At 58.4% G+C, this 57671-nt stretch carries 50 protein-coding genes and 1 riboswitch (2 of these 51 running past the window's edge); of the genes, 24 read left to right on the top strand and 26 right to left on the bottom strand.

Annotation, left to right across the window (positions count from 1 at the left end):
- Nucleotides 1-32, bottom strand: the beginning of a protein-coding gene (locus ACUZ9Q_RS13940; RefSeq protein WP_449248061.1) for an AsmA family protein. 2011 nt of this gene lie to the left of the window's left edge; only the first 32 of its 2043 coding nucleotides appear in the window; the start codon lies at nt 30-32; its stop codon lies off the left edge, out of view.
- Nucleotides 33-307: 275 nt separating this feature from the next.
- On the opposite strand from ACUZ9Q_RS13940, the gene ACUZ9Q_RS13935 reads away from it, so the two are divergent.
- Nucleotides 308-1942, top strand: coding sequence for a cobyric acid synthase (locus tag ACUZ9Q_RS13935; protein ID WP_449248060.1), 1635 nt, complete (start codon nt 308-310; stop codon nt 1940-1942).
- A gap of 9 nt (nt 1943-1951) precedes the next feature.
- Here the strand turns inward: ACUZ9Q_RS13935 and ACUZ9Q_RS13930 are convergent, their stop codons facing one another.
- Nucleotides 1952-2887 carry a DMT family transporter gene (locus ACUZ9Q_RS13930; protein ID WP_233483444.1) on the bottom strand — a complete coding sequence of 312 codons (936 nt, stop codon included), beginning with the start codon at nt 2885-2887 and terminating at the stop codon, nt 1952-1954.
- A 170-nt stretch (nt 2888-3057) separates the two neighbouring features.
- On the opposite strand from ACUZ9Q_RS13930, the gene ACUZ9Q_RS13925 reads away from it, so the two are divergent.
- The 9 genes from ACUZ9Q_RS13925 to ACUZ9Q_RS13885 all read left to right on the top strand — a co-directional run bounded on the left by ACUZ9Q_RS13925 (nt 3058) and on the right by ACUZ9Q_RS13885 (nt 14374).
- Nucleotides 3058-5889 (top strand): response regulator, encoded by a 2832-nt coding sequence (locus ACUZ9Q_RS13925; RefSeq protein WP_308585685.1) that lies wholly within the window; start codon nt 3058-3060, stop codon nt 5887-5889.
- On the top strand, nt 5886-6710 hold the full coding sequence (locus ACUZ9Q_RS13920; protein WP_449248059.1) for a glycosyltransferase family 8 protein: 825 nt from the start codon (nt 5886-5888) through the stop codon (nt 6708-6710). Before ACUZ9Q_RS13925 ends, ACUZ9Q_RS13920 begins: the two co-directional genes overlap by 4 nt.
- A 244-nt stretch (nt 6711-6954) precedes the next feature.
- Nucleotides 6955-7422, top strand: coding sequence for a chemotaxis protein CheW (locus tag ACUZ9Q_RS13915; protein ID WP_027180850.1), 468 nt, complete (start codon nt 6955-6957; stop codon nt 7420-7422).
- A 157-nt stretch (nt 7423-7579) separates the two neighbouring features.
- Nucleotides 7580-8719 carry a DegT/DnrJ/EryC1/StrS family aminotransferase gene (locus ACUZ9Q_RS13910; protein WP_215647475.1) on the top strand — a complete coding sequence of 380 codons (1140 nt, stop codon included), beginning with the start codon at nt 7580-7582 and terminating at the stop codon, nt 8717-8719.
- Nucleotides 8720-8746: 27 nt separating this feature from the next.
- Nucleotides 8747-9283, top strand: a complete 537-nt coding sequence (locus tag ACUZ9Q_RS13905) for a GtrA family protein (protein WP_233483442.1) — start codon at nt 8747-8749, stop codon at nt 9281-9283.
- Entirely contained in the window at nt 9280-10254 is a 975-nt protein-coding gene (locus ACUZ9Q_RS13900; protein WP_449248058.1) for a glycosyltransferase family 2 protein, read from the top strand. Before ACUZ9Q_RS13905 ends, ACUZ9Q_RS13900 begins: the two co-directional genes overlap by 4 nt.
- Before the next feature lie 173 nt (nt 10255-10427).
- Nucleotides 10428-12068, top strand: coding sequence for an L-lactate permease (locus tag ACUZ9Q_RS13895; RefSeq protein WP_192113078.1), 1641 nt, complete (start codon nt 10428-10430; stop codon nt 12066-12068).
- 198 nt (nt 12069-12266) lie between these two features.
- A complete protein-coding gene (locus tag ACUZ9Q_RS13890; RefSeq protein ID WP_192113077.1) occupies nt 12267-14081 on the top strand; it encodes a KUP/HAK/KT family potassium transporter in 1815 nt (604 codons plus the stop codon).
- 17 nt (nt 14082-14098) lie between these two features.
- A complete protein-coding gene (locus ACUZ9Q_RS13885) occupies nt 14099-14374 on the top strand; it encodes a hypothetical protein (protein WP_215647474.1) in 276 nt (91 codons plus the stop codon).
- A 264-nt stretch (nt 14375-14638) separates the two neighbouring features.
- Here ACUZ9Q_RS13885 and lepA read toward each other — a convergent pair whose 3' ends face one another.
- The 11 genes from lepA to ACUZ9Q_RS13830 form a co-directional block, all read right to left on the bottom strand.
- The gene (gene lepA / locus ACUZ9Q_RS13880) at nt 14639-16444 is read right to left on the bottom strand and encodes a translation elongation factor 4 (protein WP_215647473.1); all 1806 of its coding nucleotides are present in this window, start codon (nt 16442-16444) and stop codon (nt 14639-14641) included.
- A 293-nt stretch (nt 16445-16737) separates the two neighbouring features.
- Nucleotides 16738-17139 carry a F0F1 ATP synthase subunit epsilon gene (locus ACUZ9Q_RS13875; RefSeq protein ID WP_192113074.1) on the bottom strand — a complete coding sequence of 134 codons (402 nt, stop codon included), beginning with the start codon at nt 17137-17139 and terminating at the stop codon, nt 16738-16740.
- A gap of 97 nt (nt 17140-17236) precedes the next feature.
- A complete protein-coding gene (gene atpD, locus ACUZ9Q_RS13870; RefSeq protein ID WP_298997594.1) occupies nt 17237-18658 on the bottom strand; it encodes a F0F1 ATP synthase subunit beta in 1422 nt (473 codons plus the stop codon).
- 10 nt (nt 18659-18668) lie between these two features.
- Nucleotides 18669-19553 carry a F0F1 ATP synthase subunit gamma gene (locus ACUZ9Q_RS13865; RefSeq protein WP_192113072.1) on the bottom strand — a complete coding sequence of 295 codons (885 nt, stop codon included), beginning with the start codon at nt 19551-19553 and terminating at the stop codon, nt 18669-18671.
- A 26-nt stretch (nt 19554-19579) separates the two neighbouring features.
- Nucleotides 19580-21088: a F0F1 ATP synthase subunit alpha gene (gene atpA / locus ACUZ9Q_RS13860; RefSeq protein WP_227118772.1), complete on the bottom strand. Its 1509-nt coding sequence runs from the start codon at nt 21086-21088 to the stop codon at nt 19580-19582.
- Nucleotides 21089-21091: 3 nt separating this feature from the next.
- Nucleotides 21092-21643 carry an ATP synthase F1 subunit delta gene (gene atpH / locus ACUZ9Q_RS13855; RefSeq protein WP_192113070.1) on the bottom strand — a complete coding sequence of 184 codons (552 nt, stop codon included), beginning with the start codon at nt 21641-21643 and terminating at the stop codon, nt 21092-21094.
- Nucleotides 21640-22221, bottom strand: a complete 582-nt coding sequence (locus tag ACUZ9Q_RS13850; protein WP_192113069.1) for an ATP synthase F0 subunit B — start codon at nt 22219-22221, stop codon at nt 21640-21642. The genes atpH and ACUZ9Q_RS13850 overlap by 4 nt, the downstream gene beginning before the upstream one ends.
- 106 nt (nt 22222-22327) lie before the next feature.
- Nucleotides 22328-22747, bottom strand: coding sequence for an ATP synthase F0 subunit B (locus ACUZ9Q_RS13845; protein ID WP_192113068.1), 420 nt, complete (start codon nt 22745-22747; stop codon nt 22328-22330).
- A 426-nt stretch (nt 22748-23173) separates the two neighbouring features.
- Nucleotides 23174-24244 (bottom strand): glycosyltransferase, encoded by a 1071-nt coding sequence (locus ACUZ9Q_RS13840; RefSeq protein ID WP_449248057.1) that lies wholly within the window; start codon nt 24242-24244, stop codon nt 23174-23176.
- A gap of 36 nt (nt 24245-24280) precedes the next feature.
- Nucleotides 24281-24826, bottom strand: a complete 546-nt coding sequence (gene aroL, locus ACUZ9Q_RS13835) for a shikimate kinase AroL (RefSeq protein ID WP_192113066.1) — start codon at nt 24824-24826, stop codon at nt 24281-24283.
- A gap of 9 nt (nt 24827-24835) precedes the next feature.
- Nucleotides 24836-25909, bottom strand: coding sequence for a M24 family metallopeptidase (locus tag ACUZ9Q_RS13830; protein WP_192113065.1), 1074 nt, complete (start codon nt 25907-25909; stop codon nt 24836-24838).
- A gap of 200 nt (nt 25910-26109) precedes the next feature.
- Here ACUZ9Q_RS13830 and ACUZ9Q_RS13825 point away from each other — a divergent pair, with 200 nt between their 5' ends.
- The 7 genes from ACUZ9Q_RS13825 to ACUZ9Q_RS13795 all read left to right on the top strand — a co-directional run bounded on the left by ACUZ9Q_RS13825 (nt 26110) and on the right by ACUZ9Q_RS13795 (nt 36166).
- The gene (locus tag ACUZ9Q_RS13825; protein ID WP_449248056.1) at nt 26110-26919 is read left to right on the top strand and encodes an iron-sulfur cluster-binding protein; all 810 of its coding nucleotides are present in this window, start codon (nt 26110-26112) and stop codon (nt 26917-26919) included.
- Nucleotides 26920-27096: 177 nt separating this feature from the next.
- Entirely contained in the window at nt 27097-28023 is a 927-nt protein-coding gene (locus ACUZ9Q_RS13820) for a dihydroorotate dehydrogenase (RefSeq protein ID WP_227118770.1), read from the top strand.
- 2 nt (nt 28024-28025) lie between these two features.
- Nucleotides 28026-29156, top strand: a complete 1131-nt coding sequence (locus ACUZ9Q_RS13815; protein WP_192113062.1) for a hypothetical protein — start codon at nt 28026-28028, stop codon at nt 29154-29156.
- A gap of 2 nt (nt 29157-29158) precedes the next feature.
- Nucleotides 29159-30244 carry an NAD-dependent epimerase/dehydratase family protein gene (locus ACUZ9Q_RS13810; RefSeq protein WP_449248148.1) on the top strand — a complete coding sequence of 362 codons (1086 nt, stop codon included), beginning with the start codon at nt 29159-29161 and terminating at the stop codon, nt 30242-30244.
- The gene (locus ACUZ9Q_RS13805) at nt 30241-32241 is read left to right on the top strand and encodes an ATP-binding cassette domain-containing protein (RefSeq protein ID WP_449248055.1); all 2001 of its coding nucleotides are present in this window, start codon (nt 30241-30243) and stop codon (nt 32239-32241) included. The genes ACUZ9Q_RS13810 and ACUZ9Q_RS13805 overlap by 4 nt, the downstream gene beginning before the upstream one ends.
- Before the next feature lie 121 nt (nt 32242-32362).
- The gene (locus ACUZ9Q_RS13800; RefSeq protein WP_192113060.1) at nt 32363-32770 is read left to right on the top strand and encodes a (deoxy)nucleoside triphosphate pyrophosphohydrolase; all 408 of its coding nucleotides are present in this window, start codon (nt 32363-32365) and stop codon (nt 32768-32770) included.
- 339 nt (nt 32771-33109) lie between these two features.
- Nucleotides 33110-36166 carry an EAL domain-containing protein gene (locus ACUZ9Q_RS13795; protein ID WP_449248054.1) on the top strand — a complete coding sequence of 1019 codons (3057 nt, stop codon included), beginning with the start codon at nt 33110-33112 and terminating at the stop codon, nt 36164-36166.
- A gap of 89 nt (nt 36167-36255) precedes the next feature.
- On the opposite strand, the gene ACUZ9Q_RS13790 is transcribed toward ACUZ9Q_RS13795, so the two are convergent.
- Nucleotides 36256-37605, bottom strand: a complete 1350-nt coding sequence (locus ACUZ9Q_RS13790; RefSeq protein ID WP_192113058.1) for a sugar transferase — start codon at nt 37603-37605, stop codon at nt 36256-36258.
- Complete coding sequence (locus tag ACUZ9Q_RS13785) at nt 37602-38756, bottom strand: glycosyltransferase family 4 protein (RefSeq protein WP_449248053.1); 1155 nt, start codon at nt 38754-38756, stop codon at nt 37602-37604. The genes ACUZ9Q_RS13790 and ACUZ9Q_RS13785 overlap by 4 nt, the downstream gene beginning before the upstream one ends.
- A 226-nt stretch (nt 38757-38982) precedes the next feature.
- On the opposite strand from ACUZ9Q_RS13785, the gene ACUZ9Q_RS13780 reads away from it, so the two are divergent.
- Nucleotides 38983-40005, top strand: a complete 1023-nt coding sequence (locus tag ACUZ9Q_RS13780; protein ID WP_022658939.1) for an NAD-dependent epimerase/dehydratase family protein — start codon at nt 38983-38985, stop codon at nt 40003-40005.
- A gap of 133 nt (nt 40006-40138) precedes the next feature.
- Here the strand turns inward: ACUZ9Q_RS13780 and ACUZ9Q_RS13775 are convergent, their stop codons facing one another.
- Genes ACUZ9Q_RS13775 through ACUZ9Q_RS13765 form a run of 3 tightly spaced genes read right to left on the bottom strand, consistent with a single transcriptional unit; the run spans nt 40139 to nt 42104 of the window.
- The gene (locus tag ACUZ9Q_RS13775) at nt 40139-40849 is read right to left on the bottom strand and encodes a septal ring lytic transglycosylase RlpA family protein (RefSeq protein ID WP_027180843.1); all 711 of its coding nucleotides are present in this window, start codon (nt 40847-40849) and stop codon (nt 40139-40141) included.
- Nucleotides 40840-41838 carry a hypothetical protein gene (locus tag ACUZ9Q_RS13770; RefSeq protein WP_215647464.1) on the bottom strand — a complete coding sequence of 333 codons (999 nt, stop codon included), beginning with the start codon at nt 41836-41838 and terminating at the stop codon, nt 40840-40842. The genes ACUZ9Q_RS13775 and ACUZ9Q_RS13770 overlap by 10 nt, the downstream gene beginning before the upstream one ends.
- Nucleotides 41835-42104 (bottom strand): hypothetical protein, encoded by a 270-nt coding sequence (locus ACUZ9Q_RS13765; RefSeq protein ID WP_022658936.1) that lies wholly within the window; start codon nt 42102-42104, stop codon nt 41835-41837. Before ACUZ9Q_RS13765 ends, ACUZ9Q_RS13770 begins: the two co-directional genes overlap by 4 nt.
- A 572-nt stretch (nt 42105-42676) precedes the next feature.
- Between ACUZ9Q_RS13765 and dsrA the strand changes: the two genes are divergently transcribed.
- From dsrA to ribB, 5 genes are all read left to right on the top strand, one after another.
- Nucleotides 42677-43990, top strand: a complete 1314-nt coding sequence (gene dsrA / locus ACUZ9Q_RS13760; RefSeq protein WP_233483432.1) for a dissimilatory-type sulfite reductase subunit alpha — start codon at nt 42677-42679, stop codon at nt 43988-43990.
- An 18-nt stretch (nt 43991-44008) separates the two neighbouring features.
- Nucleotides 44009-45154, top strand: coding sequence for a dissimilatory-type sulfite reductase subunit beta (dsrB, locus tag ACUZ9Q_RS13755; protein ID WP_192112559.1), 1146 nt, complete (start codon nt 44009-44011; stop codon nt 45152-45154).
- Between the two features lie 60 nt (nt 45155-45214).
- Nucleotides 45215-45451, top strand: a complete 237-nt coding sequence (locus ACUZ9Q_RS13750; protein ID WP_192112560.1) for a dissimilatory sulfite reductase D family protein — start codon at nt 45215-45217, stop codon at nt 45449-45451.
- A gap of 538 nt (nt 45452-45989) precedes the next feature.
- Nucleotides 45990-46565 (top strand): AmmeMemoRadiSam system protein A, encoded by a 576-nt coding sequence (gene amrA, locus ACUZ9Q_RS13745; protein WP_300553624.1) that lies wholly within the window; start codon nt 45990-45992, stop codon nt 46563-46565.
- A 92-nt stretch (nt 46566-46657) separates the two neighbouring features.
- Nucleotides 46658-46808, top strand: a riboswitch (FMN riboswitch).
- Between the two features lie 116 nt (nt 46809-46924).
- Nucleotides 46925-47596 (top strand): 3,4-dihydroxy-2-butanone-4-phosphate synthase, encoded by a 672-nt coding sequence (ribB, locus tag ACUZ9Q_RS13740; RefSeq protein ID WP_297893280.1) that lies wholly within the window; start codon nt 46925-46927, stop codon nt 47594-47596.
- 322 nt (nt 47597-47918) lie between these two features.
- On the opposite strand, the gene ACUZ9Q_RS13735 is transcribed toward ribB, so the two are convergent.
- The 7 genes from ACUZ9Q_RS13735 to ACUZ9Q_RS13705 all read right to left on the bottom strand — a co-directional run bounded on the left by ACUZ9Q_RS13735 (nt 47919) and on the right by ACUZ9Q_RS13705 (nt 54844).
- Nucleotides 47919-48551, bottom strand: a complete 633-nt coding sequence (locus tag ACUZ9Q_RS13735) for a CatA-like O-acetyltransferase (protein WP_449248052.1) — start codon at nt 48549-48551, stop codon at nt 47919-47921.
- A gap of 86 nt (nt 48552-48637) precedes the next feature.
- Nucleotides 48638-50878: an SF1B family DNA helicase RecD2 gene (gene recD2 / locus ACUZ9Q_RS13730; RefSeq protein WP_192112563.1), complete on the bottom strand. Its 2241-nt coding sequence runs from the start codon at nt 50876-50878 to the stop codon at nt 48638-48640.
- On the bottom strand, nt 50875-51186 hold the full coding sequence (locus ACUZ9Q_RS13725; protein ID WP_449248051.1) for a helix-hairpin-helix domain-containing protein: 312 nt from the start codon (nt 51184-51186) through the stop codon (nt 50875-50877). The genes recD2 and ACUZ9Q_RS13725 overlap by 4 nt, the downstream gene beginning before the upstream one ends.
- Entirely contained in the window at nt 51183-52280 is a 1098-nt protein-coding gene (gene aroC, locus ACUZ9Q_RS13720) for a chorismate synthase (protein WP_215648170.1), read from the bottom strand. Before aroC ends, ACUZ9Q_RS13725 begins: the two co-directional genes overlap by 4 nt.
- Before the next feature lie 348 nt (nt 52281-52628).
- Entirely contained in the window at nt 52629-53801 is a 1173-nt protein-coding gene (gene metK, locus ACUZ9Q_RS13715) for a methionine adenosyltransferase (protein ID WP_192112566.1), read from the bottom strand.
- 40 nt (nt 53802-53841) lie between these two features.
- On the bottom strand, nt 53842-54690 hold the full coding sequence (panC, locus tag ACUZ9Q_RS13710; protein ID WP_215648171.1) for a pantoate--beta-alanine ligase: 849 nt from the start codon (nt 54688-54690) through the stop codon (nt 53842-53844).
- A 31-nt stretch (nt 54691-54721) separates the two neighbouring features.
- Nucleotides 54722-54844, bottom strand: coding sequence for a hypothetical protein (locus ACUZ9Q_RS13705; RefSeq protein ID WP_263863996.1), 123 nt, complete (start codon nt 54842-54844; stop codon nt 54722-54724).
- Between ACUZ9Q_RS13705 and ACUZ9Q_RS13700 the strand changes: the two genes are divergently transcribed.
- Nucleotides 54843-55412: a hypothetical protein gene (locus ACUZ9Q_RS13700; RefSeq protein ID WP_022658923.1), complete on the top strand. Its 570-nt coding sequence runs from the start codon at nt 54843-54845 to the stop codon at nt 55410-55412. The genes ACUZ9Q_RS13705 and ACUZ9Q_RS13700 overlap by 2 nt on opposite strands.
- Before the next feature lie 126 nt (nt 55413-55538).
- Here the strand turns inward: ACUZ9Q_RS13700 and ACUZ9Q_RS13695 are convergent, their stop codons facing one another.
- A protein-coding gene (locus ACUZ9Q_RS13695; protein WP_449248050.1) for a putative bifunctional diguanylate cyclase/phosphodiesterase crosses the window boundary here: on the bottom strand, nt 55539-57671 show its 3' portion. The gene runs 111 nt beyond the window's last position; the window shows 2133 of its 2244 coding nt (coding positions 112-2244); its start codon lies beyond the right edge, outside the window — the gene reads right to left on this strand; the stop codon is at nt 55539-55541.

The following is a 57671-nucleotide window of genomic DNA, read 5'->3' as shown; positions in this document are numbered from 1 at the left end:
CCACCCAGAATCCATAAAAATACACGCTTCATTGAAACTCCGCAGGTATTTGCGGCCCTGGCGGCCGCGTAAACCGCCGTGCCCTTCAGGGCCGCGGCGGGTATTTGTATGACCACCATTTCTTTTATACGAAAAGCTGGCAAGCAGTGCAAGACGAAGAACGCGCAGTGCAGGCAGGCGGACTCTGTACCTTGCGGCCGGGCGCATTGGTTGCGGTAGCTTCCCGCAATCCATATATTGCCGAAAAGATATCATAAAAGGCACAGCACTGAACGGACATGCCGCAAGTGCAGGGAGGATACCACGCATGGCGGTCAGATCGGTTCATACGGCACAATCGGGGCAGGGGCGTTCTTTGCCTCCGGCTCTCATGATTCAGGGGACGTGCTCAAACGCGGGCAAAAGCCTGATTACGGCGGCCGTATGCCGCCTGCTGGCCCGCAGGGGGCTGCGGGTTGCACCTTTCAAGGCGCAGAACATGGCGCTCAATTCTTTTGTAACCAGCGACGGCAAGGAAATGGGCCGCGCTCAGGTCTTGCAGGCCGCCGCCTGCGGCCTCGCGCCAGACGTGCGCATGAACCCCGTGTTGCTCAAGCCCACGTCCAACGTGGGTTCTCAGGTTATTGTACTGGGCGAAGCCGTGGGGCACATGCGCGTGGGCGAGTATCTCGCCTATAAGCCGGAAGCCTGGAAGGCCGTGTGCCGCGCCTACCGCAGTCTGGCCGCAGATATGGACGTGATGGTGCTTGAAGGGGCGGGCAGCCCGGCCGAAATTAACCTCAAGGCCCACGACATTGTAAACATGCGCATGGCCCGTTATGCCGGGGCGCATGTGGCCCTGGTGGCGGATATTGACCGTGGCGGGGCCTTTGCGGCCCTGGCTGGCACCATGGCCCTGCTCACCCGCGCCGAAAGAGGGCGGGTGGGGGGCTTTATTCTCAACAAGTTCCGGGGCGATGCAAGCCTGCTGGACCCCGCCCTGTCCATGATCCAGAAGCGCACGGGCAAACCCTTTTGGGGGGTTGTACCCATGCTGGAAAATCTGCGCCTGCCCGAAGAGGACTCCGTAAGCTTCAAGGAAGGTCTGACCCCTGGCCTGCGCATGGGGCAAACATCTGGTGCCCCCGACTTGCTGGATATTGTGGTGCCCGATCTGCCGCATTTGAGTAATGCCACGGATCTTGACGCGTTGCGGGACGAACCGGGGGTACAGTTGCGCATTGTGCGCCACGCGGATCAGTGGGGCGCGCCGCATGTGGTTATTTTGCCGGGCAGCCGCAATACAGTGGGTGATTTACGTTTTTTGCGGCGCACCGGACTGGCCGGGCTGGTGCAGAAATTTGCCCGTCAGTGCCTGGAGCGCGGCGCTGGCGCGCTGGTGGGCATCTGTGGGGGATTGCAGATGCTTGGAACCGAAATAGCCGACCCTCTGCTGATTGAAGAAGGAGGATGCGAACCTGGGCTTGGCCTGCTGCCCCTCAGTACAAGGCTGCTGGCTGCCAAGCGTCTGTGCCGCGCCGCCGGATGGGCGGATGCCAGTGTGACAGGGGCAGAACGCCAGACCGTGACAGGCTATGAAATCCATCACGGTGAGACCTCCTCCTTGCACAAAGAATTGTTGGGTGTAGCTGGCGAACCAGCCTCGGGCGATGCCGCGTCTGCCGTCATGCGGGTTGTGATGACCGACTCCGAGGGCCGTTCCTTGGGCTGGGGACGATACGATGCGCGGGGGTGCGCCCGCGTGTGGGGCAGTTATCTGCACGGCCTTTTTGACGAGGATGCCTTTCGCCATGCATTTTTGCGCCGCCTGCGGCATGAGGCGGGTTTGCCGCCAGCGCAGGAAACAGTCTACAGCCTGGGCCCTGAGCTGGACAGGCTGGCTGATGCTGTGGAAACAGCGCTGGACATGACGGCCATACTCAACTTGCTGCATCTGGCTTGAGCAGAAAAATCATACTGTCGGTTTTTGGCCCAAGGCGTTGCGGCTTATTCCCCGCCATTGGCTCAGCAGTACGCCAAGCACGATAAGCAAGGCCCCGCCATATTGCGCGGGAGGGAGCTTCTCGCCCAGCAGGGCGACGCCGAAGAGCAGGGCAAAAACAGGTATGAGATTGGTGTAGGCGGCGGCGCGGCCAGCAGAAAGGCGCTTAACGCCAAAATTGTACAGGCCGTATCCTGCAAAGGTCACAACGCCGCCCAGATAGAACACGCAGGCCCAGGGAACCCAGGCGGGAAAATCCCTGCCAAGGCTGATGAGCGTGTCTGATTCCGGCACCACAAGAGCCAGCAGACAAAAAAAGAGCATGCCCACAAAGGCCTGAACAGCCGTGATGCACAGGGCGCTGTATACGGTTGAAAGGTGGCGGGCCAACACGGTATATCCGGCGGCGCAGCACATGGCGATACCCTCAAGGATGTTGCCCAGCAGGGGATTGGCGGCTTTTTCATCCGGAACCGCGGCAAGGGTGAGCCACGTGACGCCGCAAACAGCCAGCAAAAAACCTAGCCACATGCGCAGGCCCGCGTGTTCGCGCAGGGCGACAAAGGCTACTGCCGCCACCAGAAGCGGCAGCAGGGATGTTATCATGCCAGCCTGCGAAGCCGTGGTCAGGCGCAGCGCGTGGGTTTCAAACAGAAAAAAGAGGCAGGGTTCGCACAAGGCCATGAGCGTCAGTGTTCCCAGATTGCCGTGTTCCTTGAGTTCGCGCCAGAGGCGCGGCCACAGGGGCAAAAAAACAATACAGGCCACAAGCATGCGCCCGGCCATGGTTTGCAGGGGGGTCAGGGCGGTCAGGGCGATGCGCAGCACTACAAAGGTGGAGCCCCAAAAGGCCATGGCTGTCAGCAAGGCCGCGTGAGGCAATAAGTTCCGGGCGGTGGGGGACATGAGGGTTTTCAGTTTCTCCAGAATGGTCGCGGATGATTTTTGCGGCAGCCTATGGTAAGAATGCCAATACTTCAAGGTATGAGGCCATCCGGCAATCGCGCGGGGGTGCCTGCCTGTCCGGGTTCAAGCTTGACGAAAGGCACTGTCCGCTGCCTGCGGGAGCAAGAAGCATGAGCATCAGAACCATCATCAAAACTTCCAACCTCGCGCAGTTGCTGCTTCTTTTGCTGCTTGGGCTTTGCCTGGTCTCTCTGGGGCGTGGCCTTAATGAGGGCCGCAGGGTACTCGAAAACTATTACAGGCTTGATTCCCTCCTGGTGGATGTGGAAACCAATACCCGCCAGAGTTACGAAGAAGCCCACGCCTTTATTTTTACGGGCAATCCAGAGCGTTATGCCAAGTGGCAGATGCTGAATCAGGATCGCGTCCACGAGATGCAGGACGCCGCCGGGCACGAGGGAACCTTTGAGCATATTGCCCGCAATCTCAATGTGACGGGAAGTCTGCAAGGGCAGGTTCAGGCGCTTCTTGCCCAGCGCAGGCACCTCGACAGTCTGCTTGATACCGCCGTGAACATGGCTGTGGGCAATAGCGGGCCGCCCCTGTGGGACAGGGACGGGCTTGATCTGAAAGGCGCGCAGAGCTGGGTAGACAGGGTCAATCTGGACAGTGAAGCGCAGCAGGTTCTTTTCAGCGCGCAGGCTCTGCGCGAAGTGCAGTACCGCAGCTTTCTGGAGCAGGTGAGCAAGCAGGAGTCTCCGCTTGTCCAGATGGTCTGGGCAATGTTTTTTGCCTTGCTGGCCCTCGGGGCCAGCGCGGTTGCCAATATCTATATCTTCCAGATGAGAGTCGCCAAGCCGCTGGGCGAGGTCAGCCAGTATGCGGAAGACGTGGCGGCGGGCGAGGATCCCGAACCCTTGAAGCTCAAGTACCGGGATGAGCTGGCCGTCATGTTCGCCTCCCTGCAACGCATGAAGGGAACGCTGTTCTCCCGTATCCGCGAACTGAAAGAGGCCGAAAGGCGTGCTCGCAAAAGCAAGCAGCAGGCCGTGCTTGCCCGTGCGCAGGCCTTGTCGTCGCTGGAACTCGCCCAAAGGGCCTCACACGTGCAGGAAGATTTTTTACGCCGCATGAGCCACGAAATCCGCACGCCCCTCAATGCCATCATCGGCATGAGCTATCTGAGCCTGCAGGCGGGCCTCAGTGGCGTGCAGCGCGATTATCTTTCCCAGATCAACAAATCGGGCAGCCTGCTGCTGGACATGGTCAACAGGATTCTTGATTTTTCAAGCGCCAACGAGGGCTTGCTGCGCCGCGAAAACCGGGCATTTCAGTTGCCCCGCCTGCTGGAGCTGTTGCGGCAGAGCGTGGCGGGCAGCGCCCTTGAAAAACAGTTGGAGCTGATTTTTACACTTGATCCGGCTGTGCCGGTGGTTGTGGAAGGTGATGAACGGCATCTGGAAGAAGTGTTGCGCATCCTGCTGGACAATGCGGTCAAGTATACCCGCACTGGCTCCGTGGAGTGCAGCGTGCAGCTTGCCCACGGCGGTCTGGAAGATGGCGGATGCCGTCTGCTCTTTGTGGTGGCCGACAGCGGCCCCGGCATGGATGCTGTTCTCAAGGACAAGCTTTTTGAACCCTTTGCCCTGGGCGATGAGTCGTTGACTCGATCAAACAGCGGCCTTGGCCTTGGGCTTGCGCTGGCCCGGCAGCTGGTCAACCTCATGGGCGGCGAGCTTTCTGTGGCAAGCGCACCCGGCAAGGGGAGCCGCTTTTTCTTTGAATTGGGCTTCGGCTGGGTGCAACAGGGCGAAGCCATTACGGAAACAACCTCTGCGCAGGAAGAAGCCGCCGCCGTTGTGGACAGTGCCCTTGGCGCTGCGACCACGTCGCACCGCACTGTGCTTGTGGTGGAAGATAACGATATCAACGCCCAGATCGCCAGCGAGCTGCTGACCCAGGCCGGGCTTGCCGTGCGTGTGGCCTCCAACGGTCTTGCGGCTGTTGAAGAAGTGCGGGGCGGCGGCGTTGACCTTGTGCTCATGGATGTGCAGATGCCCGTAATGGATGGCCTTCAAGCCACCATGCGCATCCGCGCGCTGGGTTTTTCACCTGCGGATCTGCCCATTCTTGCCATGACTGCCCATGCCGATGCCGCTTCCCGTCTGGAAGGCAAGAACGTGGGCATGAACGACTATCTCACCAAGCCGGTTGATCCTGCCGCCCTGTATGCCGCTCTTGAAACGTGGCTTCCGGGCGGATTGCAGTCCAATCCGCTGGCTGCGGATGTTGGCCCGGATGTTTTTTCTGCCGCAGCAGACGCGGAAAGCCGTGTCCAGGAGGGCGAGGAAGGGCTTTCGCTGGACGTTATGCGCGATCCGGCCCAAACTTCTTCAGTGCCGGAGGGGCAGGCGGTCAATGTGGAGGCTGGCCTTGCAACCGTAGGCGGCAACCGCGAATTGTACCGCGAGCTGCTGCTGCGTTTTGTGGATCACTACGGCGAGAGCGCCAGGGAGCTGCGCGGGCTGCTTGCCTGCGGCGATCTGCGCGGCGCGGCCCGTCTGGCGCATACGGTAAAGGGCGTTGCCGCCAACCTTGGCGTGGAGCGGGTATGCCGCCTTACGCGGCACATGGAAAACTCTTTGCCCCTTATTCCGCCGAGCGAAGAACTGATGGACGAGTTTGAAGCGTGCATGAACGAGGTGCTGCTGCGCGTGCGCTGTCTTGAAGGCGATGGGAGCATGGCCACAACTGGCACCATGCACCTGGAAGGCGAGCACCGGGACAACCTTCTGGCTCTGCTAGCCGAACTGCCCGAACTGATGGAAACGGACTGGGGCAATGCGGAAAGCGCCATTGAACGGTTTATGCCTCTTGTGAACGGCACCCCCTATGCAGAAGATCTGACCGCCATTCTTGCCTCGGTAAAAGACTTTGACAATGCGGCCCTACAGGGTCAGGCGGCAGCCCTGCAACGGCGTCTGCGCGGAGAAAGCCTGTGAAAACCGTTTTTTGCCTTGACGACAAGATCAAGTATCTGACCCTGCTCAAGGTGGCGGTGCGGTCGTTGCGCGCAGTGCAGGGCAAGGATGCCCCCTGCCTCTGCGTCTACGCCGGAAATGATGCGGCCTTGCTGGCAGGACTCGCTGCGGAAAATATTCCTGTTGCGCGCTATACGCCGCGCCTTGACCCAAGCGGTTTCACGCCGTTGGGACAGGCCTGCGCCGGATGCTTTCTCAAACTGGAACTTGCTCTTGTGCCCGAGCTTGCCCAGGACGACCGTGTGCTTTACTGCGATACGGATGTGCTTTTTTATCGCCCTCTGGACGAACTTTTTGCACAGCATCCGCCCTACGTTGGTATGGCAAGGGAATACACAGCTCCCTTTTATCACCAGCATCAGCAGCTTTTTTATGAATACAGGGGCGAACACTACACCGTCCCCATGCCTTTTCCCATCTGGACATATTCCAGCGGGGTGGCGCTGTTCAATCTTGAGCGGCTGCGCAAGCGCGACCTGATAGGGCACTTCATGGCTTTTTGCCGGGAAAATGAATCACGTATCGGCAACCTTGATCAGTCGCTGGTGAATTATTTTTTTGGCAAGCGCATTACGCGGCTGGATGATTGCTGGAACAGCCCCCCCTATAGAGAGGAATGCAGGGATGAGGCGCGGATAGTGCATTTTCACGGCCCCAAGCCCTGGGCATATAAACGGACCAACCTGCCCGAGCTGTGCATCAATCACTATGACTACATGCGGGGAATCTGGATGGAATACCTGAATCCCCAGGAACGCACACTGGTGGAAAGCTGGGCGTAAACCGGCCCGAAAGTATTGTTTTTGTCACCCACTCTGAAGTATTCTCCGCTCTGTCCGATAAGGTTGAAACCGGGGCCTGAACGCTCCAGTTAGCGGGGTTGATCCCGGCGCAGATTGCAGCGGATTGCATATGACGGATTGCCGCAAAAGCGGTGATTCATGGGCGGAAAACGCCCGCTTATACCATGGAGGCCATCCCATGACGGATACAATGGACGCGGCGCAAGCCACTCGGCAGGACGTGCTGCAAGGTTCCGGGCAGGAACATGAGGGCGATCTGCTCCAGTTGGTGACGTTCCGCATTGGCGAAGAAGAGTTCGGGGTGGACATCCTTTCCGTTCAGGAAATCATCCGTCTCATGCAGATCACCATGGTACCCCATGCCGCAGCCTTTATTGAAGGCGTCATCAATCTGCGCGGCAAGGTTATTCCGGTCGTCAACATGCGCACGCGCTTCAGCATGCCCGCCCTGGAGCACGATGGCAACACGCGCATTGTTGTAATGGAATTTAACCAGAAGATAGTGGGTTTTCTGGTGGACGGCGTGTCTGAAGTGCTGCGTATTCCCGCCTCCACTGTGGAGCCTGCGCCACCGGTGGTTTGCGGTATCGGCTCCGAGTATATCCGGGGCGTGGGCAAGCTTGAAGACCGCCTGCTCATTCTGCTTGACCTCGACACGTTATTGAGCGACATGAACGCCGATGCGGGTTAGCATGGCGGCCAGGCGCGCACTACTGATTCCGTGCGGACGGCGGACTTTTTAAAGCCCGGCGTCCTGCGGTGTTTTGAGTGAACGACGCGCAGCCTGAAGCCTTCGCCAGCCGGAGCGGCACAGCCGCTACGGTTATGCCGCCGCAGCAGGAGGCCTTATGTCCATGCGTCTTTCCCGCTCCATTGTGGGAGAAGCTGAAGCCCGCGCCGTTAGCCGTGTCATTACTGAAGACGGCTACCTCGGCATGGGCAACGAAGTGCGCCTTTTTGAAGAAGAAGTCGCCCGCTACCTCGGCGTCAAGCCCAGTCAGGTTATTTCCGTAAATACAGGTACTGCGGCCCTGCATCTGGCTGTGGACGGCGTTGCCGCCCAGTGCCGCGTAGACGGCAAGCCGGAAGTTCTGGTTCCTTCCCTTACCTTTGTGGCGTCTTTTCAGGCCATTACCGCCGCGGGCTGCCAGCCTGTGGCCTGCGATGTGCTGCCCGAAACCGGCACCATTGACCTTGCCGATGCCGAACGCCGCCTGACCCCCCGCACCATTGCCATCATGCCCGTGCACTATGCCAGCAATCCCTGGCATATTGACGCCATATACGACTTTGCCCGTGTCAAAGGCTTGCGCGTGGTGGAAGACGCCGCCCACGCCTTTGGCTGCAAAAGCAGGGGACGCATGATCGGCAGCTTTGGCGACATGGTCTGCTTCAGCTTTGACGGCATCAAAAATATTACCTGCGGTGAAGGCGGCTGCCTGGTGGCCTTTGATGAGGCCGCCGGAAATCTGGCCTCTGACGCCCGGCTGCTTTCTGTAGCCAACGATGCAAAACAGCGTTTTGCCGGCGCGCGTTCGTGGGATCCCGATGTGACCCGTCAGGGCTGGCGCTATCACATGAGCAATATCATGGCCGCCATCGGGCGGGTGCAGCTTGGACGGCTTGAATCGGAATTTATTCCGGCACGCCGAATGCTTACAGCCATTTATGAACAGCGCCTCGCCAACGTGGAGGGCCTTGCCCTGCTGGCCACTGATCCGCAGGACTTTGTGGTGCGCCATATCATGCCCGTGCGTGTGTTGGGTGGCCGCAAAGATGCCGTTAAGGAATTTATGGCGGCACGCGATATCCCCACCGGCGTGCATTACAAACCCAACCACCTGCTTAGCTGCTTTGGCGGGGGCGCGGAGTCGCTGCCCGTGACGGAACAGCTCTATGGCGAACTTGTGACCCTGCCCCTGCACCCCGGCCTCAGCGCCGAAGATGTGGAGAGCGTGTGCGACGCGCTTGTTGCCGCACTCAAGTAGCGCCCGCCAGTGCGCAGGCGATTTGCCGTGGTTAGCGGCTGGCAGGCTGTGCCGGGCTTCAGATGGCTGGCGGATATGGTGCGCGGGCTTTTGGCCCGGCGCTGGGTGCGCTTTGGCATTGTGGGCGGCGCGGCTTCTGTAAGCTACTTTCTGCTGGGGCTGTTGTTCGTCAACGTGGCAGGTTTGCCCACGCTGGCGGGCAACGCCCTGGCCTATGCGCTCAGTTTTATTGTTTCCTATCTCGGGCAATGCCTGTGGACGTTCCGCGCCGCGGATTCCGCCGCAGGCATTGCCAGCCACCGCACCATGCTGCCGCGCTTTGCGGCTACCCAGGCTGTGGGCCTGTGCTGCAATTCGGCCATTGTCTGGCTGCTGGTGCGGCTTGGTGTTCCTTATGCCTGGGCCATGCCCGTTGCAGTTCTGACCGTGCCTGTCATGGTTTATGTGCTGTGCAAGGTCTGGGTATTCAGAACGCAGGCTTCATTCGCTCCCGCCGGGGCAGGGCAAAGCCCGGCGCAACAGACATCCACGCCCCACACCGCGCGCAATGAGGATAAAGCATGAACGCCCCCGCTGTTTCGGTCATCATGAACTGTCTGAACAGTTCCCGCGATCTGCGCGAAGCCATGGACAGCCTCATGGCCCAGACGTTCACGGATTTTGAGGTTGTTTTCTGGGACAACTGTTCAACGGATGAAAGCCCCGCCATTGCCAAAAGCTATGGCGAAAAGGTGCGCTACTTCCGGGGAGAGGGTATTGTGCCGCTGGGCGAGGGGCGTAACTTGGCCCTGGCGCAGGCCCGTGGCCGGTATCTGGCCTTTCTTGACTGCGATGACGTGTGGCGGCCCACCAAGCTGGAGCGCCAGGTGGCCCTGTTTGAAGCCAATCCACGTGTGGGTTTGGTGTGCACGGATACGGAAATTTTTGACGGCAAGCGCGTGTTCAAGAGGCTTTTTGCCGAAACGTCCCCTGCGCGGGGCATGGCCTTTGCCGCATTGATGGAACGCCAGTGGATTTCCATGTCGTCTGCCATGGTCAGCCGCGAGGCGCTGGCAAGTCTTTCGGCTGACAGAACGCCGTCGGGCGAAGGCCGCAATGGCGGGTGGTTTGATCAAAGTCTCAACGTGTGCGAGGAGGCCGATGTTTTTTACCGCATCGCTCACGATTGGGAGCTGGACTACGTAGATGAGCCTCTGACCCTTTGGCGGGTGCATGGGGGCAACACGACCTTTCGCAAGTTTGGCCAGTTTGCTGATGAAACGTTGCGTATTCTTGAGAAACACCGGGCGTTGTACCCTGGCTATGATCAGGAATATTCAGGTCTTGTCACAATGATGACCCGCAGGGCAAGCTTTCAGAAAGCTGTGGCCCTGTGGCGCGAAGGGCACAACGCCGCCGCCCGGGAGGCCATAAAACCCTGGCGACACAGCGGGCGCAAATTCAGGATTTTCTGGTGGGCAAGTTATCTGCCAGGAATTTTTTTTGACGTGGCCGCCCGCCTGTATTTCGCGCTGCCAGCCAATTTGCGACAATAGCAGTAAGTTTTGTCTCGACTTGGATAGGGAAACATATTGTATTTTTTGCTGAAAGATTATATTCGCACTCAAAGGTCTTAGTGGGGGGAAAGAGGTAGCATTTCTGGGTCGCACGGAAGGGACTCGCTCTGCTCAAGCCCCCTTGCAACACATAACAGTTGAGGGTCTGTTATATGGCTTGGACACAAGTGTATGATCCGGTTGGCGGAGCTGTAGTTTCCGCCCTGCTGGCAGGTATCCCCCTGATCAGCCTTTTTTACATGCTGGCCGTGCGTCGTGCTAAGGGGCATTACGCTGCGGCTCTTGCTGTGGCACTTTCTTTCGTTCTGGCGGTTGCTGTGTGGGGCATGCCGTTTGGAACAGCGCTGGGCGCATTGAGCTACGGCGCGGCCTTTGGCCTCTTCCCCATCATCTGGATCGTTATCACGGCGGTCTGGGTGTACAACATGACTGTGGAATCGGGCGAATTTGAATACATCAAAGAATCGCTCGCGCGTCTGACAGACGACCGCCGTTTGCAGGCCATCTTTATCGCCTTTGCCTTTGGTTCCTTCATTGAAGGTACCGCTGGCTTCGGCACCCCTGTGGCAATCACCGCCGCCATGCTGGTGGGCCTGGGCTTCCGCCCCCTGTACGCCGCTGGTATCTGTCTGATTGCCAACACCGCGCCCGTGGCCTTTGGTGCCATTGGTATCCCGATCATCGTTGGCGCCCAGGTTTCCGGCATTCCGGAAATGCACGTGAGCCAGATCGTGGGCCGTCAGCTGCCCTTCCTGTCCATTCTGGTGCCCCTGTGGCTCTGCGTGGTCATGTGCGGCTTCAAGCGCGCCATGGAAGTGCTGCCCGCCATCATCGTGGCTGGCGTGAGCTTCGCCGGTTCGCAGTTCCTGTTCTCCAACTACCACGGTGCTACGCTGCCCGATATCATGTCGGCTCTTATCACCATCATTGCCATGGTGTTGTTGCTGCGCGTGTGGAAGCCCAAGACCGTGTGGCGTTTTGAGGGTGAAAAGGAAACCGTGCTGACCGGCGCGGCTCCTTCCACGGGTATCGTGCTCCGCGCTTGGCTGCCTTACATCGTCCTGGCCGTCATGGTGTTCTTGTGGGGCCTGCCCCAGTTCAAGAACATGCTGAACGCCGTGCCCGGTTCGGTGCTCAAGTTCTCCTGGCCCGCTCTTGACGGCATGGTGCACAAGGCTGCCCCGATTTTGGCCGCCGGCAAGGATCCCAACTATCCCGCAGTGTTTGTGTTCAACTGGCTCTCCGCCGGTGGCACGGCCATTCTGCTGGCTGGTTTCTTCTCCGTGCCTTTCATGCCTGGTTATTCGTTCGGCAAGGCTATCAACTGCCTGTTCCGCACCATTCACCAGCTGCGCTTCCCCATTGCGACCATCGCCATGATCCTGGGCCTGGCTTATCTCATGAACTTCTCCGGCATGAGCTCCACCCTGGGTATTGCCTTTACCCTGACTGGCCCGCTGTTCCCGCTCTTCTCGCCCCTTCTGGGCTGGCTGGGCGTGTTCCTGACCGGTTCGGACACCTCTTCAAACGCCCTGTTCTGCGGTATGCAGCGCTCCACGGCTGAAGTGGTGGGCATGGATCCGGCCCTGGCCGTTTCCGCCAACTCGTCCGGTGGTGTTACCGGTAAGATGATTTCGCCCCAGTCCATCAGTGTGGCAACCGCTGCCACCAATCTGGTTGGTCATGAAGGCGATCTCTTCCGGTTTACGCTTGGGCACAGCTTGGCCATGACGGCCTTTATCTGCGTGCTCACCTACCTGCAGTCCAACGTGCTGCACTGGATGCTGCCGTAAACTTGGTTTTCCTTCCGTAATATGGCGCCGCCCCGCAAGGGGCGGCGTTTTTGCGTTTATGGGCAGGGGCCGCGCTGGCGCAGCGCAGCGGCTCCACCCGTCAGAGAATCTGCAAATCTTTATGGGCCGCGCATTTCAGGCTGTCTTGCCAGCCGCCCTTGTCTGCTTTATGGTGCGCTGCAATGCTTGGAGGACTACATGGATTCGCAGCAGGTAACGTTTTCTTCAATCGTCAAATCGCTGGGCCTTGTGTTTGGCGATATCGGCACAAGCCCCATATATACGCTGGCAGTCATATTCCTGCTGACCGAGCGCACAGAAGACCATTTTATCGGCATTCTTTCGCTGATTATCTGGACTTTGCTGCTGCTCGTAACTGTGGGATACGCGTGGCTGGCCATGAGCCTGAGCAAGGGCGGCGAAGGCGGCACCATTGTGCTGCTTTCCATCCTGCGCCCGTTACTCAAGTCGACCAAAAAGTTAGGTGTAGCTTCTGTACTGGCTTTTGTGGGGGTTTCTCTGCTCATTGGCGACGGGGTTATTACTCCTGCCATCTCCATTCTTTCTGCCGTGGAAGGTTTGACCCTTGTGCCGGGGCTTGAGCAGACTCCCAAGGCTGCAATTGTAGGGCTGGCGCTGGCGATTACGGTTGTGCTTTTTGCTGTGCAAAAGAGGGGCAGTGGCGCTGTTTCCGTAGTTTTTGGTCCCATAATGGCCATATGGTTCGCCGTGTTGGCTTTTTCCGGATGCGTCTCCATTGTGCAGACTCCACAGGTTCTCAAAGCCCTGAACCCCTGGTATGCGATTGATTTCATGATCCACAACGGCCTGGTGAGTTTTTTTGTTCTTTCAGAGGTCATTTTGTGCGCTACGGGCGGCGAGGCTCTGTATGCCGACATGGGGCATATGGGGCGCAAGCCTATCTTAGCCGCGTGGGGCATTGTGCTGTTGGCGCTGGTGGCAAGCTATATGGGGCAGACCTCATTCCTTATCCGCAATCCAGGGGCTGAAAACGTATTGTTCGAGCTGATCAACAGCCAGGCTCATTATCTGTATGTTCCTTTTCTGGTACTCAGCCTTATGGCAACTGTCATTGCCTCGCAGGCCCTCATAAGCGGTCTGTTTTCCATCATGTATCAAAGTATGGCAACGCATATCATGCCTTTGTTCAAAGTGGATTACACCTCAAAGGAATTGCATTCCCAGATATATATCAACTCTGTGAACTGGGCGCTGTTTGTAGCGGTGGTGCTCGTGATCTGTGGATTTGGCGAATCACACAAACTTGCTGCCGCTTACGGCCTTGCCGTTACTGGCACCATGACCATCACTGGCGTATTCATGGTGTGGATATTCCACCTTCAGGGACGAAATTTCAAAGCAGCCATAGCTGCCTGCATCTGTTTTCTCGACTTCATTTATCTGCTCGCGAACTTTTATAAATTTCCGCATGGCGGGTATTGGTCCATACTGATTTCGCTCATACCGCTTTCTGTCATTCTTATTTATACCCAGGGGCAAAAAGCCGCGTATCAACGTATGCGCCCCATGGGAAAAGAGCAGTTCTTGAGGAAATTTACCGAAGAAAAAACTCATGGTCATGCCATTCGCGGCACAGCCATCTTTTTTTTGAGAAGCTTGGACAAAGTTTCGCCTTATATTGTCAAGACCATGTTCAGCAACGGCATTATTTATGAGCAGAACATCATGCTGTGCATGTCCCGCACATATGAACCTACAGGCGTGACATGGCGGTTTGCGGAAGATCCCGCCGAAGGTATTCGCGTTTTTGAGGTTTCTGCGGGCTACATGGAAGTTGTGGATATTGACCACATCATGTCCGAAGCGGGCATCAAGCCGCGCGTTATTTTTTATGGCGTGGAAGACATCCTCACCAGTTCGCCTTTGTGGCGCATTTACGCCATCATCAAAAAACTGGCGCCATCGTTCGTACAGTTTTACAAAATGCCGGTGCATGCCGTGCATGGAGTTATTAGCCGTATAGACATGTAGCAGAAGGAGGGCCCGTCATGCAGAAAAAATCATTCGTTGGCAGCGGCTTGCTTGCGCTGTGCCTGATGGCAGGTTTTCTTGCTTGCGGCTGCGCCCCTCGTGAGCGGCCCCCTCTGACATTTGATGATCAGCAGGCTTTGGCGGCCAATCAGCAATGCCGGGCAGAAGCCACACAGATGAACAATGAGTGGCGTGGTGATACCAGCTACTTTCCCTGGCGCGCCTACTATGACATGTGCATGAGGCGTTTTGAGATCAGCGATGCGGAAATGCGCAAGTTGCGCCTGCCATAATCGGGGTCTGAAGCCAGCCATGCGCGCACGGCAAGCTTTGCGCCGCCGTGCTAAACGATCGGCCAGGCAAAAGGCAAAAACGTGCCTCTGGCCTGACCTGTGAGCAGTTTTTTTTGATTTCTGATAGTCGGGTGCGCGCTTGCGCAACCGTGCTTTGACAGGCCATCTACGGGCCAGATTGAGCGTAAAGCCTGAGGGACATGCTGCGATGCAAAAAAGAAGGGTGACTCAAGCGAGCCACCCTTCTTTTTTGCATCTTAAGGTCTATTCGTCGCCCACTTTGAGGGCCGCCAGAAACGCTTCCTGCGGCAACTCAACGTTGCCCATGCGTTTCATGCGCTTTTTGCCTTCCTTCTGCTTTTCAAGCAGCTTGCGTTTACGCGTGATGTCGCCGCCATAGCACTTGGCTGTCACGTCCTTGCGGAAAGCTGACACGGTTTCCCGGGCAATGATCTTCTGCCCGATGGCGGCCTGAATGGCCACCTGGAAAAGCTGGCGGGGAATGCTGCGCTTGAGCTTGAGCGCCAACCCGCGCCCGTAGGTATATGCGCGGTCGCGGTGTACAATGACGGCAAGAGCATCAACGGTTTCACCATTGAGCATGATATCAAGGCGCACGAGGTCTGATTCGCGGTAGTCCAGCGGATGGTAATCCATGGAGGCGTAACCGCGCGTGGCAGACTTGAGCCGATCAAAAAAGTCGTAAACAATTTCTGCAAACGGCAATTCATAGGTCACAACCACGCGGTTGGTGGCCAGATAGTGCAGATTTTTCTGCATGCCGCGCTTTTCCTCGCACAGCTTCATGACGTTGCCTACGTAATCGTTGGGCACGTGGATGTCCATGTTCACATACGGCTCATAAAGGGTGCGGATCTTGGTGGGGTCTGGCAGATGGCTGGGGTTGTCGATCTGCAAGGTTTTGCCATCGTTTGTGTCCACCTTGTAGACCACAGAAGGCGCGGTGGCGATGAGGCTGACCTCAAATTCGCGCTCCAGCCGTTCCTGAATGATCTCCATGTGCAACAGACCAAGAAAGCCGCAACGGAAGCCAAAACCCAGCGCCTGAGACGTTTCCGGCTCAAAGGAAAAAGCCGCATCGTTGAGTTGCAGTTTTTCAAGGGCGGTTTTGAGGTTTTCGTACTCGTCTGACTCTGTGGGGTAAAGGCCGCAGAAAACCATGGGCTTCACTTCCGTAAAGCCGGGAACCGCCGTAGCGGCAGGGTTTTCCACCAGAGTGATGGTGTCGCCAACGCGGGCATCGCCCAGCTCCTTGATGGAGCCGCACATGAAACCGACCTCGCCAGCGTGAAGTTCGTTCACATCAGTAGCTTCCGGGGAAAACACGCCGAGGCGCAGCACTTCGTATTCCTTGCCCGTACTCATCATGCGCACCATGTCGTTACGCTTGATTGCGCCGTCCATAATGCGGAACAGGATAACGACGCCCTGATAGCTGTCGTACCACGAGTCGAAGATGAGTGCTTTGAGCGGAGCCGCCACATCTCCCTTAGGGGCAGGGAGCCGGTGGACAATGGCTTCGAGAACCGCGTCAACGCCCATGCCCGTTTTGGCAGAAACTGGCAGAGCTTCGGAGCAGTCAAGGCCGATGCTTTCTTCGATTTCGGCCTTCACGCGGTCAACCTCGGCGCTGGGCAGGTCGATTTTATTGAGCACAGGCACTATTTCGTGGTCGTGATCCAGAGCAAGGTAGACGTTGGCAAGCGTTTGCGCTTCCACGCCCTGAGTGGCGTCAACCACCAGCAGCGCACCTTCGCAGGCCGCCAGGGAGCGTGAAACTTCATAGTTGAAGTCCACGTGACCGGGGGTATCGATGAGGTTCAGTTCGTACATCTGCCCGTTTTGGGCTTTGTACGGAATGCGCACGGTCTGTGCCTTGATGGTGATGCCACGCTCCCGTTCCAGCTCCATTTTGTCCAGATACTGCTGGCGCGCCTCCCGCTTGCTGACAACCTGCGTCAGCTCAAGAATGCGGTCGGCCAGGGTGGATTTGCCGTGGTCGATGTGGGCGATAATGCAAAAATTGCGGATATTTTCCTGGTTGGGCATGGTCATGTCCTGGGAAACTGGATGGGTTGGCGGAAAATTTTCCGCGTTGAACCACAATCAATATCCAAGATTCGCGCGGAAGTCTATTTTTGCAAGCCGTGAAATCTTGGCAGAGTGCCGATTTCAGCCTGAATATTCGTGGAAAGCTGGCTTGGGCAGATGAAAAGGGTGGAATGGGGGAGTTTGCGGGGGCAACAACAGGCCGGGCGAAAGATTTTTTGGGAAAAAGCAAAGCCGCAACAGCGCGGAAAATTCCACGCTGCTGCGGCCCCACAAATCTGAAAATTGGTAGCTCAGCGGAGCTGGGCCAGTTGCAAGCGCACAACTGCGCGTTGCAGAGCGGCTTCAGCGCGGACAATGTCCACCTTTTCGTCATGGCTGGCAATGCGCTTTTCAGCGCGTTCCTTTGCTGCCATGGCGCGCGCGGTGTCAATGCTGTCCGCCATCTCAGCCGATTCGGCCAGCACTGTGAGCACATCGTTGTTCACATCGGCGAATCCGCCGGAGATGAAAACGTGCCCATCTTTGCCGTCAGCGCGGTAGCGCAGGCCGCCGATCTTCAGGGCAGAAAGCAGGGAAACGTGCTTGGGCAGCACGCCGAATTCGCCCTCAATTCCTGGGCAGACGGCCATTTCCACTTCGCCGCTGACCACGGTTTTGTCCGGCGTAACCACTTCAAGTTGCAGCGTGCCCATAGGTACTCCTTCGCTCCTGATATACGCAGATGGCCGGGTTCGGGTCGCGCCTTGTGCAAGGCGCGACCCAGAACCTCAAAGCGTTGCGATTAACGCCTTACTTCTCTTCCTGCAGCTTGCGCTGTTCGTACTTGGCAACGGCCTGTTCAATGCCGCCCAGCATGTAGAAGTCGCCTTCCGCCATGTGGTCGTATGCGCCGTCCAGAATGCCCTTGAAGCCCTTGATGGTGTCTTCAAGCTTCACATACTGGCCAGGGGTGCCGGTGAAGGTTTCGGCCACGTGGAAGGGCTGCGAGAGGAAGCGCTGAATGCGGCGCGCACGCGCAACAGTCAGCTTGTCTTCGTCAGACAGCTCGTCCATGCCGAGGATGGCGATGATGTCCTGAAGTTCTTTGTACTTCTGGAGCACCATCTGCACACGACGGGCCACCATGTAGTGATCATCGCCCACAACGTTGGGGTCGAGGATGCGCGAGGTGGAGTCGAGCGGGTCCACGGCGGGGTAGATGCCAAGTTCTGCGATCTGGCGGGAAAGCACGAGCGTTCCGTCCAAGTGCGAGAACGTGGTGGCCGGGGCCGGGTCAGTCAAGTCGTCAGCAGGGACGTAAACGGCCTGCACCGACGTGATCGAACCGTTGTTGGTCGAGGTGATGCGTTCCTGCAAGGCACCAAGGTCAGTACCCAGGGTGGGCTGATAACCCACGGCCGAGGGCATGCGGCCAAGCAGAGCGGACACTTCGGAACCAGCCTGCGTGAAACGGAAGATGTTGTCGATGAAGAGCAACACGTCCTGATGTTCTTCGTCACGGAAGTATTCCGCGCAAGCAAGGGCCGTAAGGGCCACGCGGGCACGGGCTCCCGGAGGTTCGTTCATCTGGCCGTACACAAGCGTGGCGCGTTCCAGAACGCCCGCGTCCTTGAGTTCGTGGTACAAGTCGTTGCCTTCACGGGTGCGTTCGCCCACGCCCGCGAAAACCGACGAACCGCCGTGCTGCTTGGCGATGTTGTTGATCATCTCCATCAGAATAACGGTCTTGCCCACGCCGGCGCCGCCGAAGAGGCCCATCTTGCCGCCCTTGGGGAAGGGAACAAGAAGGTCAACGACCTTGATGCCGGTTTCAAGCAGTTCCACCTTGGTGTTCAGATCCGTGAATTTAGGAGCCGGACGGTGGATGGGGTAGTATTTTTCAGCATTGACCGGGCCCAGTTCGTCAACGGGGCGACCGATGACGTTCAGGATACGGCCAACGGCGGCCTTGCCAACAGGAACCATGATGGGGTTCCCGGTGTCGACCGCATCCATGCCGCGGACAAGGCCTTCAGTGGCGTCCATGGCGATGGTACGAACGACGTTGTCGCCCAGATGCTGCGCAACCTCACAGATGAGGCTGGGAGCATCGCTATTGTTCGGGTTGGTTATCTCCAGGGCGGTGAAGATACTCGGCAGGTTGCCGTCGCTGAACTCTACGTCCACAACGGCGCCGATAACCTGAACGACTTTACCGATGTTTTTGCTCATGTTTGGCTCCTTAACCCTTCAGCGCTTCAGCGCCGCCGACGATGTCGATGAGGTCGCTGGTGATGGAAGCCTGCCGCGTCTTGTTGTAGAGCCGCGTCAGCATGTTGATCATCTCGTTGCAGTTACGGGTGGCGTTGTCCATGGCAGCCATGCGGGCGGCGTGCTCGCTGGCCGAGGTGTCCAACATGCCACGGTAAACCTGCACCTTGACGTAGCGGGGCAGAAGCTCCGCCAACAGCTTTTCTTCCTGCGGCTCGTACACGTATTCGCAACGGGGCGTTCCGGCCACTTCTGCCACTTCTTCAGCTTCCGGCGTTTGCAACGGCAGAAGGCGAAGGGTGCGGGGCGGCTGGCTGCCCATGGATACGAACTCGCCGTAGATCAGCCACACTTCGTCGAATGCGAAGGTTTCGTAACCGTGAATGACTTCCTGCGCCACAGAGCTGGCGAGAGCGAAGTCTATGCTCCCCATGCGGTCGCCATAGGCAGTGAGGATCGTGTGCCCGGCAGAACGAATGGCGTCGCGCCCCTTGCGTCCCACACAGGCAAAGCTGATCTCCATTCCTGCCCCGGCTTTTTCCTTCGCCAGACGCAGAGCGGTGGCGATGATGTTGCCGTTAAAGCTGCCGCACAGGCCACGGTCGGATGTAACCAGCACAATGGCGCAGTGTTTCTTTTCCTCATGCTCTGCCAGCAGGGGGTGGGCATTGCCCTCCACCTTGCTAGACAGTTCGGCGAGCACGTCGCGGTATTTGGCCGCGTACGGCCTGAAGCGCTCGATGCGGGCCTGGGCGCCGCGCAGTTTCGCCGAGGCCACCATGTTCATGGCCTTGGTGATCTGCTTGGTCTTACCGACCCCCACGATCTTCATTTTTACGTCTTTGAGTGAAGGCATGCTTATCTCCCGTATGGAGGGGGCCCCTAGGCCTTCCAGCCCTGCTTGAAGGCGGTAATGGCCTCGGTGAGCGCTTTTTCCACAGCCTCGTCAATGACTTTCTTATCCTTAATGGCGTCAAGCACGTCCTTACGCGTATCACGCATAAAGGTGAGCATGTCGTCTTCAAACTTGCGGATCTGATCCACCGGCACGTCATCCATGTGACCACGGGTAGCGGCGTAGATGGAGGCAACCTGCTCATGCGAGGGCATGGGCCTGTACTGGGGCTGCTTGAGCAGTTCCACCAGGCGTGCACCACGATCAAGCTTGGCCTTGGTGCCCTTGTCCAGATCAGAGCCGAACTGGGCAAAAGCCGCAAGTTCGCGATACTGGGCAAGGTCAAGACGCATGGTACCGGCGACCTGCTTCATGGCCTTGATCTGCGCTGCGCCACCCACGCGGGAAACCGAAAGGCCCACGTTAATGGCCGGACGCACACCGGCGTTGAAGAGGTTGGGTTCCAGGTACACCTGACCGTCGGTGATGGAAATCACGTTGGTGGGGATGTACGCGGAAACGTCGCCCGCCTGGGTTTCAATGATGGGCAGAGCCGTCAAAGAACCGGCACCAAGGCTGTCGTTCACCTTCGCGGCGCGTTCAAGCAAACGCGAGTGGAGGTAGAACACGTCGCCGGGGAAAGCTTCACGTCCCGGAGGGCGACGGAGCAGCAGCGACATCTGGCGATAAGCCACGGCCTGCTTGGAAAGGTCATCGTAAATGATGAGGGCGTGCTTGCCGTTATTGCGGTAGAACTCGGCCATTGCGCAGCCGGTGTATGCCGCAATGTACTGCAAGGGCGCGGGATCGGACGCCGTGGCTGAAATGATGGTGGTGTATTCCATCGCGCCGTAACGGCGCAAGGTGTCGGCCACCAGAGCCACGGACGACTTCTTCTGGCCGATGGCCACGTAGAAGCAGTGAATGTCCGTTTCTTTCTGCGCCAGAATGGCGTCAACGCAAACAGCGGTCTTACCGGTCTGGCGGTCGCCAATGATAAGTTCGCGCTGTCCGCGGCCAATGGGAGTCATGGCGTCAATGGCCTTAAGGCCAGTGGGCATGGGCTCATGCACGCTCTTACGCGCGATGATGCCGGGGGCCTTGATTTCCACCGGGCGCACTTCCGTGGCTTCGATGGGGCCAAGGCCGTCGATGGGCTCACCCAGGGGGTTGAGCACACGACCCATAACGCCGTCGCCCACAGGCACGGAGAAGATCTTGCCGGTACGCTTGACCGGGTCGCCTTCCTTGATGCCCACGTCCGAACCGAGCAGGGCCACGCCGACGTTGTCTTCTTCGAGGTTGAGCACCATGCCCATGATGCCGCCGGGGAATTCCAGCAGTTCCATGGACATCGCGTTCTTGACCCCGTAGACACGGGCGATACCGTCACCGACGTAGAGTACGGTGCCAGTTTCGCTCATTTCGACGCGCTGCTCGTAGTTTTGGATTTGATCCTCAATGATCTTGCTTATCTCTTCCGCTTTGATCTGCATGTGCTATTCACCCCTCTTGAATGTCTCCCGAAGGATTCCCAACTGCGCGCGCAGACTTGCGTCCAGCACCCGGTCACCCATTTTGAGCACCATACCCCCTAGTATGTCTTTGTCCACGGCAAAGGTCAGCTCAATATCGGTGCCCGCTTTCTGTTGCAAGGTATCCTTGAGCTTAGACTTTTTGTCTGCGGAAAGTTGTACTGCGGTTATGCATTGGCCGCGGATGATACCCTTGGCCTCGTCCAGCAGTTTGCCGTACCACGCTGCAATTTCGCTCAAAAAGGCAAGCCTTTCCTTATCTGCAAGCAGAAAGCAGAAATTGCGCATGGTTTCGTCAGCCTTGAGTTTGGTCAGCAGTTTGTCGAGAACTGCCTTCTTTTCGCTTACGCCGATAACAGGGCTTTTCAAGGTAAGGTCAAGCCCAGGCGCGGCGGCAAGCATTTCACCAAGAGACGCCAGGCAATCGCCACGCGAGCTCAGGGCTGCATCCCCATCCTTTTTGCCAAGCGCAAAAATTGCGTTGGCATACCTGCGTGCAACCACGGTGTTAATCAATGGAGCACCACCTTGTTAAGGGAGTTGGCGATAAGCTTATCGTGCTCGGCCGCATTGAGCTTGGAGCTCAGAGCTTTCTCGGCGGCGTTCACGATCTCATCGGCAATGGAGGCGCGCACTTCAGCAAAGATCGCGCGGCCTTCATTTTCCGCCGTAAGGCGCGCCTGCTCCACAATCTGAGCGGCCTGGCGGTGAGCCTCTTCCACAATGCCCTGCTTGAGGGCTTCGGCCTGCTGGCGGCTCTCGGCCAAGATGGCCTCGCGTTCAGCATTAAGGTTGGCAATGCGGGTCTCTACCGAGGCCAGCTGCTCCTTGGCCGTCTTGCGACGTTCGTCAAGATCGTCCAGCGCATTCTTGATGCCTTCGCGGCGGTTCTTAAAGAAACGCTTGGCCAGCCCGCCAACGAAGTACCAGAGGATGCCGGCAAAAATTACGAAGTTGAGCACGCGCCAGCCGAAGTCGCCCCAACGCGGCGCTGCATGCCCTTCAGAAGCCATGGCTCCCGCAGGAATGACCACCAGCGCGGCAAAGGCAATAACGAGCGGCAGGATAAACCCCGCGTGTTTCCATCTGCTCAAAGCCCACCCCCTCTGTTCGATAATACCGATTCGAAAACAGTTCCCAGTGAAGCCGCAACGCGAGCGTTGCGGAACGGCCCGCAAAGGCCTGAGTCAGCGCCGCTTGCTAGCCCTTGATGAGGCGGTCGGCCAGACGGGTGGAAAATTCACCCACCTGCTTGCGCAACGCAGCAAGGGTTTCCGCAGCCTGTGCCTGCAGCGAGGCGCGGGTTTCAGCCAGAATATCGCGGGCGCTTTGCTGAGCTTCGCCCACAAGCTTCTGCTGTTCGGCCACGCCAGCGGCGCGGCCAGCCTCACGGTTGCTGCCTGCGTCCTGACGGGCGCGGGCCAGTTCGGCCTCATAGTTGGTGAGCCGTTCGCCAGCCTGGTACTCGAAAGAACCGGCTTCCTCGGCCATGTCATCCATGACGCCGTTGCGCTTTTTGATGATTTCGCGGATGGGGCGAATCAGGAGGATGTTAAGCACATAAATGGCGATAAAGAAGTTCGCCAGCTGAAAAAGAAGAGTGACGTTTAGGTCCAGCATGCCGCATCCTCCATGTGAATTGCGGATTGAAGGAGTTGAAAATACATAAAGCCCTTGCAAGATATCTGCTCAGCCCTGTTATGTCAAAGGGTATTGGTGACAAATTTCGCAAACTCCGCAATTTTTTTTTCACAAGCTTTGTGCTCAAAGCTGCACGGAGTGTAAAACAGTCTTTATGTCGATTGTTTTGGTCTACTGCATCAACTCAGTGATGTCTGTGCGTCAATATTGGCTGTTTAAACAAACAAATAAAGTGCTCGGCTTGTTGTGGCAGCGCGTGAAGCAGAGGATTGTGTAATAAAGTGTACCATAGTTGCAGTATTGCAGTGGACAGTGCGTGCTACTGAGTGAAAAACGCTTGCGCAGAAAGACACAAACGAATGTTAAACCAGATTTAACAGGTCTGCATTATTAAAAAAGGATATATCAAACCAGGAGCCAATCCTGCTGCTCATACCCTGCGTGCGAGAGCCACTGACCAGCTTCTTCTGCTGCGCCGTGGGCCGTGAGGGCATTGAGAATACAGCAGTGCCCGGGCTTGGGCAGCGTACTGCGTGCCAGAACAGGGATGCCGTTTACGCAATTGCCGATCTTTTTGGGATCAATATCAATGTAGGCATCTGGCCTTGGCCCCAGCGGCCACAAGGGGGCCAGCCGTTGCCGGGCAACGCGCCCGCCGCCGATTACCCAAACATGGGGATGAAAGGGGTTGTGTTCCTCAAGCCAACGGGCCAGCCATAGTGCCCGCAGCCTGTCGCAGGCCGCGCGTGCGTATCTGCTGTCTGCCCGGGTGGCGCGGGTTGGAGCGTCATTCCACACCAGCATTTCGTGGGGCAGCTTTTCCATCACCGCGCCGTGGTGGAGCCAGCGCAGCCAGATCTCCCAGTCTTCGGCAAAGTCGCCGTCACGGTACGCGCCCCATTTGTCCACGCATTCCCTGCGAAACATGACCGAGGGATGACACAGGGGCGTATCCCGGAAACGTGCGCGGCTGATCTGGGTATGTGTGAGCAGGCTGTTCTGCCAGTCCACAAAGTGGGCAAAGCCGTGTGCTGTTGCGCGATCTCCGCCAAAAGCCACGCAGGTTGCCGACACGCTGAGTTGCGGGTTGTTGAAAAGATGAGCGGCCTGCGTGGCAATGCGCAAGGGATGCGCCGTATCGTCCGCATCCATGCGCGCTATAAACGAACCGCGCGCCACGGCAAGCCCTGCATTAAGCGCTGCCACAATGCCGCCGTGCGGCAGGTGCAGTGCCCGCAATCTGTGACCACAACGGATGGGGCTTGCCCAGTATTCCAGAAGCTCGAGGGTGTCGTCGGTGGATCCGTCGTCAGCAACAATAATTTCAAATTCGGGTAAGGGCGCGCCTGGGGCCGGGCGCTGCCCGAGCAGGCTTTGCAGGGTTGCGCCCAGAGTGCGGGCCGCATTCCACGCTGGCAGCACCACGGATACAAGCGGCGCTGGCAATTGGGATGAAATGCGATCGGTATCAGCCATTGAAGGCAAACAGTGAGGGCAGGGTGAAGTGTATGGTCATGCCTTGGCGTGGTCCTGCGGCTTCCGTTCCTGCAAGAGCTGCTCTATGTGCTGGCAGACAACAGGCATGGGCCGCGATGCATCAACTATGTGGTGCGCGGCTTGTTCATAAAGATGCCGCCGTTCGTTCAGAATCTGGCCGATTTCTTCAATGAGTCCCTTACCGGTTAGCGAAGGGCGCTGGTTGTTGACAGGGTTGCGGCTCAGTCTTTCGGCAAGGGTCTGCACAGGGGCATCGAGAAAAACAACCATGCCGCGTTGGCGCATGAGGCGGCGATTTTCTTCCGCCAGCACCATGCCGCCCCCGGTGGAAACGACGCAGCCAGCGGGGTGTGCGTCCACCACTTCCTGCAAAGCCTGACTTTCCCGGCTGCGGAAGCCGGGCCAGCCCTCTGCGGCCACAATCTGCTCTACAGTACGGCCCGCCCGGTGCAGCAAATGCTGATCAGTGTCGGCAAAGGGCAGGCCGAGGCTTCTGGCAAGCGCCTTGCCGATGGTTGTTTTGCCCGAAGCCCGCGCGCCCACCAGAAAGAGAATGCTCATGCCGCCTCCTTAAAGGATTCTGACGCCGTCTTCTTCAACCAGCACGGTGTATTCCCAGCGGATGCCGCCCCATTGAGGATAGTAGAGCCCCGGCTCAACGGTCACAACCATGCCAGGTTCCAGAACACCCTCAGCGCGGGGCGAAAGGCTGGGTGCTTCGTGGGTTTCAAGGCCCACGCCGTGCCCGAGGCCGTGCGTAAAGGCATTGGCGACGCCAGCTTTGGCAAAAACATCATGCGCCAGCGCATAGGCCATGCGCAAAGGCATGCCGGGGCGCATGCCCTCTATGGCCGCCGTCTGCGCCTGCCGGGTAAGGTCGAGCGCACGGCGGAACTCGTCAGTCGGTGCCGTACCCACCCAGAAGGTGCGGGTCTGGTCAGAGCAGTAGTTCTCAACGCGGCAGCCCACATCGACCAGAACCGGGCAGTTGTCTGTAACAGCGTCCTGACCGGGGATGGCATGGGGCAGGGCGGCGTTTTTGCCCACGGCCACAATGTTGGCAAAAGCAAGTTCCGAAGCGCCGTTTTCGCGAAAAAAGCGCTCAATGAGCCAGCTTATGTCGGCCTCTGTGCGTCCCGGCTCCAGCTGGCCCTCAACCCATTTCATCAGTTTGTGATTGAGCGCAAAAGATTTTTCCAGCGCGGAGATTTCGCAGGGTTCCTTGATGCGGCGCAGGCGCTCGACCATGCCGTCAGCCGCCTCGCAATACAGGCCGGAGCCAGCGTCAGTCAGATCGCGGGCAAAGGTGAGGCTGACGCCGTTGGCCTCAATGCCAATGCGGCTGCCGCAGCGCCTGAGCAATCCGTGCAGTTCGCGCGCTGCGTTGCCGCCGTATATAAAGATGCGTTCGCGATCCCAGATGCGTGAGGCTGCGTCCAGATAGCGGCCGTCTGTTGCCAGCCAGTCGTGCCCATCAGATGTGATGACAAGTCTGCCTGCGCTTTCGTTAAACTGTGGATCATGCAGCTCAAAACCGGAAAGATAAAACCTGTTGGCAGCCTGGCTGATGAGCATGGCGTCAAGCCCGCGCAAGCGCATGGCACGCCGGAGGTTTTCACGGCGGGAAGCGAAGATGTCACTCATAAAAATTCTCCTGCGGGCACTATACCCAGCGCAGGGCTGGCTGAAAAGGTTAAATTTAACAGGGTTGAACGGAGCGGATTATGGTGGGAAGGAGGGCCGTCAGAATGGACAATTGATACACTTCTTGTATACATTAGCAAAGAGGCTTGGAGTAGCGGGGTCAGTTGACCTAGAACCTAACTAGGACTATTATTATAGACATGTCACAAACATCTTCTTGCGAGCTTGATGTTCTCGATCTTGTGCCTTTTGGGCAGACCGGCAACGAAAGCCGCTTTTTTGCGTTGCGCCTCTCCCGCCCCGAGTGGACTCGGTGGCGGCCTGGGCAGTTTGTCATGATCCGTCCCCGAAATTTCGGGCTGGATATCCCTTGGGCGCGTCCTCTTGGCATCTGCCATATGACCTCCCGGCATATGATCTGCTTTTTCCAGGTGCGCGGCAAAGGCACAAGGCGCATGTCCGAGCTGCGCTCCGGCGACAAGGTTCGCGTATGGGGGCCGCTGGGCAACGGGTTTGCCGTTGAGCCGGACACTCCGACCCTGCTGCTGGCAGGCGGCATGGGCATAGTCCCCTTTGTGGGCTACGTGAGCGAGCATCCCAAGCCGTGGAATGTGTCCATGCTCTTTGGGCACCGCGAGCACATCAGTTGCTATCCAGTGGACAGCATCAACGAGCACGTGCCGCTGGACAGCCTGCGCGAAGCGGAATCCGGCGATCTGGACGATTTTATTTTTACCATTCAGGAGCGCATGAGCGAATACGCTGAGCAGAAGGGCCTTGTGCTTGCCTGCGGGCCTACCCCCTTTATGCGCACCGTGCAGAAGTTTGCCGCCGAGCTTGGCGTTCGCTGCCAGGTTTCGCTTGAAAACCGCATGGCCTGCGGTGTGGGTGCATGCCTTGGCTGCGTGACCAAAACCACAGAATCCTGGCCGGTTGAAGCAAAGCGCGAAGGCCTGGTGCAGGTGTGCAACCACGGCCCGGTATTCTGGTCGGATCAGGTAGAACTGTAGGTTTTGCCTGCGCTTCCTTGATTCCTGAAACGACGTTAACGCCCGCATGCGGCATCCGTTACGGCCATGGCGCGCCGCACCGGCGAACCGGCGGTCGCGCGTGGGTACGCGCGGGCCTGTCTTGTCAGGCGAAGCCACGCACAAAATGCCGGATGTCGGCAATCTGGAGAAAGCGGCATGGATCTTTCCGTCACACTCAAGGGGCAGACGCACGATCTGACCCTTAAGAACCCTGTGCTCACGGCTTCAGGCACCTTCGGCTACGGGCTGGAGTTTGCCTCTTACGGCGATCTTGCCTCGCTTGGCGGTCTGGTCGCCAAGGGTCTTTCCCTGTTGCCACGTCAGGGCAACGCCACGCCGCGTATTGTGGAAACCACCGCGGGCATGCTTAACGCCGTGGGTCTGCAAAATGACGGAGTCGAGGTTTTCTGCCAAGACAAGCTCCCCCGCCTGCCCTGGCAGGAAACAGCCGTTATCGCCAATATTTACGCCGGTTCGGTGGAGGAATTCGCCGAGCTTGCCGCCCGCCTCAATGCGGAAGAAGGCGTTGCCGCCCTTGAGGTGAACGTCTCCTGCCCCAACGTCAAGGAAGGCGGCGTGCTGTTTGGCCAGGATCCGGCGCTTGCCGCCCAGGTCACGGCTGCCGTGCGCCGCGCCGCGCCGGGCAAGCACGTTATGGTCAAGCTCTCGCCCAACGTGACGGATATCGCCCTTATGGCCCGCAGCGTTGAAGACGCAGGCGCGGACAGTATCTCGTGCATCAACACGCTACTCGGCATGTCTGTGGATCTGAACAGCCGCAAACCCTCGCTGGCCAACGTGGTGGGCGGGCTTTCCGGCCCTGCCATCAAGCCCGTGGCCCTGCGCTGCGTGTGGCAGGTGGCCCGCGCCGTGAACATCCCCGTTATCGGTGTGGGCGGCATTGTCACCGCCGAAGACGCGCTGGAATTTTTGCTGGTGGGCGCGCGCGCCGTGCAGGTTGGCACGGGCAACTTCATGCGGCCCGACTGCGCCTTTGCCCTGGCAGAGGAACTCCCCGCCCTGTGTGAAAAGCTGGGCATTGAAGACCTGGGCGCTTATTGCGGCAGCCTGGATTTGGACTAACTATGTCGCTTACCGTTATCCCCGCCCGCTCCAAGCAGGAATTTGACCAGTTCATGGATTTACCGTGGAGCCTGTATGAACGTGGCTCCCTGTGGACGCCTGGCCTTAAAAGTCAGGATCGTGAACTGCTCACGCCCGGTGAACATCCCTTCTGGGAAAGCGCCCGACGCGAACTCTTTCTTGTGCTGCGCGATGGCCGCGCCATTGGCCGCATAGCAGCCATTGTGGACGAAAAGTACAATGCCTATGCCAATGAAAAGTGCGGGGCCTTCGGCTTTTTTGAGTGCGCCAATGATCCCGAGGCCGCCCACGCCCTGCTGGATGCGGCGTACGGCTGGCTGGCCGAGCAGGGCATGCGCTTTATGCGCGGGCCGCTGAATCCCTCGGCCAACTATACCTGCGGCCTGCTGGTGCATGGCTTTGACCTTGCGCCCACCATCATGATGCCCTGGAACCCGCCGTATTACGCAGAGCTGCTCGAAACGTGGCATCTGCGCAAGGAGCAGGATCTTTTCGCCTACCAGATCGAGCGCTCGCGCCTTACGCCGCCGGAATGGCTCAGTGAGGAAGTGACGCGCCTCAAGGCCGAGGGGCGCTTTACCTGCCGTACGTCCAGCAAGGCCACGCTGGCGGAGGATATCCGCGCCATGCTGGAGCTGTACAAGGTGTCCTGGGCCAAGAACTGGGGTTTTTCTCCCCTTTCTGACGGCGAGGCGGAACAGCACGTCAAGGAGCTCAAAAGCGTTCTTGATCCGGAATTTTTTGTACTGTTCTTCCACAATAACGAACCAGCCGCAGGCATGGTGGCCCTGCCGGACATGGCCCCGCTCTTGCGGCGGCTCAACGGCAAGCTGGGCATCTCGGCTTTGTGGCACTGGTGGCAGTCCCGCGCAGAGATTCGCGGCGGCTACCGCATCATTCTTTTTGGTATTCGCGAAGAATTCCGCCTCATGGGCCTGCCCTTGCTGCTGCTCGACTTCATGCTGGAAAAGGCGCGTCAGCACCCGCATTTTCAGTGGGTTGAGGGTTCCTGGGTGCTGGAAGACAACACGCCCGTCAACGATTTGCTCGAAGATTTCTCGGGCCAGCTTACCAAGCGTTACCGCATCTATCGCAGGGAGATTCAGTCGTGACCATGACTGAAAGCGCCGTATATACACCGCATCTGGCGGGTAAAAAAGTGCTGCTTACGGGCGGCACTGGTTTTGTGGGGCGGCATCTGCTGCCGCAACTGCTGGAAGCCGGAGCGCAGGTCGCCTGCCTCACTCGGGCTGCCTCGCGCACCGGGCATCTGCCTGCGGGCGTGGAAACAGTCCAGGCCGATCTGAGCACGGGTCAGGGGCTTGCAGAAGCCCTGCACGGCAAGGATGTGGTCATTCACATGGCGGCCCTGCTTTTTGGCCTTGGCTGGCAGGATTATCTGCGGGCCAACGCCCTTGCCGCCCGCAGCATGGCCAGCGCAATAACCCGCCTTGCCCGCGCTGGAAACCTTGGGGCGGACTTTCGCTTTGTGCTGGTTTCAAGCCTCGCGGCAACCGGCCCCTGCGGCACGGCCCCCGGTGTGGACGATGCCACGCCGCCTGCGCCGGTTTCCGCCTATGGCTGGTCAAAAATGCTTACCGAGCAGGTGCTTGGGCGCGCTCTTGGGCAAAGTCTTGTAACCCTACGCCCGCCCATCATTTATGGCTCGGGCGACAAGGGCCTGCTGCCGGTATTTCAGGGGGTTATGCGTGCCCATGTGGCCGTGAGCCCCGGCGCTGGACGCGAGTTCCCGGTCAGCGCCGTACATGCGGACGACATGGCCCAGGCCGTGCTGTGCGCATGCAAGCCCGAAGCCAGCGGCGTTTATCATCTGAGTGACGGCGAGGCCTATACCATGTCCGGCTTTTGCCGGGTCATGGGCGCAGCGGTGGACAAGGCCCTTGGCCGCGCACCCCGCAATGTGCGCGTAGTGCGCATGCCTTTGCCCGTCATGGCTTGTACTGCCGGGCTGTCTACGGCCTTTGCCGTGGCTGCCGATGCCGTGTCCCGCCGCCTTTTGGGGCGTGGGCTGCGGCGCGCCCCGGCCTGGAATCTGGACAAATACCGTGAAGCCCGTCAGGCCGGGTGGCTGTGCGACAACAGCCGCATCTGCCGCGAACTGGGTTTTGCGCCGCGCGTGAGCCTTGAGGCAGGTATGACCGAAGCCATCGACGGCTACCGCCGCGAGGGCTGGTTGTGAAGATCACCATACAGGAACTTTCCAAGGCATTTGGCGGACGGGACATTCTCAGCAACTTTTCGCTGGAAGTGGATTCCGGTGTACGGCTGTGCGTTTGCGGGCCCAACGGTACGGGCAAATCCACCTTGCTGCGCCTCCTGGCCGGGGTGGAAAGCCCTGACGGCGGGCGGGTGATTCTGCCGCGCGGCTGCCGCCTTGGCTTTGTGGAGCAGGAGCTTTCAGAGGAATCCCTCGAAACGCCGCTGCTGGCCTATGTGCTGGACGTGCTGCACGACTGGAGCGATTTTTGGGCCGAATGGGAAGAAGCCGCCGCCAGTAAGGACGAGTCGCGCCTGACCTCCCTGATGCACCGTCAGGGCGAGCTTGAGGCGCTCTACGGCTACAATCCCGAGCATCGGGCCAAGGCCGTGCTTTCCGGTCTGGGCTTTGCCGAAAACAAGTGGAACCGAACCCTGCGCGAACTCTCCGGCGGCTGGCGCGAGCGCGCCAAGCTGGCCCGCGTGCTTACCGCCGGCGCCGATGTGCTGCTGCTGGACGAACCCACCAACCATCTCGATGTAGAAGCCGTGGAGTGGCTGGAGTCCTTTCTCATGGACTTCAGCGGCGCGCTGGTATTTGTGGCCCACGACCGTGTGTTCATGGATAATGTCGGCACGCACGTTCTCTACCTCGGGCTGTCCAAGCCCGTGTTCCGCAAGGCCACCTACACGCAGTTTCTGACCCTTCAGGACGAGTACAACGCCCAGCGTGAGCGTGAAGCCCGCGCCCTCAAGGACGATCTTGACCGCAAGATGGCCTTTGTGGAGCGCTTTCGCGCCAAGGCCACCAAGGCCCGTCAGGCGGGTTCCCGGATGAAGATGGCCAAAAAGCTCGAAAAAGAGCTGGAAGACTACAGACCGGAACCCAAGCGCAAGGAGCTGAATTTCAGCTGGCCCGAAGCTCCGCATTCAGAAAAGATTGTTCTGTCTGCTGCGGATCTGGAATTTCATTTTGGCGATGGCAAAACCATGTGGCCGCCCCTGACCCTGACCCTGTTCCGTGGGCAGCGGGTGGCGCTGGTGGGGCACAACGGCTGCGGCAAGTCCACCCTGCTCAAGCTGCTGGCAGGTACGCTGGAGCGGTGCGGCGGCAATGTGGTTACGGCATCGCAGATGCGCATGGGCTACTACACCCAGCATCAGATGGACACCTTGCGGGGCGATACCACTGTGCTTGGCGAGATCCGCCGTCTTTCAGATCCGCACACCACGGAAGAAGAGCTGATGAGTGTTCTCGGGCTCTTTATGCTGGGGCAGGACTATTTTGAACGGCAGGTGAGCGCCCTTTCGGGTGGCGAAAAAAGCCGCCTGGTGCTGGCAACGCTGTTTTTGAAGCGCTGCAACTTTCTGTTGCTGGACGAACCCACCAACCATCTTGACCTCGAAAGCCGCGAAGCCCTGGTGAGCGCGCTACAGAAGTTTAACGGCACCCTGCTCATGGTGGCGCATGACCGCTGGCTGCTCTCGCAGGTTGGGGCTGAAGCATGGGAACTCAATGAAAACGGGCTGACCGTATTCCCCGACTTTGCCTCGTATGACGAAAACCGCCGCGCCCGCCAGAACGGTTTGGGCGAAAGCCCCCAGAGTGCCGCCAATGCATCGGGCAACAGCGCCCGGCAGACGGACGTGCCCGCCGCGCAGCCATTGTCGCGCGATGAACAGAAGCGCATCAAGCGCGAACAGGCCGACAGGCGCAATGCCCTGCACAAGGAGCTAAAGCCCCTGCAAAACCGTTACGAAGCTCTGGAAACAGAGCTTGCCTCGGTGCTTGACCAGCAGGCCCTTGTGGAAGGCCAACTGGCCGACCCGGATGTGTACGCCGACCACGCCCGCTCCAGCGATCTGCTCAAGACCTTTGAATCGTGCAAGCAGCGTAGCGAAACCATTCTGGAAGAAATGACCACGCTTGAAGAACGCATGGCCGCTGTGCGGGAAAAGTGGAACGTGGAGCAGGATTGACCGACAGGTTTTGCGGTAGCCACCACAAAGGCGTTGCGTGACGTAACAGCTTGGTGCAATAGTACAAATACGTTTTCACCCAAAACAGCTCCAGGGCCGCGCGCCCGGTGTGGAGAGCGGCATGCAACATATAGAAGTAGCTGCGGGCATTATCTGGCGGGGCAAGAGGTTTCTGGCCAGCCAGCGCCTCAGCGACAAGCCTCTTGAAGGGTACTGGGAGTTTCCCGGCGGCAAGCTCGAAGCCGGAGAAAGTCCCGAAGACGCCCTCAAACGCGAACTGGCTGAAGAGCTGGGCGTGGGCGTGCGGCAGGTCGTGTTCTGGAAAAGCCTTGACCATGAATATGTGGAGCGCGGCTTCAGCGTGCGGTTGTATTTTTTTCATGTCACCGAATTCGTGGGCGAACCCTGTGGCGAAGAAGGGCAGAACCTGCGGTGGGTTGAGCCGCAGGAGGCCTTTGCCCTCGGATTTTTGCCTGCCGATGCCGTGGTGCTTGAAGAACTCATAGCGAGGCAACCGAGCATTCTTTGATAATTTGTGTGATGTGCCTCCTCTAGCAGTAATATTTTTTGTTTCGGCCCGCCATAGGCGGGCTTTTTTTATGGGCAGGGGAATTAGGCTGCAACTGACGGTGGAAATGTTCTTCGCAAAAAGGTAGCTTGAAATCAGTATTTATCGAAACCGTCACTGCTCACTGCTTTTTCCAAAAAATTCGGGGGAGGCTATGCGAATGCTGTCAGCGCAACGGCGGGCTACGCCCTGCAAGCCCGGCCGCATCACTTTATCCCTTCCCAAACGGTGTTGGCGTGTGGCCTTGCATGTCACTCAGGTGCCCTGCCTTGGCAGGCCCGCACACCGGGCAGGTGATCTATGCGTATAAAACAGCTTTCCTTTATTGTGTGCGCCGCCATAGTCGGGCTGTTCGTGCTTATTTCCTACGTCACGTCCGAGCTTGTGGTGGTGCGCGGCGTTGACGCCATTGAGAGCAACAGTTCCGCCGAAAAAATGAAGCAGTTGCGTAATCACATCCATGCGCAGGAAACACAGCTAAGCCATATCGCGGTGGACTGGGCATGCTGGGATGACGCCTACCGGTTCATGCAGGACAATAATGATGACTTTGTCCGAACCAACCTGCGGCAGCAGATGCTGGCAAAGTTGAACCTGTCGTCCATTGCCTATGTCAGCAGAGATGCCGTAAATGTACATATGGTTGAAGACGATGCGGGCTGGCGCAAGCCTGGGCATACAGCCGAGGTGCAACGCCTTTACGGGCAACTGGTCAACAGGCTTGAGGGCAGTTCGGAAGAAGGCCTTGCAGGGATCATGATGATTGGTTCTGTGCCGCACCTTGTTGCTGCCCAGAAAATCCGCGATACGGGCATGCTGCTGCCCGCCAACGGCGTGGTTTTTATGACCCGCGCCATTGATGCGGATTTTATAAAGGATGTGGAACACGATACCCTGCTGCGCTTTACGGTGCTGCCGGTGGAAGCGTTCAACAGCCTGCCCGTGGCTGCGGATGATCTGAACGCCTTCAAAATTGTGCGCGAAGACGGCAGCATCAATTCATATTCAGTGGTACGCGATGTTTTTGATTGCGCGGCGTTTTGCCTGCGGCTTGTGACAGGCCGGGAAATTGCCCAGCTTGGCAAGCGTATGTTTTTACAGAATTTTATTCTGATTGTTGTCACTGGCATGGGCATGCTGATTGCGTTCCTCGTGTTTACAGAAAAGCAGATACTCAGGCGCATTCTCTCCATGCAGCGGCAGGCGCAGCATATTGAAAAAAGCAGCGAGCCGCTGAAAAAGATTGATATTCAAGGTGATGACGAAATATTTGACCTCTCCCTGAAGATCAACAGCATGATCGACGCCCTGCAATCCAACGAAAAGTTTTTGCAACAGACGCTGGATACCCTTCAGGCTGGCGTAATCACCATTGAACCAGGCAGCCTGAAAGTGCGCAGCATCAATGCTTTTGCGCAACAGTTCATCGGTCTGCCTGCCGATGAAATTGTGGGCAGGCCCTGCCATGAATTTATCTGCCCCGGCGGGGTGGACCTCTGCCCCATGAGCAAGGGCAATCCCAAGGGCGAGCTGCTCGCAGGCCAGTTGACGTCTGTGGACGGCACCATGAAGACCATCGTGAAATCCGTGCGCGCCATTGAGATGAAGGGCGAAGAGATTTTTCTGGAGTCGTTTGTGGACATAACGGATCTGGAAACAACGCGTAAGGAGCTGCAACGCTCGGAAGAGCGGTACAAGACCCTGTTCATGAACACCGGCACGGCAACGGCGGTTATCAGCAGCACCGGGCTGATATTTTTGACAAATACGGAATTTTCCAACCTTGTGGGCATGCCGCCGGATGAGATTGAAGGAAAGCTCTTCATAACCAGATTTTTGGGCAAAGGCGAAGGGCATTCGCCGCTGTCGTTCGGCTCTTCTGCAACACGGGGCAGTGAAAAATACGAAGCAGAAATCCGGAGCAGCACGGGAAAAACCATCAATGTGCTGGTAACCCGGGCAAAAGTCCCTGAAAGCGGCCTGTCAGTCATTTCCCTGCTGGATATTTCGGAACGTTCGGCAATGGAGAGGGAACTGGCCTACAGGGCCAACCATGACCTGCTCACGGGGCTTGCCAACAAGGCCCTGGTGGCAACGCGGCTCATGGCCGCCATGCAAGAAGTGCATGAATCCGGGGGCATGGTAGGCGTGCTGCTTATCGATCTTGACCGTTTCAAGCAGGTGAACGACAGCTTCGGGCATTCGCTGGGCGACAAGCTCTTGCGGCAGGCTGCGGAGCGTCTGACGTATCTGGCCCGGCAGGATGACTGCGTGGCCCGTACCGGCGGCGATGAATTTGTCATTGTGGTGGGCAAGGCGCAGGGGAAGATCCAGCTTGAGGCCCTGGCAAACAATGTGCTGCATTCGTTGAACCGCTGCTTTTACGTGGACGAGTATTCCATCTATCTTAGCGCAAGTATTGGCATTGCCTGCTATCCCGGTGACGGCACAACTGTGGAGGCGCTGATGCAAAGCGCCGACCTTGCCATGTACAGGGCCAAGGCCAAGGGCAAAAACACGCATACGTTCTTTACAGAAGACCTTACCGTGGCGGCCAATGACCGCATGGCGCTGGAAACTGAGCTTTTCCGCGCCATGGACAGTGCCGCCTTTGAGGTGCACTACCAGCCCAAGATTGATATTGCCAACGGCGCAGTTGCTGGCTGTGAAGCTCTGGTGCGCTGGAAGCGCGCTGACGGCATGTGGATTCCTCCCTCTGTGTTTATCCCCCTGGCTGAAGAGACGGGGCTTGTGCGGCGGCTCGACATGTACGTACTGCGCAAGGCGTGTCGGCAGCAGAGGGAATGGAGGGAGCAGGGCCTGGGGAATGTCCACATGGCCGTCAATATGTCCGGGCGCAGCATCATTGCTGAAACATTTGTGGATGATGTGCTGGATGTGCTGGGCCGGGAAGATGTGCGCCCTGAGCACCTGGGCATAGAAATCACCGAAACGGCCTTCATGTCCAATATGGCGGAGGCCTCGCGGGGCATAGCGGCCTTGAGCGAGCAAGGAATACAGATATATCTGGATGACTTTGGAACCGGATATTCATCGCTGTACTATCTGCACACCATGCCCATCGCCAGCCTGAAAATCGACAAGTCGTTCATTGACGGCATTAACGCACCGCTCAATGCCTCCAACGAACTTGTCAAAACCGTGCTGACTCTCGCCTCCGGCCTTGGCATGGCAACAGTGGCCGAAGGCGTTGAAACAAGGGAGCAAATTGACTTCCTGGCAGAGAATGGTTGCAGCGCCATCCAGGGCTATATCTTTTCCCAGGCGCTCAGCGGCAGCGATTTTGCAACCTATCTGAAAGGATCTGCCGAGAGTATTGCGGCGGTTATGGCCTAGTCGGCCTGCCTTTCAAGGGCAGTAAAAAGCCCCGCGGGATTATCCTGCGGGGCTTTGGCATTTGCAGCGTGTGCGCTTTCAGGCGCGGACTAGCGCGCTCCCTTGGGGAAGAGCACAACGCCGACCGTCTTGAACACGATATTTATGTCCAGCAGAATGGACATGTTCTTGATGTAGTACAGGTCATATTCCAGTTTACGGCGGGCATCGTCTTCTGACGCGCCGTAAGGATAACACACCTGCGCCCAGCCGGTGAGACCCGGCTTAACCGTATGCCGCAGGCTGTAGTAGGGTATGGTTTCCTTGAGCTTGGTCACAAAGGCCATGCGCTCGGGGCGCGGGCCGATAAAACTCATGTCGCCCTTCAGGATGTTCCAGATCTGGGGCAGTTCGTCTATGCGCACCTTGCGGATGAACTTGCCGAACTTTGTCACGCGCGCGTCATGGGCGCTGGCCCATACGGCTCCGTTTTTTTCAGCGTCTGCGCGCATGGAGCGGAACTTGTAGACCGTAAATTCCTTTTCAAAAAGGCCCACTCGATCCTGTTTGTAAATGACCGGGCCGGGCGATTCCAGCCGCACCACAATGGCGGTCAGCAGCATGATGGGTGCTGCGGGAATGAGCAGGAGCAGCGAAATCAGCACATCGAGGGCGCGCTTGAGCCTGCGCAACGAGCCGCGCGTGTTCAGCGAAAAGCCTTCGGTCTGCAACAGCCATTCATCATTGATCTGCGAGAGCGGCAGGCGCTGCACCACGTGCTCGTAGAAACTGCGGATATCCACCACCATGCTGCCGCGCAACTTTGCTTCCAGCAGATCATGGGCGATGTCGTCGTCAATGGGTGCATCGGGCAGCAGCAGGATCATGGTCGCCTGTTTTTCTTTGGCAATGTCCAGAGCCATGAAGGGCGCACCAAGGCAGGGCCCGGCATCAGGCCCCTGATCGCGCTCGCCCACATAGCCAAGAATTTCGGCCTTGGGCAGCCCCTCTGCCAGCAACTGGCGCACCTTGCCCGCGCGGTCCACCCCCACCAGCAAAATGCGCAGGGGATGGGTGAGCCTTTCGGCATTGAGGTGGTAAATCCAGCGCCAGCCCAGAGAAAAGGCCAGCGAAAGAGCAAAAAGCATGGCCACGGTTTCGCGGTCAAAACGCCAGTGCTGGAAGGCGTAAGAAGCGGTGGCCGAAGAAACAATGCCAAGCAGGCAGGCTACCAGCACACGCCCCACGGTCTCCTTGAAGTCCTCGTTGCCCACGCTGTACGCATCAAGGATGTAAAAAAAGAGCATGTAAAAGAAAATGGTAAAGAGCGTAGCGCCCGTATAGTCGTGGAAAATGCTCAGATCGGATTCGACCGTCAGAAAGCCGGTAATGCTGAGTGCCAGCAAAATGCAGACGAGATCCAGAACCTGCAGCATGGCCATGCGGTATGTGCTTATCATAGGGTATCCTCGGCGGGCACGCGCATGTCTTCAAGAATGCGCGCGGCCACTTTTTCGGCGTCAAATTCACTCAGGGCCAGTTCCCGTCCGGCCTGCCCCATGCGGGCAATGCTTTCAGGACTGGTGATGAAGGATTCCATAGCGCCTGCCAGCGCCTGCGGATTGCGTACCGGCACAAGATAGCCGTTGACGCCATCGCGCACAACCTCGCGGCAGCCGGGGGCGTCCGTGACAACGGCGGGGCGACCCATGCCCATTCCTTCCATAATGGAGGTCGGTGTTCCCTCGCGCCAAGAGGGCAGCACAAGCACATGGGCTGCAGCCACATAGGGGCGCACGTCGCGCGTTTCACCAAGGTATTCTATGCAGCCCTGTTTCTGCCACGCATCCATCTGTTCCATGCTCACGCTGCCGAGGCCTTTTTCCGGCGGGCCGAGCACCTGAAAGCGGGCATCAGGGTACCGGGCCTTGAGCAGGCGCGCGGCTTCGGCATATTCCGGCAAGCCCTTGGCTTCAAGCAGGCGCGCCACCAGCAGAAAAACAGGCGACCCGATGAGGCGGCCATCGGCGGAATAGCCGGGCAAGGGACTGGGGGCAAAGCGCTTTGTGTCCACACCGGTGCCGCGCGCTGTAAGCACCCGCGCGTTGCGGCCGAGGATGCCCGACTGGCGGAAAACCGTTATGTCGTCCTGATTCTGAAAAAAAACGCCTTCCGCGCCCGAAAGCGCCACGCGATATAGCAGGCGGCCCAGGCGGTTGACGCATTTCTTGAAGAAGGTATCAGCTTCAAAGGCATAGCCAAGGCCGGTGATGGTGGCATAAACGTGGGGCACCCCAGCAGCTCTTGCCGCCATGCAGCCGTAGATCACGGGCTTGATGGTGGAGGCGAAAAGCAGGTCTGGTTTTTCGTCCCTGAAAAGGCTGAACAGCTCCCGCGTGGTGCGAAGGTCGCTCAGGGGGTTCAGCCCCTTTCTGTCCAGCGAATAGTGGCGCAGGCGCGCGCCCTGAGCGGCCAGTGCCGCCTCAGCATCGGCATCGCCTGGCGGGGCGCAGCAAACTACCTCGTGCCCGGCCCTGCGCATGTGCCGGATCAACACGCTCCAGAAGTTGCTCATGGCTTTGGTCTGGTTGCCCAGAACAATGATCTTCATGCTCGGCGCTCTCCCTTGTTCGGCGCTTGCCCTGCGGGCTTGTGTCGCATGCGCAAGTCTATAGCACTACAACCGTGCTATGAAAAGGGGAGGAGCTTTTGCATATATAGGCGGCGCAGGCCATCGCGGCTTTACAGTCGCGCTGCTACAGGGTAAAAGAACAATGGTTCTGCTGCCCGGGAATCAGCCTTGGCGCAGGCCGGAAATCTGAAAACAGGACGCAAAAATGAGCGCGTATTCTGATCTTACCAAGTCCATGACTGCCCAGCCTTCGCGTTGGCTTATCACCGGCGTTGCGGGCTTTATTGGCTCCAACCTGCTGGAACATCTGCTGAAACTTGGGCAGACCGTGGTTGGTCTGGACAACTTTCTTACCGGCTACCAGAAAAATCTGGACATGGTGCGCGACATCGTTGGCCCAGAAGCGTGGAGTCGGTTTACCTTCATCGAAGGCGACATTCGCGATATCGACACCTGCCACGCCGCCTGCAAGGGCGTGCAGCATGTTCTGCACGAAGCGGCCCTCGGTTCTGTGCCGCGTTCCATTGACGACCCGCTGTTGTCCAACAGCTGCAATATCACCGGTTATCTGCACATGCTTGTGGCCGCGCGCGATGCGGGCGTGAAGAGCTTTGTGTACGCCGCTTCTTCCTCCACCTACGGCGATTCGCCCGAATTGCCAAAGGTGGAAGACAAGATCGGCAGCCCGCTTTCCCCTTACGCTGTCACCAAGTACGTGGACGAACTGTATGCGGACGTGTTCAACCGCTGCTACGGGTTCTCAAGTGTTGGCCTGCGGTATTTCAACGTGTTCGGCCAGCGCCAGGATCCTTACGGCGCGTATGCCGCCGTTATTCCCCAGTGGTTCGCCAGCCTTATCAAGAAGGAAACAGTTTTTGTGAACGGCGATGGCGAAACCAGCCGTGACTTCTGCTATATCGACAACGTTGTGCAGGCCAATCTGCTTGCCAGCTTTGCCCAGGGCGAAGCCACCAACAAGATTTACAACGTGGCCTTTGGCCAGCGTACCACACTGAATGAGCTTTTTGATCTCATCAAGGAAGAAGTGGCCCGCCACAAGCCCGAAGTCATGAGCGCCGAGTGTGCGCATCGCGACTTCCGCGCTGGCGATGTGCGTCACTCCCTTGCCGATATCAGCCGCGCAGAAAAACTGCTGGGCTACGGTCCCCAGTTTGACGTGCGCCAGGGCCTGCGCCTCGCGGGCGACTGGTACGCAGCCAACCTGTAGCAGCCAACCGCACTCCAGAAATATGAAACCCCGCGCAAGCGGGGTTTTTTGCTGCCAAGGCTTAATAAAATTTAAAAGCTGCGTCAGGGGTGATTGCCGCAGAAAGATTGCTTTGGGCCTGTATACACTGTCTCTAGTTGTCGCCGACTACAAAAGCGCCGGGATACATGGCGCGGAAAATGTCAAGCTCTTGCTGCGCGCCGAAAGAATCGGGCCACGGCCCCACCTGTACATTCCACATGTTGTTGCTGCCGTAAATGAGGCGTCCTCGTTTGCCGGTCTGGGAAAGGATGTTGATGAGGTTGTCGGCGTTCACCCTGTCGGCAAAAGCCCCCACCTGCACATAAAAAGCCCCGGTGAGATCTCCGTCTTCTTTCATGCGTTCAACGCCGCCCATGCTCTGAATGCGCACGCGCGCCGTTCCGGGGCCAAGGATGTTCAGGCGGCTGGCCGCAGCGCGGGAGAGGTCAATGACTCGGTCGTCCACAAAAGGCCCACGGTCGTTGACGCGCACAATGATGGAGCGCCCGTTGCCCATGTGGGTGACGCGCACCTTGGTGCCCAGGGGCAGCAGTTTGTGGGCCGCCGTCATGGCATACTGGTTGTAGGTCTCGCCATTGGCCGTGGTTTTGCCGTGGAAACCTGGCCCGTACCATGAGGCCGTGCCTTCTTCCACAAAACCATTGGCTGACTTGAGGGGATAGTAGGTCTTGCCGCGCACAGTATAAGGGCGGCTGCCGGGAACCCCGCCCTTGCGCCAGGAGCGCGAACCACAGCCGCTCAGGAGCGCGGCGCAAAGCAGGGCAACAAGAAAAATAAGAAGCGGTCTGACCGTCATGCACATCCGTGGCCCTGACTGCTCAGGTAGGGCAGGCAGGGGAGTGTGTTCTTTTTGCCGCAGGCGGCGCAAAGCCCGGAGCAGTCGGCCTCTGACGCGGCGGCGCATTCCAGTTCGTGCAGCAGGGCAAGGCCCTCCCGCCCAAGGCTCCCGCCGTCGCGCGCGCGGGCAAGCAGGGCCAGCGCCGGATTGCGGCGGCCTGCATTGAGAAAATCCCTGGCAGCCAGAAGGTAGAGGCGTTCCCTGTCGTTGCCGAAGAGCGAAGCCAGAAGGTGCTCGTAACCCGCGCCAAAGACCTGGCGGGCAAAATCTTCTTCTGTGGCAAGCCAGCGCGCCAGATGGGCGTTGTGCCGCTCGACCGCCAGATAGCTTGTGAGAAGCCGCAACCCGTGGGCCAGAACGTGCATGATGCGCGAAAGTTCGCGCGAGGAGCTTTCAGAGGTTTGCCCGCCAAGGCCGCGCAAGGGGTTGTACATGTCTGCCGTAACCCCGGGCCTGCGCGAAATCTGAATAAGCCGGTTGGCGTAGTGCTGGCCCTGAAAGGCGTCTTCCTTCAGTTTGGCGCATTCGTGAAAGGCGTAGCCGATGCACCAGTCAATGAGGGTTTCAAACGCCTTCTGGGCCTGCGCGCCACCAGGCAACACGCTGTCCGCATGGCGACGCAGCGCGGTGATCTGCGCCATCTCTGCGGCATTGCCGTTTTCATCGGCGGGTTCTTCCGGCAACGGCAGCTCCAGCGGCGGCATGCCGCCGGGGGCCATGGCCTCTATGCCGGGGCTGTTACGGAAAAGGTGATGGGCCGTGTCTTTGAGTCGCCAGAAAACCCCCTTGCGCATGGCCTCGCCCAAAAGGTCGCGCAAGGCTGTGTAAGAAACGGCTCCGTCCACGTCAAAGCGGCGGCGCTGGTCGGCCAGCAGGCTGTAAACGGTGCAATAGTCGCGCACCAGGTCGCGCACGAGAAAATCGCGGTTGGCCAGCAGCCAGCGTCCGTTCACGCTTCGTCCTCCTGGAGCAGGGCGCGGGCCACGGCGATGTCGTACAGCAGCAGGGGGTCAGATTCGGCATTGCGTTCTTGCTGATACATGCGCGCGGCACTGCGCACCACAGCCATGCTCAGCCAGGGGTGGCGCTCCCACACTTCGGGATGGTCGGCGCGCCAGAGGCGAAATTCAACCTCGCCGTCAGGCCCGCGGCGCACGTAGACGCGCGAAAGGGCATTGCCCGCCTGCGGGTGATAGTACAGTCCAAGTTCGTCTTTCATTATAATGATAACCCTTGCGGATATGCGGCCGTGTGAGGCCGTTGTTGGTGCGGCGCATCCGCACATTCCATTTTGATCATACGCGCAAGAAAGTACTTTGCCAAGGCTGTGCGGTAATGTTGTGAAAAATAGTACAATATTTAAGAAAAAAGTTGCTTTTTTACGTAAAAAAATGCCCGCACGTCTCGCCTAAAGTAATGATTTTGGCATACTGTGCTCACGTGCATTGTGTCGCAAAGCCTTGATCGCCGGGTATTCTTGCGCCTTTTGCGTATATCATGCCGCCCCGGTTGTCATTAAGTGGAAAATGGGCTAATCAGTGTTTTGACCGCGTTGCGGCCTGACGGTCGGTGGCCCTTGCACGTCCGTTATCCGCGATCCCTTGGGGCGTCCCGATTTTACGGGGCGGGCGCATGCAGGTTTTACCTTCATGCGTGTGCTGGGGGGAGTATCCCCGCCATGCACGGGCAGCGATTTCGCGCCTGTACCCCGGATTGCCGCACCGGATCGCCGCAGTTGACCGGCACGTCACGCGAGCGCGTGATACAAACAAACCATGTGGAGGTATGGCAATGGCGAAACATGCAACCCCCTTGTTGGACCAGCTTGAAAGCGGCCCTTGGCCGAGCTTTGTGTCCGACATCAAACAGGAGGCGGCCTCTCGGGCCCAGAATCCCAAGGGTCTTGACTATCAGATCCCTGTGGACTGCCCTGAAGACCTTCTGGGTGTGCTTGAGCTTTCCTACAACGAAATGGAAACACACTGGAAGCACGGCGGCATCGTGGGTGTGTTCGGTTACGGCGGCGGCGTTATCGGCCGTTACTGCGACCAGCCCGAAATGTTCCCCGGCGTGGCGCACTTCCACACCATGCGTGTGGCCCAGCCTTCCGGCAAGTACTACCACAGCAAGTTCCTGCGCGACCTGTGCGACATTTGGGATCTGCGTGGTTCCGGTCTGACCAACATGCACGGCTCCACCGGCGACATCGTGCTGCTCGGTACCCAGACCCCCCAGCTGGAAGAAATCTTCCACGAACTGACCCACAAGATGAACGTCGACCTGGGTGGTTCCGGTTCCAACCTGCGTACGCCTGAAGCCTGCCTTGGCCAGTCGCGCTGCGAATATGCCTGCTACAACACGCAGGACATGTGCTACCAGCTGACCATGGACTATCAGGACGAACTGCACCGTCCCGCCTTCCCCTACAAGTTCAAGTTCAAGTTCGACGGTTGCCCCAACGGCTGCGTGTGCGCCATGGCGCGCTCCGACTTTGCCGTTGTCGGTACCTGGAAGGACGACATCAAGATCGACCAGGACGCCGTGAAGGGCTACGTTGGCGGCGAATTCGCCCCCAACGCCGGCGCTCACTCCGGCCGTGACTGGGGCAAGTTCGACATCCAGAAGGAAGTCGTGGATCTGTGCCCCTCCAAGTGCATGAAGTGGGACGGCTCCAAGCTTTCCATCAAGACCGCCGACTGCGTGCGCTGCATGCACTGCATCAACACCATGCCCCGCGCTCTGCACATCGGTGACGAACGCGGCGCGAGCATCCTCGTGGGCGCCAAGGCCCCCGTGGTGGACGGCGCCCAGATGGGTTCGCTGCTCGTGCCTTTCGTTTCCTGTGAAGCCCCTTACGATGACGTGAAAGAAGTCATCGAAAAGATTTGGGACTGGTGGATGGAAGAAGGCAAGAACCGCGAGCGCGTGGGTGAAACCATGAAGCGCCTGTCGTTCCAGAAGCTGCTGGAAGTCACCGACACTCCCGCCGCTGCCTACCATGTGAAGGAACCGCGTTCCAACCCGTACATCTTCTTCAAGGAAGAAGAAGTGCCTGGCGGCTGGACCCGTGACCTTGCTGCTTACCGCAAACGCCATCAACGCTAGTCAAAGGGGGAGAAGAACATGGCTTTTATTTCTTCCGGGTACAATCCCGCAAAACCGATGGAAGGCCGCATTACTGACATCGGACCCCATAAGTATAATGAATACTTCCCGCCGGTGATCAAGAACAACTTCGGCAAGTGGCTCTATCACGAAATTCTGGAGCCCGGCGTGCTCGTGCACGTGGCCGAAAGCGGCGACAAGTGCTACACCGTCCGCGTGGGCGGCACCCGTACCATGTCCATCACTCACATCCGTGAGCTGTGCGACATCGCCGACAAGCACTGTGGCGGCTACCTGCGCTGGACCACCCGTAACAACATTGAATTCATGGTGGACAGCGAAGCCGGCATGAAGGCCCTGCGCGACGACCTGAACAGCCGCAAGTTTGACGGTGGCTCGTTCAAGTTCCCCGTGGGCGGCACCGGCGCTGGCATCAGCAACATGGTGCACACCCAGGGTTGGGTGCACTGCCACACCCCCGCGACCGACGCCTCCGGCCCGGTCAAGGCCGTGATGGACGCCGTGTTTGAAGACTTCAAGTCCATGCGTCTGCCCGCCCCCGTGCGCATCGCGCTTGCCTGCTGCATCAACATGTGCGGCGCCGTGCACTGCTCGGACATCGGCCTTGTGGGTATTCACCGCAAGCCCCCGATGGTCGACCACGAATGGGCTGACCAGCTCTGCGAAATTCCTTTGGCCGTGTCTGCTTGCCCCACCGCCGCTGTGCGTCCCACCAAGGTGGAACACAACGGCAACAAGGTGAACTCCATCGCCATCAAGGAAGACCGCTGCATGTACTGCGGTAACTGCTACACCATGTGCCCTGCGCTGCCCATCTCGGACGGCGAAGGCGACGGCGTTGCCATCATGGTTGGCGGCAAGGTTTCCAACCGCATCAGCATGCCCAAGTTCTCCAAGGTCGTTGTGGGTTACATCCCCAACGAACCGCCCCGTTGGCCTTCGTTGACCAAGACCGTGAAGCACATCGTTGAAGTGTACGCGGCCAACGCCAACAAGTACGAACGTCTGGGCGACTGGGCTGAACGCATCGGCTGGGAAACCTTCTTCAAGATGACCGGCCTTGAATTCACCCACCACCTTATCGACGACTTCCGTGATCCCGCCTACTACACGTGGCGTCAGAGCACGCAGTTCAAGTTCTAGATATAGCTTGTTTATCAACCCCGGCGGCGCTTTTTGCGCCGCCGGGACAGGAGACTCACCATGGCTGACGACAAAGACGTTGTTGTTGAATTCCTGAAAAGCAAATCCTCGTCCAAGTCCAAGTTCTATTTCAAGGATTTCCTTGAACTGTTCCCCGACAAGGGACCCCGCGACGTGAAGAAAATCCTCACCAAGCTGGTGAACGAAGAAGTGCTGGAATTCTGGTCTTCCGGTTCCACCACCATGTACGGCATGAAGGGCGCGGGCAAGCAGTCTGCCGCTGAAGGCGAAGATTAGCAGCAGACCGCATTGGCCCAGTGTCTTTGCTTTCGGCTGCGCCAAAACGCGCTTTTTATTATGGTCGAGTACAAAGTGTACGCTCCCTGCATAAAAAGCGCGTCTTTGTTGCCGACTGCCTCAGGCTGCTGGCCGATGTAGTCTGGCAAATACCGCCAGGATGCCTCAGGTTTATTTGTCGGGATTCTTATCTCGAACGGCAAGGACATGCCTTGAAGCATGGGCCTTCGCAAGGTGCGTCAGCCTTTGCGTGTAAGCCTCAGCAAGTTATGCCGCAACGCGAGTTGTGGCATTTCTTGCTTTCAGGGGCGGCTCATACTCCTACATCCCAGGCCACGACTAAAGAAAGCGCTGTGCCGAGCGGCCTACCTGTGCATGGCTGAAGGCACGAGTCATGCGTGGCCGCATCCACGCTCCCCGCGTGATCACCGGGCTTGCTCTGCGCGAGTGTTTCCCGCAATCTGTGCTGAGCGGGCAAACCTGTATGCGGGTCTGCTCTGTTTCACTTTCACCCTCTGTTTGCTACGCGGGAGGCAGAATGAGTATTGCATTTTTCCTGTCTGACGCTGAAAAGCAATTTTTGTCGCATCAGGCCCGCAGGTCCATTAAAGCCGGATTGGCAGGGAAAAGCGTGGCGGATGTTCCGCAACCTCCTGCTGACCAATTTGCGCCAGAAAGCGCCCTGTGGCGAACGCTTGGGGCTTTTGTTACCCTGAATCTGGGTGAGAGGCTTCGCGGCTGCATTGGCAATATTGTGGGGCGTGAGCCGCTGTATGCTACTGTGTGGCATATGGCGCAGGCGGCGGCTTTTGCAGACCCGCGTTTTCCCCCATTGACGCTTGCCGAATGGCCGCACGTCGCCCTTGACATTTCTGTTCTGGACGAACTCAGCCCCTGCCCCGGCCCGGAAGCGGTGGAGGTGGGGCGGCACGGCCTTGTGCTGGTTTACGAGGGGCGCAGCGGCGTATTCTTGCCGCAGGTGCCCGTGGAGCAGGGTTGGGATCGACTGGCCTATCTGGATAATTTGTGCCTCAAGGCCGGGGTGCCTCCTGGCTCGTGGAAGCTGCCGGGGGCGCAATTATTCTGGTATGAGGCGGTTGTGTTCAAGGCGTAGCGTGAAGGGCCTGGCCTGAATAATTACGCCTTGTTGGGGCGCGGCAGGTGACGTGATGCTTGCACATGCCCCTTCCGGGGTGTAAGCTGCACAAGATTTCTCAGGGCGGGGTGAAAGTCCCCACCGGCGGTGATGCGGCGGCCAGCGGGCTTCCGCCAGCCCGCGAGCGCTCAGTGTTTGGGGTCAGCAGATTCGGTGAGAATCCGAAGCCGACGGTTATAGTCCGGATGGAAGAGAACGGTTTTTTGCCGCCCACAGCAGCGGTGCGTCCTTTATTGGAAGGCGCACTTTGTGTTGCGGCCCGTCCACGCCCTGATGCACCATCTCCCGGCAAATAAAGCCGGAAACAGGAGAACGGAATGCATCAGTCCTCATTATCCCTTGCCTCTTTCGGCACCTCTGAAGAACGTGTTCGCGCTGCTCTTGCCTCATTGCGCAAAGGCGGCGGCGTTTGCGTTGTGGATGACGAAAATCGCGAGAACGAAGGCGACCTCATTTTCAGCGCGCAGCACATCACTGTGCCTCAGATGGCCATGCTGATCCGTCATTGCAGCGGCATTGTCTGCCTGTGCCTTACGGACGATCATGTGCAGCGTCTTGACCTGCCCATGATGACCGACCACAACACCAATACGCAGGGAACTGCCTTTACCGTCACCATCGAGGCGGCCACAGGCGTTACTACGGGTGTTTCCGCCGCTGACCGCGTTGCCACCATCAAGGCCGCCGCTGCGCCCGATGCCCAGCCCGCCCATCTGCGCCGCCCCGGTCATGTGTTCCCCTTGCGGGCGCGGCCCGGCGGCGTATTGGAGCGGCGCGGCCACACGGAAGCCACGGTTGACCTCATGCGTATGGCAGGCCTTGAACCCTGCGGCGTACTTTGCGAGCTGACTCTGGATGACGGCGAAATGGCGCGGCTGCCCGAAGTTGCGGGCTTTGCCCGCGCCCACAACATGCCTTTGTGCAGTGTGGAAGATATTGCTGCGTGGAGGCTGGCTATGGGTGATCTGCATCTTGCCGCCAGTGCCTAACCCCGCGCGCGCCTTTTGCCCTCTGGCTGCGTCAGGCGCGCTTTGTATTTCGGTCGAGTACCTAAGAGTACACTCCCTGCATACAAAGCGCTCCTTCCTTGCCAGAGAACAAAATGCATCATGCAGCGCGTCCATCAAGGTTATGCGCAAAAAGCTCTGCTTTCCTTGTCAGCGAACAGAATCCATCGCGCGGAAAGTCAAGGAGTCGGTTCCCTGGACGTAAAGTGATCCTTCTTTACATGGCGCAGGCAAGTCTGACCTTATAAAAAAAGCCCGGTTCATGGAATGAGCCGGGCTTGAATTTTTATAGGCGCTGTCGAGATCAGCTGAAGTATTCGTGGGGGGATTCCATGATTTGTGTGAAGAGCTTATAAAACTCAGCAAGATGTATTCCGTCAATAAAGCTGTGGAGCGCTTCAATGGAGATGGTGACATTCCCTGCGTCATCTTTTTTGCCAAAAAGGATTCTGGGCACGCTGTCAACCCACGGGTCACCCCAGGGATTTGTTGCAGAAAGTATGGGGATATCTGGCACGCAGCTAAAGTAGATCAAGCTTTGTACATCGCCGCCCTCGGGGCAAAGCGTTGGATTCTGATCGGCAATGGCCCGCGCTGCGCTGATGTTGCTGCTAAATACGGAAAATTTGCGATCAAATTTCGCAACGCAATTGCAATGCAATGCTTTACCTTTAGGGATATAGGTAAACGCTGCATCAATGCGGTCAAATTCTACGGGCCGCAGATTGACTATGCGCTGTCTGAAACCAGCAACGCCATGAACGGCAAGCATGGCAGCAAAATAGATGCAATCCGTAAGCCGAAACCCATTCTGTTTTTTAACTTCGTACAACCTGGCAACATTGGCTGAAAAAGAAACACTGAAGCATGGATTTTTTCGTGACTGAAAGAAATTGAAATGTTCATTTCTTTCCCATGAGTCATCAAGGAATTTCATAATGAATCCTGGTGCGGCACTGTTTCTTTAAAAAACGTATTGCAAATTGGCTGGAGCTTCAGAAAAATAATTCGTGCAGCCCCAAACTACTCCACAGGCGCGAGGCGTTGCGCCAGCCGCGTGAAGCGCTTGCGGGTCTTGTTGTTTTTAACAGCCATGTGCAGGGCGCGGGATTCGCCAACCAGAATGACCAGTTTTTTGCCGCGCGTTACACCCGTGTAAATGAGGTTGCGTTGCAGGAGCACATAGTGCTGCATCATGACGGGAATAACCACAGCGGGGTATTCCGAGCCTTGCGATTTGTGGATGGAAATGGCGTAGGCGGGCGCGATTTCATCCAGTTCATCAAATTCGTAGGGCACAACGCGTTCGTCAAAGGTGATGCTGAGGGTGCGTTCGCGCACGTCCATAAAGCTGATGCGCCCCATGTCGCCGTTAAAAACGTCCTTGTCGTAGTTGTTGCGTATCTGCATGACCTTGTCGTGCAGGCGGAAGCAACGGTCGCCACGGCGCACTTCTATGCCGTGGGGGTTCAGGGCTTCCTGCAGACAGGCGTTCATGCGGCCAGCGCCCACAGCGCCCTTGTGCATGGGCGTGAGCACCTGGATGTCGTCCACCGGATCGAGGTTGAAGCGCCGGGGAATGTGGTTACGCACGAGATCCACAATGAGCTCCGCTGCCTTTTCCGCATCATTCTGGTGGATGAAGTAGAAGTCCGAGAGTCGGTCCTTGCTCGATTCCAGCGAAGGAATTTCACCACGGTTGATGAGGTGGGCATTGCAGATGATTTCGCTCTCCGCTGACTGACGGAAAATTTCGGTCAGCTCCACAACAGGCACAACGCCGGAGCGGATAATGTCTGCAAGCACGTTGCCAGGGCCTACCGAGGGCAACTGGTGCACATCGCCCACCAGCACAAGCGTTGCACCCAGCGGCACGGCCTTGAGCAGGTGGTAGAAGAGCAGGGTGTCCATCATGGAGGCTTCGTCCACCACAAGGAGGCCGCAGGCGAGGGGATTGTCCTCATTGCGGGCAAAACCGTCTTCCTTGGGGCTGTATTCCAGCAGGCGGTGGATGGTGCGCGATTCGCGTCCCGATGTTTCGGACATGCGCTTGGCGGCGCGGCCTGTGGGGGCTGCCAGCAGAATGCGGGCGCGCACCTCGCCAAAGAGTTTGATAATGGCATTGATGATGGTGGTTTTGCCCGTGCCGGGGCCGCCGGTGAGCACCATCATCTTGCTGCGGGCGGCGGTGCGCACGGCCTCAAGCTGCTCTGCCGCGAGGGAAATGTTCAGTTCGCCCACAACCTTGTCCACCAGCGCATCCGGCTTTTCAAAACGCACGGATTTGGGTGAGCGCAAGAGGCGCTGGATGTAGAAGGCTGTTTTTGACTCGCAGTGGTGGTAGCGCCGCATGTACACGCCAATCTCGCCAGGGGCGTCGGGCATGTCCAGTTCTTCGCGCACGATGCGTTCATCAGCTTCGAGCGCGGCGAGGGCATCCTCCACAAGGCCTTCGTCAACGCCAATCTGGGCGCAGACCGCCTCGGTCAGCTCCGCCTGTGGCAAATAGACGTTGCCGTCGTCCGTGGCTTTTTGCAGTACATAGAGGGTGCCCGCCTGAACCCGCAGGGGATTGTCGTGCTCAAAGCCCAGTTTGCTGGCAGCGGCATCAGCGGTGACAAAGCCGATGCCGTGAATGTCCATGGCAAGCCGATAGGGATTTTCGCGCACAATGGCGAGTGCCTCCGCGCCATAGGCACGGTAGATGCGCACAGCGTAGGCTGGCGTGATACCGTGGGGTTGCAAAAAAAGCAGCAGGTCGCGCATGCCCCGGTGTTCGGCCCAGGAGGTGCGGATGCGGTCAAGGCTCTTGCTGCCCACGCCGCGCACCTTGAGCAGACGCTCTGGCTCTTCATCAAGAATACGTATGGTGTCGGTGCCAAAGGCTTCCACAATGCGCCCGGCCATTTCTTCGCCAACGCCCTTGATAAGGCCGGAGGCGAGATAGAGGCGGATGCCCTCGCTGGTGGCGGGCAGCATTTCATCGGCGTTCTGAAATTCGATCTGACGGCCAAAGCGGGGGTTGTTGACCCAGCGTCCCGATACCTTGAGCTGCACGCCCGCTTGCGGGTTGACCATGTGCCCGATGCACGAAACAGGGTCGCGTGGGCGGGTGAGACCAGCATTGCCGCTGCCGCTGTTTACGCTTGCGGGCAACAGACGCAGCACAGTGTAGCCGTTCTCTTCATTGTGGAAGACAACGCGCTCCACCGTGCCGGTGAGTTCAACGGAATCGGGATCTTGTAAAAGGGGCAGGTTGCTCATGCACTCGCCTTGTCAGCAATCCTTGGGCTTGTTGCAGCTTTGCGCTGCCGCGACCACCAGAACCAGTTGCGCTGATCAGCAGGAAGTTCCGGGTTCTTTGCCTGAGCAACAGCGCAATTGAAAACATCAAGGCAACAGATATCAATGTTCTGGCCCTTGATGCGGCACAATTCATCATACAGGGCCTGAGGGTCGCGCCCAGCCAGGTCGGAAATATCAGCAACGCCAAGCAGGCGCAGGTCTTCAATGGTTGCCGGGCCTACGGAACGCAGGGCGTGCAGGGAGCGGACATCCGTCTTTTTGTTCACAGGCCCAGCCCCATGCGCTGCTGGAGCAGCAGGGCATCCGCAAGGGCCAGAGCCGTCATGGCTTCCATAACCGGCACAACGCGCGGGATGGCGGAAAGGTCGTGCCGTCCGCCAATCAATACGGAAGCGGCATTGCCCTCCTTGTCCACGGTCTGTTGGGTAACAGCTATGGATGCAATGGGCTTGACCGCAGCGTGCATGACAATGGTCTGCCCGCTGGAAATGCCGCCCAGGATGCCTCCGGCGTGGTTGGAAGCAAAGGTGCCCTTGCCGGGCTGCGCCGGATCGGCGGGGAGCAGGGGATCGTTGTTCTGTGAGCCATGCAGCTTGGCCGCGCCGAAACCTTCGCCCACAGAAAAGCCTTTGACCGCGCCAATGCTCATGATGGCATGGGCCAGCACAGCCTCCAGCTTGTCAAATACGGGTTCGCCGAGGCCTGCGGGCACGTTGCGCGCCTCGATGCGCACAATGCCGCCCAAGGTGTCGCCCGCTTTGCGGGCGGCCAGCACCACCTGATCCCACAGGGAGGGCATGGCCTCTGTAGCGGCGCAATAAGGACGGGTGCGGGCATTGTCCAGATCAAGGGTCGCCCAGTCCTGCACGGCGGTGCCGCCCAGTTCCACGCAGGCGGCCATGATCTTCACGCCGCGACGTTCAAGAATCTTGCGGGCAATAACGCCGCCAGCCACGCGGGCTGCGGTTTCGCGCCCTGAGGAGCGCCCGCCGCCGCGATGGTCGCGTATGCCGTTGTACTTCTGGAAATATCCCCAGTCCGCATGGCCGGGGCGGAAAACTTCGGCCAGATTGCCGTAGTCGTGCGAGCGCTGGTCTTCGTTGGCGATGTAGAAGGCAATGGACGTGCCCGTGGTGACGCCCTCATACACGCCGGAGAGCAGGCGAACCGTGTCCGATTCCTTGCGCTTGGTGGCGGTGGGGCCCTGACCGGGTTTGCGGCGGTCAAGCTCGGCCTGAATGTCGGCCTCTGTCAGGGTCAGGCCCGCCGGGCAGCCGTCAATGACGCCGCCAAGGCCCACGCCGTGGGATTCGCCGAATGTTGTCAGCCGCAGGGCCTGTCCGAATGTATTGCCAGCCATGTGCTACCTCGCCTTCACTACAGCATTGTAAGTCGCTCACGGGGCGTTTGCCAGTGCAATGCATTGCGTCTGGGCCTTCGTGGCGGGCGTCTGCGTGAACAGACGCCGGACAGTTCCAGGGTGAAACTGCTCGGAATTGCGCCGGAGCGGCGCGGTCAAGTGAGTCAGTATAGGCAAGGGCGGGGCGGCTTGCAACTCGTGCGGCGGACGGGATATTTCGCCGGGATTAAGGCGGTAAAAAGCCTGTGGCCGAAGTATGCGGGCAAAAAAATATGGATAAAAAACGAGGTGCAGAAAATCCAGCTAGGAATTTCCTGCACCTCAAAAGGGCAAATACGCTGGCTCGCGCTACACCTTGGCGGCGGTGCGCAGGTCGGCTACGGCGTCTGTCTTTTCCCAGGTGAATTCCGGCAGTTCGCGGCCAAAGTGGCCGTAGCAGGAAGATTTCTGGTAGATGGGGCGCTTGAGATCAAGGCGCTTGCTGATGAAGTAGGGGCGCAGGTCAAAGACTTCGCGCACGGCCTTGGTCAGCAGTTCGTCCGGCAGGTCGCTGGTGCCCTGCGAGGAAACAAGTACGCTGACGGGCTGGGCCACGCCGATGCAATAGGCGATCTGCACTTCGCATATAGGTGCGAGGCCCGCGGCAACAACGTTTTTGGCGATGTAGCGGCCCATGTACGCGCCGGAACGGTCAACCTTGGAGGGATCCTTGCCGGAGAACGCGCCGCCGCCGTGGTGGCCGCTGCCGCCGTAGGTGTCCTGAATGATCTTGCGGCCTGTGAGACCGCAGTCGCCCATGGGGCCACCCACCACAAAACGGCCCGTGGTGTTGATGAAAATTTCGCAGGCCTTTTCGTCAAAATAGCCGGAGGGTTCCAGGATGGGGCGAATGACGTGCTTTTTCACGGCTTCGGCCACATCAGCCTGGCTGGCGTTGGCGCTGTGCTGGGTGGAGACCACCACGTTGTTGATGCGCACGGGCTTGCCGTCCTGATATTCAAAGGAAACCTGGGTTTTGCCGTCGGGACGGAAGATGTCCACCGTGCCGTCCTTGCGCACATTCGCCAGCTGCTGCGAAAGCTGGTGCGCCCAGTAAATGGGAGCTGGCATAAGGGTGGAGGTTTCGTTGCAGGCATAGCCAAACATCATGCCCTGGTCGCCCGCGCCCTGATCTTCTGGCTTTTCGCGCAGTACGCCCTGCGCGATGTCGGGCGACTGGCGGCCAATTGCGTTGATAACGGCGCAGGTCTGCCAGTCAAAACCCATTTCTGAGCTGTTGTAGCCAATGCCCTTGATGGTTTCACGCACCACATGGGGCAGGTCAGCGTAGCCGCTGGTGGTGATTTCGCCAGCGATAACGGCCATACCCGTGGTCACCAGGGTTTCGCAGGCCACGTGGGCGTTGGCGTCCTGTGCCAACAGGGTATCAAGAATGGCATCGGAGATCTGGTCGGCAACCTTGTCGGGGTGGCCTTCAGTTACAGATTCGGAAGTGAAAAAGTATTTGCCCTTGGTGTGCATATGAATCTCCTTGGGCGCTCGCGTCAGTGCGGCGCGGGTTTTAGGGTCGCAACAGAATATTGTCGATAAGCCGGGCCTTGCCCATGCGCACGGCACAGGCCATGAGCGCCGGACCGGTGACTTCGGTGAGCGGAGCCATGGATTCCGGGTGAACAATACTGAGGTAGTCAAGGCGCCCCATGGGTAAAAATTCCGCCCAGCGGCGCAGCACAGCTTCGCGCAGCAGTTTGACGCTGGTTTCGCCGCTCTGGGCCAGTTTTTGAGCGAAGAGCAGGGCCTTGCGGATTTCCGGAGCATGGGCGCGTTCGTCCGGGCTGAGGTAGACGTTGCGCGAGGAAAGGGCCAGGCCATCAGCTTCGCGCACGGTTTCGCGCGTTTCAATGCGCACAGGCACATCAAGGTCGCGCACCATGCGGCGCAGAATGGCCTGCTGCTGCCAGTCCTTCTGCCCAAATACGGCAACATCTGCGCCGGTCAGCATAAAGAGCTTGAGCACCACGGTGCATACGCCCCGAAAGTGCACAGGCCGGGTGAGGCCGCACAGGCCTCGGGAAAGTTCGGGAACTTCCACCCAGGTGGCGTGGTCTGGCGCGTACATGGTTTCGGGCTGCGGCATGAACAGCGCGTCCGCCCCATGACTGCGGGCTATGTCCGCGTCGCGCTCGGCATTGCGGGGATATGCTTCCAGATCCTCGCCGGGGCCAAACTGGGTAGGGTTGACAAAAAGGCTCACCACCAGGCGTTTCGCCTGCGTGCGGGCAAAGGCCATGAGGTCTTCGTGCCCCTGATGGTAGTAGCCCATGGTAGGCACCAGAGCGATATCGTCTCCGGCGCGGTGCCAGGCCTTGCATTGGGCCGCCAACTCTTGGGGATTTGTGAATATCTGCATATCAAGGTATTGTGATATTGTTTGTGAAGGCTCATTTATACACGTCAGGCAGCAGCTTGTAAAGAAAGACCTTGGCAAAAGCAGAAATGCTGGCGGGGTGGAAGGCTTGACCCTGGGTGTTGCTGTGGGCATAACAACCGATGGGGGTATTCATGCTGAAACCGTTTTATCAGGGCAAGCTGGACACATTTTGCGCAATTTATGCAGTGCTCAACGGCTTGCGGCTGACCCACACCATCAGGGTTCTCAAGGCGCGCGACATTCTTAACGAAACCCTGATGGGTCTTGCGGCCTCGCCTGAGGCCTTCCGTGCCGTGCTGGAGCAGGAAACGGATTATTGCGGGCTGGTTGACGGCATGCTGCGCATCCAGAGCCGTTCCTTTCCGCTGGAAGTGCGCCAGCCCTTTACAGACGAGGACGACCCCTCTGTGGATCAGGTGTGGGAATGCTGCCGCACATGGCTTGCGCCGGGCAGCGGCAGGGCTGTGATCTTCCGTTTTTTGCGTCACATCACCCCGGATGGCCCGCCTGTGAACCGGCACTGGACCACCGCCGACTCGCTGACCGATGACGTGCTGCATCTTTTTGACTGCAGCCACGAGGCAGAAGCCATCCTGAACGTGAACAAGGACAGCTTTGTGACCCGTGCGGACGACATTCGCGAAGGCAAGTTGCTGTATATCCAGCCGCACACCATCCGTCTGCTGCGCCTGCCTCTGTAAACGGGGCAAGCCCGCGACCATGCATGCCAGACACGTTGAGGCAGCATGTGCAGCGACAGTTCTGCCGCAATCTGACGGCTTGGGATGTGTTGCTGAGGCTTGGGCGAGAAGGCGGGACGGGGAAAATCAGTATTCCTTGATGGGAGCTTCCGTGCTTATGGGCAGCCCCAGACGGATGGCGTCTTGCTTTAGTTGCGGATGCACCCAGAATGCCTTTTCCTGCACAAAGCTGAGCACTTCAAACTCCGCCGTATCCACCGGCCTGGAATAATAGAATCCCTGGGCGCAGTTGCAGCCGCTGTTGAGCAGGAAACGGGCGTGTTCCTTGGTTTCCACACCTTCGGCCACAATGGACATATCAAGATCACGCGCCAGAGCGATGGTGTTGCGGGCCACAATCTGGCCGCGCTTGTTGGTGGTGCCGTCGCTGATGAAGGCCCGGTCAAGCTTGACCACGTTGAATGGCAGATCGCGCAACGTGCTCAGCGATGAATAGCCCGTACCGAAATCGTCCATGGAAAAAACAAATCCCGCCGATCGCAGTTCGTTCATCAGGCGTTTCAGCCTTGGCTCATTGGCAAAAAAGGCACTCTCGGTCAGTTCCAGCTCAAGCATGTGGCGGGGCAGATTGTACTTGTTCAGGAGGCTGACGAGCTTGTTGGGCAGGTCGTCATCGTTAAAATGCAGCCGTGACATGTTTACGGAAATGGGCATGGGGTCGTATTGCTTGTCGATCCATGTGCGCAGTATCTGGCAGGTCTGATCCCAGATGTACGAGTCCAGCCGCACAATAAAGCCGTTGCGTTCAAAAAGGGGAACAAAACGGCCGGGCAGGATAAGCCCGTCAGTAGGGTGCTGCCAGCGTACCAGCGCTTCTGCGCCCACAATGCGCCCGCTGGAAATCTGCACCTTGGGTTGCAGAAAAAGCCTGAACTGGTGCTTTTCCAGCGCTTCGTACATCTGGTCAGTGATGTAGCTTTCATCGTGCAGGCGTTTGCGCAGGGCATCATCGTAAAAGGCAAAATTGACAATGTCGCTGCCCTTGACCGTCTTCTGCGCCAGATAGGCCCAGTCGCACAGGATGTGAGCCGGAGTGCGGGAGTTCTCCACAGGGCAGATGCCAAAGAACAGCTTGACCCGGAAGGTGTCGGAATAGTGATCCAGCCGCAGAGAAAGGTTCTGGATGAACTGTAGCGTCCGCTCGGTGCCGCCTGTGAGGCAGACGGCAAAAACATCGGCGGTGAGCCGGGCAAAGATTTCCTTTTCAGGAATGAGGCGCTGGCGGATCAGGCGGGCAATGCCCCGCAGCAGGCGGTTGCCCTCTTCAAGCCCGAAAGATTCGTTGATGGCCTTGAACCCGGCCACGTCAAAGCGCAATACGCAGTATTGCTCATTGGGCCGGTTTTTGATGAGTTTGTCAATTTTTTCAAAAAATGTCTGGGTGTTGAAAGCGCCTGTGAGGGGGTCGTGCTCTGCGCGCAGGCGCAGGGCCTGTTCAGTGCGGGTGGTGGCGTCCACATCGTTGAGGGTGCCGATGTAGCGTTCTTCCGACTCCCCGTCGTCAAGCTTGGTGTAGGTGATTTTGCACCAGATGTACTGGCCGTCGCGGCGGCGCAGCCTGACGGTCATTTCGCCAGAGCGGATGCCCAGGGCAAGGCGCGCCAGACAGGTGTCAAAGGGCTCCATGTCGCCCGCGTAGAGAACATCGTCTTCACGCCACACGTCAAAGGGATTGCGCCCGTCATATTCGCCTGCCAGCAGTTCGGGAATCCTGTGGCTCAGGTAGGTCAGATCTGTACTGCTCCATTCAAAAACCAGGGTGCGTGTGTGGTCCACCACTGCCTTGTAGCGCAGGGCATCCAGCTTTTGCCGGCGGAGCATCTCGTTCTCATGGGCAATGTCGGCCGCAATCTTGTGGTTTTCAATGTCTTCTGTGCAGACAATATAGGTCTGTTCCCCGCCGTATTGGGGTGCAGGAAAGACAATAACGCGCACCCACCTGTATAAACCGTTGAAGGCTTTTTTGCGAATGTCTTCCGCAGCAAAGAGGGGAGTCTGGGCCAACGTCTGGCGCAGGCTGTCCTGAGAAAAAAACGCCGCAAAGCGTTGCGCGTCGTCAGGGTGCACCCTCTCGGCAAGTTCGCGCCTGAGCGTTTCGGCAAGAGGCTTATTCTGAGGCATGCGCGCAAAGTGACCTTCCCCGTGGTACAGTTCGCGGCAGGTATCCCTTGCAAAATCTATAAGCAATATGTCGCCGTA

This window comes from Desulfovibrio desulfopostgatei (genome assembly GCF_053570645.1).
This window is presented reverse-complemented; position numbering and strand designations above follow the sequence as displayed.

Coding starts and splice junctions, on each gene's coding strand:
- ACUZ9Q_RS13910 (WP_215647475.1), top strand. CDS start 7,580: ATGTCCATGCGTCTTTCCCGCTCCATTGTGGGAGAAGCTGAAGCCCGC.
- ACUZ9Q_RS13750 (WP_192112560.1), top strand. CDS start 45,215: ATGGCTGACGACAAAGACGTTGTTGTTGAATTCCTGAAAAGCAAATCC.
- ACUZ9Q_RS13775 (WP_027180843.1), bottom strand. CDS start 40,849: ATGTGCATGACGGTCAGACCGCTTCTTATTTTTCTTGTTGCCCTGCTT.
- ACUZ9Q_RS13865 (WP_192113072.1), bottom strand. CDS start 19,553: ATGCCTTCACTCAAAGACGTAAAAATGAAGATCGTGGGGGTCGGTAAG.
- ACUZ9Q_RS13785 (WP_449248053.1), bottom strand. CDS start 38,756: ATGAAGATCATTGTTCTGGGCAACCAGACCAAAGCCATGAGCAACTTC.
- ACUZ9Q_RS13895 (WP_192113078.1), top strand. CDS start 10,428: ATGGCTTGGACACAAGTGTATGATCCGGTTGGCGGAGCTGTAGTTTCC.
- panC (WP_215648171.1), bottom strand. CDS start 54,690: ATGCAGATATTCACAAATCCCCAAGAGTTGGCGGCCCAATGCAAGGCC.
- ACUZ9Q_RS13705 (WP_263863996.1), bottom strand. CDS start 54,844: ATGAATACCCCCATCGGTTGTTATGCCCACAGCAACACCCAGGGTCAA.
- ACUZ9Q_RS13735 (WP_449248052.1), bottom strand. CDS start 48,551: ATGAAATTCCTTGATGACTCATGGGAAAGAAATGAACATTTCAATTTC.
- ACUZ9Q_RS13700 (WP_022658923.1), top strand. CDS start 54,843: ATGCTGAAACCGTTTTATCAGGGCAAGCTGGACACATTTTGCGCAATT.
- ACUZ9Q_RS13845 (WP_192113068.1), bottom strand. CDS start 22,747: ATGCTGGACCTAAACGTCACTCTTCTTTTTCAGCTGGCGAACTTCTTT.
- ACUZ9Q_RS13900 (WP_449248058.1), top strand. CDS start 9,280: ATGAACGCCCCCGCTGTTTCGGTCATCATGAACTGTCTGAACAGTTCC.
- ACUZ9Q_RS13930 (WP_233483444.1), bottom strand. CDS start 2,887: ATGTCCCCCACCGCCCGGAACTTATTGCCTCACGCGGCCTTGCTGACA.
- ACUZ9Q_RS13885 (WP_215647474.1), top strand. CDS start 14,099: ATGCAGAAAAAATCATTCGTTGGCAGCGGCTTGCTTGCGCTGTGCCTG.
- aroC (WP_215648170.1), bottom strand. CDS start 52,280: ATGGCTGGCAATACATTCGGACAGGCCCTGCGGCTGACAACATTCGGC.
- ACUZ9Q_RS13795 (WP_449248054.1), top strand. CDS start 33,110: ATGCGTATAAAACAGCTTTCCTTTATTGTGTGCGCCGCCATAGTCGGG.
- amrA (WP_300553624.1), top strand. CDS start 45,990: ATGAGTATTGCATTTTTCCTGTCTGACGCTGAAAAGCAATTTTTGTCG.
- ACUZ9Q_RS13840 (WP_449248057.1), bottom strand. CDS start 24,244: ATGGCTGATACCGATCGCATTTCATCCCAATTGCCAGCGCCGCTTGTA.
- ACUZ9Q_RS13810 (WP_449248148.1), top strand. CDS start 29,159: ATGACTGAAAGCGCCGTATATACACCGCATCTGGCGGGTAAAAAAGTG.
- ACUZ9Q_RS13890 (WP_192113077.1), top strand. CDS start 12,267: ATGGATTCGCAGCAGGTAACGTTTTCTTCAATCGTCAAATCGCTGGGC.
- ACUZ9Q_RS13935 (WP_449248060.1), top strand. CDS start 308: ATGGCGGTCAGATCGGTTCATACGGCACAATCGGGGCAGGGGCGTTCT.
- ACUZ9Q_RS13790 (WP_192113058.1), bottom strand. CDS start 37,605: ATGATAAGCACATACCGCATGGCCATGCTGCAGGTTCTGGATCTCGTC.
- ribB (WP_297893280.1), top strand. CDS start 46,925: ATGCATCAGTCCTCATTATCCCTTGCCTCTTTCGGCACCTCTGAAGAA.
- ACUZ9Q_RS13830 (WP_192113065.1), bottom strand. CDS start 25,909: ATGAGTGACATCTTCGCTTCCCGCCGTGAAAACCTCCGGCGTGCCATG.
- ACUZ9Q_RS13780 (WP_022658939.1), top strand. CDS start 38,983: ATGAGCGCGTATTCTGATCTTACCAAGTCCATGACTGCCCAGCCTTCG.
- dsrB (WP_192112559.1), top strand. CDS start 44,009: ATGGCTTTTATTTCTTCCGGGTACAATCCCGCAAAACCGATGGAAGGC.
- ACUZ9Q_RS13875 (WP_192113074.1), bottom strand. CDS start 17,139: ATGGGCACGCTGCAACTTGAAGTGGTTACGCCGGACAAAACCGTGGTC.
- aroL (WP_192113066.1), bottom strand. CDS start 24,826: ATGAGCATTCTCTTTCTGGTGGGCGCGCGGGCTTCGGGCAAAACAACC.
- ACUZ9Q_RS13820 (WP_227118770.1), top strand. CDS start 27,097: ATGGATCTTTCCGTCACACTCAAGGGGCAGACGCACGATCTGACCCTT.
- ACUZ9Q_RS13815 (WP_192113062.1), top strand. CDS start 28,026: ATGTCGCTTACCGTTATCCCCGCCCGCTCCAAGCAGGAATTTGACCAG.
- dsrA (WP_233483432.1), top strand. CDS start 42,677: ATGGCGAAACATGCAACCCCCTTGTTGGACCAGCTTGAAAGCGGCCCT.
- atpA (WP_227118772.1), bottom strand. CDS start 21,088: ATGCAGATCAAAGCGGAAGAGATAAGCAAGATCATTGAGGATCAAATC.
- ACUZ9Q_RS13825 (WP_449248056.1), top strand. CDS start 26,110: ATGTCACAAACATCTTCTTGCGAGCTTGATGTTCTCGATCTTGTGCCT.
- atpD (WP_298997594.1), bottom strand. CDS start 18,658: ATGAGCAAAAACATCGGTAAAGTCGTTCAGGTTATCGGCGCCGTTGTG.
- ACUZ9Q_RS13925 (WP_308585685.1), top strand. CDS start 3,058: ATGAGCATCAGAACCATCATCAAAACTTCCAACCTCGCGCAGTTGCTG.
- ACUZ9Q_RS13765 (WP_022658936.1), bottom strand. CDS start 42,104: ATGAAAGACGAACTTGGACTGTACTATCACCCGCAGGCGGGCAATGCC.
- recD2 (WP_192112563.1), bottom strand. CDS start 50,878: ATGAGCAACCTGCCCCTTTTACAAGATCCCGATTCCGTTGAACTCACC.
- ACUZ9Q_RS13800 (WP_192113060.1), top strand. CDS start 32,363: ATGCAACATATAGAAGTAGCTGCGGGCATTATCTGGCGGGGCAAGAGG.
- lepA (WP_215647473.1), bottom strand. CDS start 16,444: ATGCCCAACCAGGAAAATATCCGCAATTTTTGCATTATCGCCCACATC.
- metK (WP_192112566.1), bottom strand. CDS start 53,801: ATGCACACCAAGGGCAAATACTTTTTCACTTCCGAATCTGTAACTGAA.